Origin of the sequence: Micromonospora sp. AMSO12t (assembly GCF_008806585.1) — a bacterium.
GTDB classification, from domain to species: Bacteria; Actinomycetota; Actinomycetes; order Mycobacteriales; family Micromonosporaceae; genus Micromonospora; species Micromonospora reichwaldensis.
In genome coordinates, this window is record NZ_WAAS01000017.1 from 1 (window position 1) to 49,536 (window position 49,536).

General features: G+C 68.2%; 47 protein-coding genes and 3 pseudogenes. 24 read left to right on the top strand and 26 right to left on the bottom strand.

Features of this window, described 5'->3' with window-relative positions:
• Positions 1-213: 213 nt before the first annotated feature.
• The 6 genes and pseudogenes from F6X68_RS04375 (at position 214) to F6X68_RS33985 (ending at position 6,131) form a co-directional block, all read left to right on the top strand.
• Positions 214-1,737 carry an AAA family ATPase gene (locus F6X68_RS04375; RefSeq protein WP_192581275.1) on the top strand — a complete coding sequence of 508 codons (1,524 nt, stop codon included), beginning with the start codon at positions 214-216 and terminating at the stop codon, positions 1,735-1,737.
• A gap of 1,875 nt (positions 1,738-3,612) precedes the next feature.
• Positions 3,613-4,413 carry a DUF4231 domain-containing protein gene (locus tag F6X68_RS33975; protein ID WP_225851967.1) on the top strand — a complete coding sequence of 267 codons (801 nt, stop codon included), beginning with the start codon at positions 3,613-3,615 and terminating at the stop codon, positions 4,411-4,413.
• 717 nt (positions 4,414-5,130) lie between these two features.
• A complete protein-coding gene (locus tag F6X68_RS34615; protein ID WP_255474685.1) occupies positions 5,131-5,259 on the top strand; it encodes a hypothetical protein in 129 nt (42 codons plus the stop codon).
• A 30-nt stretch (positions 5,260-5,289) separates the two neighbouring features.
• Positions 5,290-5,472 (top strand): DUF5954 family protein, encoded by a 183-nt coding sequence (locus tag F6X68_RS34800; RefSeq protein ID WP_358122814.1) that lies wholly within the window; start codon positions 5,290-5,292, stop codon positions 5,470-5,472.
• Positions 5,394-5,857 (top strand): annotated as a pseudogene (locus F6X68_RS34805) (DUF5954 family protein); the annotation flags it as partial. The gene F6X68_RS34800 and the pseudogene F6X68_RS34805, both read left to right, overlap by 79 nt.
• Positions 5,858-5,978: 121 nt before the next feature.
• Complete coding sequence (locus tag F6X68_RS33985) at positions 5,979-6,131, top strand: hypothetical protein (RefSeq protein ID WP_225851968.1); 153 nt, start codon at positions 5,979-5,981, stop codon at positions 6,129-6,131.
• Positions 6,132-6,238: 107 nt separating this feature from the next.
• On the opposite strand, the gene F6X68_RS04390 is transcribed toward F6X68_RS33985, so the two are convergent.
• Together F6X68_RS04390 and F6X68_RS04395 are read right to left on the bottom strand one after the other, a co-directional pair.
• Positions 6,239-6,988: a hypothetical protein gene (locus F6X68_RS04390; protein WP_151453043.1), complete on the bottom strand. Its 750-nt coding sequence runs from the start codon at positions 6,986-6,988 to the stop codon at positions 6,239-6,241.
• 160 nt (positions 6,989-7,148) lie between these two features.
• Positions 7,149-7,394 (bottom strand): annotated as a pseudogene (locus F6X68_RS04395) (SMI1/KNR4 family protein); the annotation flags it as partial.
• Between the two features lie 264 nt (positions 7,395-7,658).
• Between F6X68_RS04395 and F6X68_RS04400 the strand changes: the two are divergent.
• From F6X68_RS04400 to F6X68_RS04410, 3 genes are all read left to right on the top strand, one after another.
• Positions 7,659-8,093 carry a hypothetical protein gene (locus tag F6X68_RS04400; RefSeq protein ID WP_151453044.1) on the top strand — a complete coding sequence of 145 codons (435 nt, stop codon included), beginning with the start codon at positions 7,659-7,661 and terminating at the stop codon, positions 8,091-8,093.
• Between the two features lie 184 nt (positions 8,094-8,277).
• Positions 8,278-8,745, top strand: coding sequence for an aspartyl/asparaginyl beta-hydroxylase domain-containing protein (locus F6X68_RS04405; protein ID WP_225851969.1), 468 nt, complete (start codon positions 8,278-8,280; stop codon positions 8,743-8,745).
• Between the two features lie 242 nt (positions 8,746-8,987).
• Positions 8,988-9,407, top strand: coding sequence for a hypothetical protein (locus F6X68_RS04410; protein ID WP_151453045.1), 420 nt, complete (start codon positions 8,988-8,990; stop codon positions 9,405-9,407).
• Between the two features lie 98 nt (positions 9,408-9,505).
• Here F6X68_RS04410 and F6X68_RS04415 read toward each other — a convergent pair whose 3' ends face one another.
• The 5 genes from F6X68_RS04415 to F6X68_RS04435 form a co-directional block, all read right to left on the bottom strand.
• Complete coding sequence (locus tag F6X68_RS04415; protein ID WP_151453046.1) at positions 9,506-9,706, bottom strand: hypothetical protein; 201 nt, start codon at positions 9,704-9,706, stop codon at positions 9,506-9,508.
• A gap of 1 nt (position 9,707) precedes the next feature.
• On the bottom strand, positions 9,708-10,604 hold the full coding sequence (locus tag F6X68_RS04420; RefSeq protein WP_151453047.1) for a hypothetical protein: 897 nt from the start codon (positions 10,602-10,604) through the stop codon (positions 9,708-9,710).
• 265 nt (positions 10,605-10,869) lie between these two features.
• The gene (locus tag F6X68_RS04425; RefSeq protein ID WP_132407173.1) at positions 10,870-11,265 is read right to left on the bottom strand and encodes a hypothetical protein; all 396 of its coding nucleotides are present in this window, start codon (positions 11,263-11,265) and stop codon (positions 10,870-10,872) included.
• 31 nt (positions 11,266-11,296) lie between these two features.
• Positions 11,297-13,306 carry a hypothetical protein gene (locus F6X68_RS04430; RefSeq protein WP_151453077.1) on the bottom strand — a complete coding sequence of 670 codons (2,010 nt, stop codon included), beginning with the start codon at positions 13,304-13,306 and terminating at the stop codon, positions 11,297-11,299.
• 425 nt (positions 13,307-13,731) lie between these two features.
• On the bottom strand, positions 13,732-14,121 hold the full coding sequence (locus F6X68_RS04435) for an OsmC family protein (protein WP_151453048.1): 390 nt from the start codon (positions 14,119-14,121) through the stop codon (positions 13,732-13,734).
• Between the two features lie 200 nt (positions 14,122-14,321).
• Between F6X68_RS04435 and F6X68_RS04440 the strand changes: the two genes are divergently transcribed.
• Entirely contained in the window at positions 14,322-14,855 is a 534-nt protein-coding gene (locus F6X68_RS04440; protein ID WP_151453049.1) for a DUF4240 domain-containing protein, read from the top strand.
• A 132-nt stretch (positions 14,856-14,987) separates the two neighbouring features.
• Positions 14,988-15,605 carry a maleylpyruvate isomerase N-terminal domain-containing protein gene (locus tag F6X68_RS04445; RefSeq protein ID WP_151453050.1) on the top strand — a complete coding sequence of 206 codons (618 nt, stop codon included), beginning with the start codon at positions 14,988-14,990 and terminating at the stop codon, positions 15,603-15,605.
• Between the two features lie 743 nt (positions 15,606-16,348).
• On the opposite strand, the gene F6X68_RS04450 is transcribed toward F6X68_RS04445, so the two are convergent.
• From F6X68_RS04450 to F6X68_RS04475, 6 genes are all read right to left on the bottom strand, one after another.
• On the bottom strand, positions 16,349-16,636 hold the full coding sequence (locus F6X68_RS04450) for a hypothetical protein (RefSeq protein ID WP_151453051.1): 288 nt from the start codon (positions 16,634-16,636) through the stop codon (positions 16,349-16,351).
• A 309-nt stretch (positions 16,637-16,945) separates the two neighbouring features.
• On the bottom strand, positions 16,946-18,220 hold the full coding sequence (locus F6X68_RS04455; protein ID WP_151453052.1) for a rod shape-determining protein MreC: 1,275 nt from the start codon (positions 18,218-18,220) through the stop codon (positions 16,946-16,948).
• Positions 18,213-18,734: a SigE family RNA polymerase sigma factor gene (locus F6X68_RS04460; protein ID WP_151453053.1), complete on the bottom strand. Its 522-nt coding sequence runs from the start codon at positions 18,732-18,734 to the stop codon at positions 18,213-18,215. The genes F6X68_RS04455 and F6X68_RS04460 overlap by 8 nt, the downstream gene beginning before the upstream one ends.
• Complete coding sequence (locus tag F6X68_RS04465) at positions 18,734-19,237, bottom strand: hypothetical protein (RefSeq protein ID WP_151453054.1); 504 nt, start codon at positions 19,235-19,237, stop codon at positions 18,734-18,736. Before F6X68_RS04465 ends, F6X68_RS04460 begins: the two co-directional genes overlap by 1 nt.
• A 149-nt stretch (positions 19,238-19,386) precedes the next feature.
• Positions 19,387-19,752: a DUF6204 family protein gene (locus F6X68_RS04470; protein ID WP_370518905.1), complete on the bottom strand. Its 366-nt coding sequence runs from the start codon at positions 19,750-19,752 to the stop codon at positions 19,387-19,389.
• A gap of 146 nt (positions 19,753-19,898) precedes the next feature.
• Positions 19,899-20,453: a GrpB family protein gene (locus tag F6X68_RS04475; RefSeq protein WP_151453056.1), complete on the bottom strand. Its 555-nt coding sequence runs from the start codon at positions 20,451-20,453 to the stop codon at positions 19,899-19,901.
• A gap of 17 nt (positions 20,454-20,470) precedes the next feature.
• Here F6X68_RS04475 and F6X68_RS33990 point away from each other — a divergent pair, with 17 nt between their 5' ends.
• Positions 20,471-20,806: a tyrosine-type recombinase/integrase gene (locus tag F6X68_RS33990; protein ID WP_225851971.1), complete on the top strand. Its 336-nt coding sequence runs from the start codon at positions 20,471-20,473 to the stop codon at positions 20,804-20,806.
• Positions 20,807-20,989: 183 nt separating this feature from the next.
• Here F6X68_RS33990 and F6X68_RS04485 read toward each other — a convergent pair whose 3' ends face one another.
• The 4 genes and pseudogenes from F6X68_RS04485 to F6X68_RS04505 form a co-directional block, all read right to left on the bottom strand.
• Positions 20,990-21,484, bottom strand: coding sequence for a DUF1062 domain-containing protein (locus tag F6X68_RS04485; protein WP_225851972.1), 495 nt, complete (start codon positions 21,482-21,484; stop codon positions 20,990-20,992).
• Positions 21,485-22,346: 862 nt separating this feature from the next.
• Positions 22,347-22,655 (bottom strand): hypothetical protein, encoded by a 309-nt coding sequence (locus F6X68_RS04495; RefSeq protein WP_151453059.1) that lies wholly within the window; start codon positions 22,653-22,655, stop codon positions 22,347-22,349.
• Between the two features lie 382 nt (positions 22,656-23,037).
• Positions 23,038-23,553 (bottom strand): HAD domain-containing protein, encoded by a 516-nt coding sequence (locus F6X68_RS04500; protein ID WP_151453060.1) that lies wholly within the window; start codon positions 23,551-23,553, stop codon positions 23,038-23,040.
• Positions 23,550-23,742 (bottom strand): annotated as a pseudogene (locus tag F6X68_RS04505) (IS256 family transposase); the annotation flags it as partial. The pseudogene F6X68_RS04505 and the gene F6X68_RS04500, both read right to left, overlap by 4 nt.
• Positions 23,743-24,261: 519 nt before the next feature.
• Here F6X68_RS04505 and F6X68_RS04510 point away from each other — a divergent pair.
• Positions 24,262-24,885 carry a GPP34 family phosphoprotein gene (locus tag F6X68_RS04510; RefSeq protein ID WP_151453061.1) on the top strand — a complete coding sequence of 208 codons (624 nt, stop codon included), beginning with the start codon at positions 24,262-24,264 and terminating at the stop codon, positions 24,883-24,885.
• A gap of 180 nt (positions 24,886-25,065) precedes the next feature.
• On the top strand, positions 25,066-25,809 hold the full coding sequence (locus F6X68_RS04515; RefSeq protein ID WP_151453062.1) for an SDR family NAD(P)-dependent oxidoreductase: 744 nt from the start codon (positions 25,066-25,068) through the stop codon (positions 25,807-25,809).
• 190 nt (positions 25,810-25,999) lie between these two features.
• On the opposite strand, the gene F6X68_RS04520 is transcribed toward F6X68_RS04515, so the two are convergent.
• On the bottom strand, positions 26,000-27,115 hold the full coding sequence (locus F6X68_RS04520; protein ID WP_151453063.1) for a MerR family transcriptional regulator: 1,116 nt from the start codon (positions 27,113-27,115) through the stop codon (positions 26,000-26,002).
• A 282-nt stretch (positions 27,116-27,397) separates the two neighbouring features.
• Here F6X68_RS04520 and F6X68_RS04525 point away from each other — a divergent pair, with 282 nt between their 5' ends.
• From F6X68_RS04525 to F6X68_RS04550, 6 genes are all read left to right on the top strand, one after another.
• Positions 27,398-28,708, top strand: coding sequence for an MFS transporter (locus F6X68_RS04525; protein WP_151453064.1), 1,311 nt, complete (start codon positions 27,398-27,400; stop codon positions 28,706-28,708).
• A 178-nt stretch (positions 28,709-28,886) separates the two neighbouring features.
• Positions 28,887-29,534 carry a DNA alkylation repair protein gene (locus F6X68_RS04530; RefSeq protein WP_151453078.1) on the top strand — a complete coding sequence of 216 codons (648 nt, stop codon included), beginning with the start codon at positions 28,887-28,889 and terminating at the stop codon, positions 29,532-29,534.
• Between the two features lie 213 nt (positions 29,535-29,747).
• On the top strand, positions 29,748-31,196 hold the full coding sequence (rox, locus tag F6X68_RS04535; RefSeq protein WP_151453065.1) for a rifampin monooxygenase: 1,449 nt from the start codon (positions 29,748-29,750) through the stop codon (positions 31,194-31,196).
• A 131-nt stretch (positions 31,197-31,327) separates the two neighbouring features.
• A complete protein-coding gene (locus F6X68_RS04540; RefSeq protein WP_151453066.1) occupies positions 31,328-32,254 on the top strand; it encodes a phosphotransferase in 927 nt (308 codons plus the stop codon).
• 195 nt (positions 32,255-32,449) lie between these two features.
• The gene (locus tag F6X68_RS04545; RefSeq protein WP_192581276.1) at positions 32,450-33,613 is read left to right on the top strand and encodes a VCBS repeat-containing protein; all 1,164 of its coding nucleotides are present in this window, start codon (positions 32,450-32,452) and stop codon (positions 33,611-33,613) included.
• 101 nt (positions 33,614-33,714) lie between these two features.
• The gene (locus tag F6X68_RS04550; protein WP_151453079.1) at positions 33,715-34,155 is read left to right on the top strand and encodes a hypothetical protein; all 441 of its coding nucleotides are present in this window, start codon (positions 33,715-33,717) and stop codon (positions 34,153-34,155) included.
• 108 nt (positions 34,156-34,263) lie between these two features.
• Here the strand turns inward: F6X68_RS04550 and F6X68_RS04555 are convergent, their stop codons facing one another.
• A complete protein-coding gene (locus F6X68_RS04555; protein WP_151453068.1) occupies positions 34,264-34,719 on the bottom strand; it encodes a hypothetical protein in 456 nt (151 codons plus the stop codon).
• A 101-nt stretch (positions 34,720-34,820) separates the two neighbouring features.
• On the opposite strand from F6X68_RS04555, the gene F6X68_RS04560 reads away from it, so the two are divergent.
• The 3 genes from F6X68_RS04560 (at position 34,821) to F6X68_RS04570 (ending at position 38,844) form a co-directional block, all read left to right on the top strand.
• Positions 34,821-35,420 carry a TetR/AcrR family transcriptional regulator gene (locus tag F6X68_RS04560; RefSeq protein ID WP_151453069.1) on the top strand — a complete coding sequence of 200 codons (600 nt, stop codon included), beginning with the start codon at positions 34,821-34,823 and terminating at the stop codon, positions 35,418-35,420.
• Positions 35,417-37,045: an isovaleryl-CoA dehydrogenase gene (locus F6X68_RS04565; RefSeq protein ID WP_151453070.1), complete on the top strand. Its 1,629-nt coding sequence runs from the start codon at positions 35,417-35,419 to the stop codon at positions 37,043-37,045. Before F6X68_RS04560 ends, F6X68_RS04565 begins: the two co-directional genes overlap by 4 nt.
• 215 nt (positions 37,046-37,260) lie before the next feature.
• A complete protein-coding gene (locus F6X68_RS04570; protein ID WP_151453071.1) occupies positions 37,261-38,844 on the top strand; it encodes a DHA2 family efflux MFS transporter permease subunit in 1,584 nt (527 codons plus the stop codon).
• Between the two features lie 50 nt (positions 38,845-38,894).
• On the opposite strand, the gene F6X68_RS04575 is transcribed toward F6X68_RS04570, so the two are convergent.
• From F6X68_RS04575 to F6X68_RS04595, 5 genes are all read right to left on the bottom strand, one after another.
• Positions 38,895-40,772, bottom strand: coding sequence for an ATP-binding cassette domain-containing protein (locus F6X68_RS04575; protein WP_151453080.1), 1,878 nt, complete (start codon positions 40,770-40,772; stop codon positions 38,895-38,897).
• A 260-nt stretch (positions 40,773-41,032) separates the two neighbouring features.
• Positions 41,033-41,515, bottom strand: coding sequence for an NUDIX domain-containing protein (locus F6X68_RS04580; RefSeq protein ID WP_370518906.1), 483 nt, complete (start codon positions 41,513-41,515; stop codon positions 41,033-41,035).
• 84 nt (positions 41,516-41,599) lie between these two features.
• Positions 41,600-42,499: a bile acid:sodium symporter family protein gene (locus tag F6X68_RS04585; RefSeq protein WP_151453072.1), complete on the bottom strand. Its 900-nt coding sequence runs from the start codon at positions 42,497-42,499 to the stop codon at positions 41,600-41,602.
• Between the two features lie 164 nt (positions 42,500-42,663).
• Positions 42,664-44,190, bottom strand: coding sequence for a TROVE domain-containing protein (locus F6X68_RS04590; RefSeq protein ID WP_151453073.1), 1,527 nt, complete (start codon positions 44,188-44,190; stop codon positions 42,664-42,666).
• Positions 44,191-44,896: 706 nt separating this feature from the next.
• Positions 44,897-45,439, bottom strand: coding sequence for a hypothetical protein (locus tag F6X68_RS04595; protein ID WP_151453074.1), 543 nt, complete (start codon positions 45,437-45,439; stop codon positions 44,897-44,899).
• A 172-nt stretch (positions 45,440-45,611) separates the two neighbouring features.
• Between F6X68_RS04595 and F6X68_RS04600 the strand changes: the two genes are divergently transcribed.
• A complete protein-coding gene (locus F6X68_RS04600; RefSeq protein ID WP_151453075.1) occupies positions 45,612-46,553 on the top strand; it encodes a phosphotransferase in 942 nt (313 codons plus the stop codon).
• A gap of 133 nt (positions 46,554-46,686) precedes the next feature.
• On the opposite strand, the gene F6X68_RS04605 is transcribed toward F6X68_RS04600, so the two are convergent.
• The gene (locus tag F6X68_RS04605) at positions 46,687-47,949 is read right to left on the bottom strand and encodes a glycoside hydrolase family 16 protein (RefSeq protein ID WP_151453076.1); all 1,263 of its coding nucleotides are present in this window, start codon (positions 47,947-47,949) and stop codon (positions 46,687-46,689) included.
• An 86-nt stretch (positions 47,950-48,035) separates the two neighbouring features.
• Positions 48,036-49,532 carry a ricin-type beta-trefoil lectin domain protein gene (locus F6X68_RS04610; RefSeq protein WP_225851974.1) on the bottom strand — a complete coding sequence of 499 codons (1,497 nt, stop codon included), beginning with the start codon at positions 49,530-49,532 and terminating at the stop codon, positions 48,036-48,038.
• Positions 49,533-49,536 lie beyond the last annotated feature (4 nt).

Below are 49,536 nucleotides of genomic sequence, written 5' to 3' on the forward strand. Positions count from 1 at the left end.
CGAAGGCCTCAGCAAGCAAGAGATCCTCCGCTGCCTCAAGCGCTACATCGTCCGCGACGTCTACACCGCCCTACGCGCAGACTTCGCCGCCCTCACCCCTTGACCTCCATAGGAGCATCGGGATGGCAGATGAAGGCTTAAGCTGCGTCGATGCGACGAGATCCTTGGTTGGCGGTCGCGGGCTGAGTTAGGGGAGAGATGCACTATACCTCGGTGTCGATAAGGAATTTCCGTTCAATCGTCGATTCCGGCGAGATCCCTCTTGGTCCCGTGACCTTGCTTGTTGGTCGAAATAACTCAGGGAAGTCGACCATCATTCGCGCCCTTTATCTTTCTCAAGAAGGGGCGCCCCAGGAGGATGGTGACGTCCGCGTTGGGGCTGCGGAGTTTGAGATTGATTTAAAGGTCGGCGAATGGAGCAGGCTTGCACGGTTAGTGGGGGGTGAAGCCCTGGTCGACCCTGGATCTACTGTCCGCCTGTTGGGAAACGGCCGTTCACAAGTCCGAGCTCGACTCATTGACGGAGACAAATTTCAGCCTGCGCGGCTAGCGGGGAATGTTGAACCCAAAAATGCCATCTATCCCGTGCTGGCGACGCGCCGTCAACCGCGCTATGAAGAGCAGGTTCGGCGCGACTCTGCAATAACTGTCAGTCCGACAGACTCGAACCTTGTTTCGAGGGTGATGGCCCTCGCTACCTCGGAGATACCTGAGGCGCGCGCATTCCGTAAGGCATGTCGAGACGTTCTCGGCGTCAATCTGAACATCTTGACAAACGAGCACGGGCAGCAGCGACTTGGTGTTCAGATTGATCGGTTTACCGAGATTCCACTGAGCGCGATGGGTGCGGGCATCACCTCGGCGCTTAACTTGCTTCTTAGCCTGAGCTCTAGCCAGAACAAGCTTTTCTTAATTGAAGAACCGGAGAATGACCTTCATCCGCAGGCCTTGAAGGCACTTCTAGACCTGGTTGTTAGTGCTGCACGCACCAATCAGTTCGTAATATCGACGCATAGCAGCATCGTTATGGCCAAGCTCGGCACTGTCCCTGGTGCTGTGGTTGTCCACAGTAAGAGCGACGGAAAGGTTCCACCAGTCAGTACCTACGATGTAGTCAGCTCGCCAGCGGACCGGCTATCGGTAATGCAGGACCTTGGTTACGAGTTGGCGGATCTCGACCTTGGGGAAGGGTGGCTGATCTTCGAGGAGTCCAGCGCCGAACGCTTGGCGAAAGAATTCCTCATCCCCTGGTTCGCTCCGCGATTGCTTCGTCTCAGGACGCTAGCGGCCAGTGGCACCTCACGCCTTGAGCCCATCATGCAGGATTACTTGGAACTTTTCTTGTTTGCTCACCTGGAGCCGATGTATAGAGGCCGAGCCTGGGTGATTGCAGATGGCGATGAGTCCGGCGTCTCCGTTATCGAAAAGCTGAAGCTCAAGTTCCCTGGGTGGCCAGCGGATCGCTTTATTAATTTTGATCGTGCCGACTTCGAGCTTTACTATCCACCCTTATTCAAAGAGGAGGCTGAACGTGCACTGTCAGGAACGGACAAGAAAAAGCGCCGGGAAGCGAAGCGCCTGCTCCTTAATAAGGTTCTAGGCTGGATCGCTGAAGATGAGATTGCGGCAAGAGAGGCGTTTTCTCAATCCGCAGCTGAAGTGATCGATAAGCTTCAAGCAATCGAAGAATCTTTGCTCGCCCTCGGTCGGGTGCCCGGTGGCGTGGCTAGCCCTTAGCTCGTTGGGAAGGGGGGCATCAGCCGGCGGTCCTAAACCTGCGGCATGCGCACCGAAGTGGTCATGGGACGACTTCCGCTGAACTAGAGGTGTGCGCGGGCAACTCCTGTTCACGGTCTTCTCCTCGAAGCTGTTCTTATCGTGTGCTCCTCCTCGGCGATGACGGCGAGGGGGAGCTATGACTGGCAATAGGAGAGGGATACCCGCGTCGGTGGAGGCCGCCCTCTGGGCGATTAGCAACGGCCGGTGCTACGGCCCGGGTTGCCCTATGCCAGTTATGTTCGAGGTGCGTCCAGGCGTGTACCGCCAGAACGTGCAGATTGCTCATATCTATGGCGTGCGACCGGGTGCGCCTAGGTACATGTCGGGGATGCCTGACTCGCAACGCGACGCGTTCAGGCACCTATTGCTGCTTTGCCTGCCCCATCACGCGGAAGTCGATGACAGGAGGACCGGGGGGAGGCTGTATCCGGCGGAGGTCTTGCTTGAGTGGAAGCGGAAGCACGAGGGTGACAATAACGCTGAACTGAGCCGCATAGGTCCAGTCGATGAAGATGCATTTATGGAGTACGTTGCCGAGATTTTCGAACCCCCGTTGAAGCGGTTGGAGTCGATAGCGGACCGGCTGGAACAGGCGGGAACCCTTAATGCGAGCACGGTAGTAGAGCTTCGCGGAATCGTGTCTGCCTTGGCTGACAATCCAGTTGGCTTAGATGCACGATCGGTTCGAATTCTTGCAGATGCGGTGGACCGGCTCGGCGGTAGGAGCTTCTCGCGAACGGTGGCTCACTTCTCCGAGGCGGCAGCCGTGTGGCGAGGGCGGTGCGACGGTTGCCCGAGCGATGACCGGAGCAGGTTGGGGCTGCCTCAGATACGAGGTGAGATGACCCGGCTAACGATGCGAGGTCCGGTTACGGCTAGGAAGGGAAGGCCGGAGGCGGGCCTGTGGCCGCGTCAGCAGGAAATCAGCAAGAGGCGCGACGTGACCCGCCATTGGACGATCGCCGACGGTAGCCGGGGCGATCGAGACGACATCGGACATTATCGGTCGACGTGCGACAGCAGGCGAGATCGTCGTTCACACCAAAGAGGTCACTGGTTCGATCCCTGTATCGCTCACGCAGGTCAAAGGCCACCTCTCATTGATGAAGGTGGCCTTTCTGCTGCCCTGTTGAGCGAATCACCAAGCTGGCGGCCTTCAAGCCTCTTCCAAGTCCTTAAAGTAGCCGTTTGCGATTAGCCTTTGAATGTGTTGAGACCACAGAGGCTCTTCGGGCCGGTTGCCACGTGCCTTCACGCGCTCACGACTATATTGAACGGCTAGGGGAGTATCGGCGTCTCGTCGGAGGTGCAAAAAATCGCAGAGAGGCACGAGATCGACTAGTTCGGAGCGGAATCCCTCCTTATGTAGGATGTACCCAGATCCGGCGGCCCCCTCGCCCGTAAAGCCAGACTTGCACCCGTCTAGCCATAGCTCGCTACCGACCTCATCGCGCAACACCAAACTTGCAGAATCCCAGTTCCGCGCAGCGTCTGAAGTGTCCTCACCGCGAGAGGCGGCAAGAAGTCGGTAACCGGTTCCGGTGAAGCCGATAAACGCCTCATTGAAAGCGCCAAAGAGGGAGCGGGATTTCTTCCAGACGTGGAGGCTGCATCGAGTGTTGCCACTTACGTCTATTAACGTGTGCGCATACATGGGCGTAACTTTACCCGATTTCTCTGGTCGGTGGACCTCGTTGTCCCATCATATGCAGCGAAGGAGCTAACCCGAACGAACTTCTGACGCATAGACGACAATATGCTGGACGGCAAAGGAGGGATGAGCGAAGCTATCCCGCTTCCCCTGCTCCTAGTAGACCGTGGAGAGATGCGACTGTGACCGCCCCCCATGATCCTCAAGAAGAGTATCGAAGCATCAGCAAGGAGTATGAGCTAGCCATAGACCGCCTCCGGTCAGCTCGCTCAACTCAATTTATCTACTGGGTGGTCCTGCTATCCGGCTTGGCGCTTATCTCTCTCCTTGCATATTCGGTAGTAGTTGGGCTTTGGCAAGAGAAGCCGGTGCTCACCCGCTACGTGGGGTTGCTGGCACTCTTGGTTCTTTGTGTCTCAATCGGCTATCTAGCGTTGACCAATCGGCGGAAGATTGTCGAATTTGATCTAGAGGTCCGGAACCTGGGCCACGATCGGCAAAGTGCTGCCACTCGTCTCCCCTCCGATTCGGTGGAATCCCTGAGGCTTTATCGTGAAGCCTCGAAAGATATTGTAGCCAGCTTCCGCGGTCGCGCGTCACGAAATCTGCGGACACATAACTCTATCCAGGCCGTGATCATCGTTGGTTCTATTGCTGCGTCCACGACGACTGCTGCAATGGCCGGGGCGCACCCGTTAAGTTGGTTCTCCACTGTTCTGACTGCCTTTGTGAGCATAACTGCAGGCTTGGCGGCATACTTCAAATTCCGTGAACGTGGGTATAATCTTCAATCAACCGCAGACGAGATTGAGAAGCACTACAATGCGACCCAATTTCGTCTTTATGATTACGCGGATTATGGCGATGAACAAGAGGCGGAAAGGCTGCGGCTCTTTGCGCATAATGTTGAGCGGCTTCGTGAGGAGCAGCGCAAGCGAGAACTTCAACTTGAGCAGTCACCGGGCCAGAAGGAGGAACGGTAGAGGGCGGCTGCTCACGGACCTGTCTTGCTGGCAGCAGTACAGCAGTGAAGTACAGCATCCGTGCCAGCCGAACCGGGCCGAGACGAGCGCCAGCAGGCCGGATGAACTCAGACAACACCCGATCCGGCCGACTCGCCGACAGTCCACACCGAAGAGGTCACTGGTTCGATCCCAGTATCGCTCACCGTAAGTATCTGCAGGTCACGAGGCCCGTTTCCGGAACTCCGGTAACGGGCCTCGTGGCGTTCGGCCCTTATTATGGGAGCAGGCGTTCGTCCGGTGGCTGACCGAGGCAGGCGTGCCGGCGGCCACTACTACCGGGGCAACGGCTTAATCGTCGCTCCTCACCTGATCAAGGAGCTGAACATGCCGCTGACAGCCCCAGGTTAGGACAAGGCTCCCCGGCTACGGGCCAGCAGCCTGGCCGACGGCTGCTGGTCCGGTGGGCCGCCCACACGCCGGTCCACCAGGCTGGGTCGTGTACCCACTTCTCGGTGCTCTGGCGGGCCTTGGCCGACCACTTTGACGCGTCAATTGCTGCGAAGTCGTTCAAGGCTTAGCGGTCGGTTGTGGCTGTTGCCGATCAACCATGGGACGAGCAACGCGAGCTCGACCCATGGGAGCGGCCCTGGTTGCCCACGCCCATTCGACGATTCGTAGGCCGTGTGGTCACGATCAGGTGCGGCGTTTCGGCAATGGATAGCAAACACTACGTACATGGTCCATCACGACAAGCGGGTGCCTGAGCACCTGCTGATCACCATCGAGCAGCGGGACGATCCGGTATCGGCGGTCTCCGAGGATGATGCCCAATGCCGTTCGGTCACCTATCCCACGCTGATGTGAGCCCTTCACCTCTTCGGCGCGGCCGAAGAGGTGAAGGGCCGGTGGCGGATCGTGCGGCTCGACGCCGACGAGCCGCAGCACGCCCGCGACTGTCTCGCATCGCACTTCGGCGCCTGTTCGGCGAGACGCCGCAGACCGTCGAGAACGCGGCCGTGCGGGTCGCGTACGAGAGGGCGTACGAGGTGCATGACTGGGAGCCGGTCAATGAGCTGACCTTCAGTGGCCGTCCTTACCGGATCATCCGGGCGCAGCCGTTCATCCGGATGGAGCGGAGCCGCCCCGGCCCACCGATGCCGACCCGTACCCGCCGGGCCAGGCGGAGCGGACCACGTCGCCGATGGACGGCCTCGTCATCGACCCGACCGCGGGCACCGGGGCTCACCGACGCCCTCGTCCGGATGGAGTTGGTCTCGGCGTCCTAACGGCGACCTCCTTCCCTGAGGACGTGTACGCCGACTCGTGCCGGGCGGTGTCCACGCACCCGAACGTGGTGCTGCTCCCGGTCGGGTTCATCGTCGGGAAGCACGTCGACGGCAGGTGGCGTCCCCGCTCGTTCACCACCTACCCGACGCCGCAGACCGCCCGGGACGCGGAGTCCTTCGCCATTGCCGACATTGCACGCGACGTCGACACCCCGATCGAAGAGTTCATGGCGGCTTACGTGCGCGCCCGCGCGGGCGCATCGTCCGCAACGGACCGACGACTTCGAGGTCAGCGGTGTGGCGTGCCGGGTGACCCAGGTTCGAAACCTTTATCCGGTAAGGCCCGGACGCCCGGAAGGACCCCGCCCCTCCGACCACGACCCGCTGCCACCACCAGCCAGTCAGGTGGAACAACTCCGCGCGCAAGGCCTGATGCCCGAACCAGACTGACCCGAACACGGCGGGCGCGGAGGCACGTACGCCGTACGCCCTGAAGCGGCCGAGGTGACCGTGTAGGTGGCCAACCAAGACAGGAAGACGGCGGTACCCCGTGGCAATTACGAACAAGATCGTGAGGACTTCGCCGCCCTCGTCAGCGTCAGGAGGGCCAGGTAACCTCGTGATAGGTCACCGACGAAGTGATCGAGATGAGGTACTTCTGCCCCCGGCAGCGGACCGTTCCATAGCGAGTCCAGGTCGACCGGGTGGTCGTCCTGAAAGACCAGGGGCCAGCGGGGTTCCACGGGATATTGACTGGCTCTGGAGTCAGTCGCCTGCGACCAACTGACGTGGAGCGGACCGTCGTACCCCGGCGCGACGTAGGTCCACGTCGGCGGCGACAGGAGCTGCCCATCATCAGTCGTGCCGCCGGCCGCGAGGTTGGCCTCCACGTCCTGCAACGACTCGCCGCTGACCGCCATCAACCCAATCTGCTTCGCCGCCGCATCCAACTGGCGCCGTACATCGGGCAGGTCTCCCCGGACGGCGAAGTACCTCGTCTCACCCCAGCTGCACTGCAGGCGGTAGGAGTCATGCGGGAAGACGCCGTTCGTGTCGCCGGCTAGGCAGCTGTCGGATGTCGATGCCGCCACCGGCCGCATCCCCGGTGTCCGCTCGGCGACACCTGTCAGGATCTTGTCGAGCTGGGATACAACGGACGCGCTTGCCTGCCGGACCACGCCGGAGTTGGCCGCTCGGGTGGCATCCTCCGGGGCGGGGGCATCGGACCCGCATCCCGCCAGGGCGAGCGCCACGAGTAGAACAGTCGTCAGCTTGACCGGGAGCGAGGAAGCCACAATCACCAGCATGTCGGGCCTGCCAAAGTCGGCGCTTGAGCTGCCGTACTCATCCTGTGACAAGCGGTCTTGGCCGCCTCGCTGACATCGCTACTACCCATCCGAGCCAGAAAGGTGCCTGTACGCGCCCGGCGGTACGGCCTCATTTCCGCATGGGGGGACAGATCCGTGATCAGTCGCGGTACTCGGATCCGTTGACGATGCCCTTGAGGAAGGTCTCGAAGTCGGGAGCGAGGACGGTGATCTGGTAGTTCCACTCCTGATCGACGTGCACGACTGTCGGCTCCCCGGGGCAGCGGTAGTCGAGGGCGATCATGTCGTGGCCCGCTGACGGGCAGTCGACGATGTAAACGCCGATGTCAGGGTAGCCCCATTCGGCTATCCAGAACCCGCTGCCGAGTTCGCCGCACAGGCTGAAGGCGGATCACCGTCAACGCCGCCGCATACAAGACGCTGACCGACTGGGCCGCCCGCTGGCCGCAACGCTGTCGGCGTACGGGGGTTCCGCAGAGCCAGGTACGCCAAATGTGCAGAGGCCTGGGCGAGTGGCCCTGGGGGACCTTGCGGCGCCGGTCGCCCGGCGACGCACGTCCGTTGCTCACGATGAGTAACCGGTGGACGTGGGCGCCGCCCGAATCGCGGCATGAGCGACTGCGTCGGGCCAGTGACTAACGTCCCTGTCATGACAGCAATAGCAGCGCGAACGTTTCGTCGGACGCCGATCGAGCGATCGGACCAGCGCGTCGCATGGGAGCGGACAGACCAGGCTTTCTTCGCTGCCGGGGCGTGTCATGTCCTCGCCTGGGTATGCCGAGAGTTCTACGCGGACCGGTCGATTGAGATAGCGGCGGTGCGCTTCGCTGCCGAGCGGCAGGTCTTCCACGTCTACGCGGTCTGGGACGGCTGGGCGTTCGACCACTCAGGCTGGCATCCCGAGCCGCAGTTGCTGGCGGTCAACACAGAGTTCGAAGGCCGCCCGCTGGAGCGTGTCAAGATCACAGTTGGTCTCGCTGAGTTCTGCGAGGAGCACCACTCCCGTATGCCGTATCAGTATTGGCGCGACCCGCTTCCCCGTGCTCGCGAGTACGTGAGCCGGTACATCCCACCGTGGGCGTAGCGCCTCCGGTGCTCGCCTGTTGGCGGAAGCGAGCGCGTCACCTGATCTCACTCAGGTGATGCACCCTGACGCCCGGTCGGCGGCATAGCGTGCGTCTACCGCTGGAGGTGCGTACGAGGGCCACGATCGTCACGAGGCGGCGCCGTAGCCCGCATCATCCGTCGTTGGTGCATCATGGTCTCTCATGTTCCTGGATCAGCGGCATTTTCCCTTCCTGGCCGATCTTCGGGCACGGTGGGAGGCCATCCGGGATGAGTGCCTTGCTCTGCCGCGGAAGACCTATCAGCCGTGGGTGCAACGCGAGATGTACGGCCAGGGCTGGAGCGTGTACGGGCTTGTCGCCTTCGGGGAACGGATTGAGGGCGCGCTCGAAGCGTGCCCGGATACTGCCTCCGCGTTGACGAAGGTTCCTCGCCTGACGACCGCTGGGTTTTCTCGGATGGCTCCTGGCACCCAGATCAAGCCACATCAGGGGTGGGTTACGACCGTTTACCGTGCGCATCTCGGGCTGGTCGTGCCTGAGGACTGCGCACTGCGAGTGGGCGACGAGACCCGGCAGTGGCGCGAAGGTAAGACTCTTGTCTTCGACGACACCGTCACGCATGAGGCGTGGAACTACGGCTCCAGCGACCGCGTCGTGCTCTTGTTTTGATTTCGCCCGTCCTGGCTACGAGGGCATGCCGCAGGACGAACTGCCGGCCTCGGTGGCAGGCTTCGTACGACGCGGTGGATGAGCGAGGCACCCCAGCGCACCTTCACCGCCCTGTCTTATCCCGCCGTTCGGAGAACCTGGCGAACGCCGGGTGAGCACTGCAGCATCCGAGGGCATCACGCTCCGCGCAGCGCCGTACGCGGCAGAAGAGCGCACCGCGACAGGAGGGCCATACTGGTGTGGTGACAGCGTGGTTCGACCAGGCATCGGCGGAAGCGGCCGAAGCGCGCGGTGACTGGACTACGGCGATCGCCCTGGTTGGCGAGTTCGCCGAGTGTTACAGCCACGACCCTTACCGGCACAACGCACACCTGTGGCACATGGATCTGCTCGTCAAGGCCGGATTGCTGCACGAGTTGGTTGATCGGGCCGAGATCGACGTGCACGCGCGGCGCCAGCTGAACCGGTTCCTGTACGAGGAAGGCCGCGACGGTGTACTACATGAGCGTGCCCAGCGCGGTGACAAGATCGCCCTGTATCTTCTGGCGCGCCTGCTTCGCGACCGAGGTGGGTCCGCGGCCGCTATGCAGGCGATCGCCGACATTGAGATGACCAACACCTACGCCATCGAGCTGGCACACCGGCCGCAGTCGGACAGGTAGGACTGCTGGAGGAGTTCGGTGCGGCCCTCTTTGGCAGGAGATCGCACGACGCACTGATCTCGGCACGACCGGAAGGGTTCAGTGCTGCGGTCGGTTACTCAGCGCGCTGCCGGCCGGTGGCAGAAGTGTGGGCCTCGTTTCTCGAAGAGCGTTTCTCGCTGCTTCGGGTCGAGGATATTCCGTAGCGCGATAATGTTCCGGCGCCATTGCTCTCCTTTCGAGGCATCGTTCCATTCGACGGCACGCCAGGGAGACGTTGCGAGGACGTTATCGAGGGCGACGATGGCCAGTTCCTTCACGTTACCGTTGCCGGTGTCTCGAAGGTGTGCTCAGCCATCGCTCCGCCCGGCGGCGTTTGTCGTCGTCGCCTGACTCCCTCGCTGCCATCAGCAGGCGTATCCGTAGCTCCGCCGGGACTTTGGCGATATCCCTCGCCTGCTGTTTGCGGGTCTTCCAGCCGCACAGGTGCCGCACGGCGCCAGCGTCGATGCGAGCGTCCGTGGGGTAGACCTGCATGGCTTGGATGAGGTAGGCGATCGGTGTTTCGGCGAGCGCCGGTTCCGGCAATGCTTCGTGTACTGGGAAGCCGGAACAGCGCCCTGTTCCCGAGCCAAACCAGGCAAGCATGAGGCCAGCCCGCTCGACCCGATCCGGAATCGCTTCTTCAAGGCGCTGGGCGACCAGCCGGTGTATCCCCTCGGGAAGAAGTCCGTCGGTGCTGCCGGCGGCCACTGCCACATCAAGTAGGTCACTTACTGCGGCGGGTGCAGCGGCCCTCCACCGCTGCTCCGCGAGCCGCTGCTCGTGGCGTTCCCATTGCCGCTGTTCCTCCTGCGCCAACGGACCTTCGACCCCCTGCTCAGCGAGCCAGCGCAGCACCGCGCCGCCATCGCACAGCGTGGCGTCGTCGTCCCAGCCCGACCAGCGCAGGTAGGTGGCGTGATGAAATCCCACGGCTGCAGTCAGCCGCCCGCTTCGGTCGAAGAACTCGAAGGCGAGGTCGCCGTGACACATGCAGTACCCGTCGGTCGTCTGCTTGACGGCCAAGGCCTGGATCAGCTGGCGAACTGCCGCCGGCTCAGCCACCTCCAGCAGCACATCCTCGCCCAGCACCCGGACACCAGACACCCCACCATTGGTTACCCGAACTCGGGCGGCGCTGCGCAACACCTCGCCGAGGGCGGCCTCCGAAGTCACCCCACTATTCTGCGGTTGCAACGCCCCGGTGGCGAGACCCGCCCCTCACGACGTCGTCTTCTAGTCTAGAGCCGCTGATCAGGCGTTGGTCGTGCCGGACGCGATGCACGGTCATGCCGGTGAGGGGGCGTCGCGGTCGCTGTTGTACCGATGTGAGTTCGCCGAGAAGTGGCCGTCAGCGCCGGCCTGGCCGCACAGGTCTTGCATGGCGACCGTACTTCTCGGCGATGTGCGGGTCCGCTGGCAGACGCTGATTGTCGGCGGGCTACAGGTTGTTGATTCGGGCCAGTAGGTCTGCCTCGGTCAGGTTTTCCAGGACCGCGTCCTGCTTGCGGGCCAGGACCGCCAGCAGCTTCTCCTTCTCCAGCTTCTTGGCCGCCGCCGCCTTCGCCGCCTGGTCCTCCGTGAGGCGGACGGCGATGACGTGCTTGACGACCTCCAGCTTGGTCTCCAAGGTTGCCTTGGCCGGATTGGCCTCGGTGGCCACGAACGACTCGGTGTCGACGGCCTTGAGTTCAGCATTGACCGCCTTGGCCACATCATCGAGGCTGAAGCCGGACTTGGCGGTCAGCGGAAGCTCCCACAGCTGTTCCGTGGTCAGCAGTCCCTTGGCCGACGGATAGCGGAACTTCTCCCGTGTGGCCTTCTCGAAAATGGTCACGGTAGCCTCTCTGAAATATCTGGGTAGGGAATCAGAACTGGATGCTGATGAGGCGGCGCCGGCCGCCGGTCATGGTCACCTTGGCGACCACAGAGCTGCGGACCGTGGAGCTGAAGCCGAGGCCGGAGAGCTGATCCGGAGACGGCTCGCACTTGGTGCGGTCGCCGAGAACCTCGAACACCTTGCGGTGCGGTTGCAGGTCGCTGCGGAGGAACTCGTTGTAGATCCCCCGCGTCGGCTGGTCGTTCACGCACCCCTTCAGAATGAAGAAGTAGTGCCGGTTGCCAACCTCGTTGTCGTCGAAGTAGTTCGGCGAGTACATGATGGTGGACACCGGTACGAACTGTTCGGTGGTGATGCCCCACAACTCCTTGCCCGCACTGCCCGGCAGCACGTCCTTACCCGGCCGGAAAGCGGTGATCACCCCGCCGGCAACCGTCATCCGGCCCACCTCGACGGTCTCCTTGTGGCCGACCGCGCGCTCGTGGCTGTAATGCTCGGTCTTTCCGTTGCTCTCGGTCTCGATCACGAAGCCGACCTGGGTGCTGTCCCGCTTGCGGTACTGGTTCACCTCGATCCGGTACTCACCGTCGGGGACACGGTCGGTCCAGGTGACGTTCTCCACCGGCTCGCGGGAGAGCGTCCCGCCGGCGTTCATGTCGACGTCCAGCTTGTTGCGCTTCTCCTGGTACCAGATGTGGTCGCCGTTGGGTTCGTACACGTGCAGGTCCAGGTCGTCGTGGTTGAACCAGGACAGGCTCACCCGCAGCTTGCCGGTGACGTTGCCGCCGGCCCGCTTGACCTTCTCCCTGATCGAGTCGGTGACGTTGCCGCCGTACGACCAGCCGAAATCGTTGTCCCACTTGAACAACCGCGGAGCAGCCGGGCACCTGCCGGTGGTGAGGCTGACGAGGTGCGGCTCGTAGGTGTTGGCAACCCACAGGTCGATGGTGGCGGCGCCGGGCAGGATGTCCTTCATGAAGGAGACCACCGGAATCTCCTCCGGCTTGGCGTCGCGAAGGAGCACACCTGACGACCGGGTGGTGGCCGCCTGCATGAGCAGCCCTTCGATGCCGTCCTTCATCCGTGCCTGGGCGTCGTTGTCGACCCACAGCACATTGGTGACCGACACGTCGGACAGCCTGGCGAACCGTCGCTGCAACGACTCCTCGATACCCAGCTCGGCAATGGTCCTCATGGCGGCCTTGACCATGCCCGGGGTGATCAACGCCGTGGGGCGCTGGTAATTCTGCGGCGCCACCTTAGCCTCGAACGACCGGACCGCCTGCTCCAGGTCGACGCCCGCGGAGAGATCCTGGACGAGGGTGCCGATCACCGTGTTGCGGAACCGGGCCGCCGGGTTCATGGCGTTGGCGAAGACGAAGGCACGTCGATCGGTCGCCTGGGTCCACCGGTTCTGCAGCGAGCGGAACTCGGTCACCGCCCGGCGATGCTCCGCGCCGCGGTAGAGGGCGTTGTCGTCGACGAGGTCGACGACGGTGTCCAGAGCGTGCCGGGTCAGCTCGGCCAGGCCACGCTGGAAGACCTGCACCGCGGCGTCAAAGTTGCCCTGTGCCGCGCCGACGTCCTCGATGCGATGCCGCTTCTCCACCCGGCCGTGCAGGTGGTGCCACACCTCGACCTGGCCGTCGCGCAGCGTTCGGGTGGTCTTCGTCCCGTACTGCGCCTGAGTGGACCGGAAGATCGTGGACAACGGCAGCGAAAGAACGAACTCGTCCAGAGCGGCGGCGACGGGGGAGAAGACCGGGTCGGATGCCGACACGCCGGACCAGACGGTACGGACCCGCCCGTCGTGGATCTCGACGACGTTGCCGAAGTGCTTGATGAAACCGCGGCAGGTCGAGCAGTCGTACTCGGATCGCTCACGGAACCGCAGATTGGTGCCGGCGGGGAAGGAATCGAGAAAGGTGAGCCAGAGTGAGTCCCGGTCGAGACCGTCGCCGACGACGTACAACTCACCCCTGGACATCGTGGACAGACGCGAAGTCACATCCGTCACGAACTGCTGGAAATCGCCCACCGTTCCATCCCCCTTGATCGCCGGAGATCCTACGCAGCGAACGCCAATCGGAGAAACGGCGTTTCCGGCTGTCCGCACGGTCACGGACGGGCGCCGGTGGCCGTCGGTCAGTCGACCGGAACGCGTACGGCGGTGGGGTGCCGGGCCGGCGGTCAGCATTTCCGCCAGTTGGCCGGCGGCGCCGTTGAGTACATCCCGGCTCACGCTGTGGTTGCCTTCCCGTGCACCGACAGGCCTGGGTGGTCGAACAACTTCTCAGGCACGCCAGGCTCGCACCGAGGGACCGTGTGAACGCGTGCTCGATCAGGTGCTCGCTCATGCCGCTGATCGGGTGTGTCGACGCTTCGCGGATGGTGAAGCCAACGCAATCGGTTTGCTAACCGTGGTGGGTCGATCGGTGTGAGCATCGCGGACAAAGGGGCAAGTCAGCTTCTCCGTACCGTGGCCCCGGCTCGAATCGCCCGCGGGATCTCGGCGACATCGTCGACGCGATCCAGCAGCACGGCAAGTTCCTCGACGGACGCGGGTGAGCTCAGCTCGACCTGATAGGTGATGCCGCTCGATATCCACGTCTGCGTGTCGAACCCACCCTCAGCCGATACACGTACCCCGTCGATGCGGATGCCAAGTTCGCCTGCCTCCCGGTATATGTCGTTCAGGACGCATCCAGCCGCAGCGAGGTGCAACAGGTGGGCCCCGGTGAAGTCCGCCTCGACCGTGACGCCCTCAGGGGTCCACCGGTGTGGGAACCGGATCGCACCACCGTCACCTGAACTGAACGAGCCGGCGCTGACCATGACTGCAAATTGCTCCACCGCTTGCTCCCTGCCCGATTTTCCTCGCCGACCGGCTCATTGTGATCCGTCACCGGCATCACCACCAGATGTCGAGGCATCCGCTTCTGCCGCGATCAGCTCATCTTCCAGGGCTCGGTGCGCTAGACGGGCGGTCAGGAAAGGGCACGACGGCGAATGGTGGGCGGCGAAGTCGGAGACCGCTGCCATACTCCCGCGCCATGAGTGTTGACGAGTTCTGGAACGTGGTGGCGAAGGCACGGGAGTCTGCGGCCGACCCCTCGGACGCCGAGGACGTCGCCGAGCAGACACTGCGGCTGCTGGCTGCCCTGCCAGCCGACAGGATCGCGGAACTGGCGCAGCCGCTGTGGGATCTGCGTGCGCAGTCGTACGGGTGGGATCTGTGGCAGGCGGCCTATCTGATCAACGGCGGTTGCTCCGACGACGGCTTCGAGTACTTCCGCGGCTGGCTGCTCACGCAGGGGCGTGAGACGTTCGAACGCGCTGTGGCAGACCCGGATACGCTCGCCGACCTGCCGGTGGTCCAACGCGTTGCCGTCGACGGCGGGTTCGATCTTGAATGCGAATCCATGTATGGCGTCGTATGGGACGCGTACGCGGTCGTATCAGGGAGCATGGAGCTGCCCAGCGCGGTCACTGGCAGATACCCGGAGCTCGGCCAGGGCTGGGACTTCGAGGACGACGGCGAGGTCCGTCGGCGTCTGCCGAGGCTCGCCGCGCTCTTCACGGATTAGTCGCGTCAAGCGGATCTGCCACGGAGCGCCGTCATGCCGAGATCAGTGCTGTGGCTGTTTCGCTATCGTGTTTCGTCGACGAGCGTGGAAATGGGGTTGCTTCAGGCCCGGCCTCGCCTCCGTAATTGTTGGATGATCGCAGACGACGTGACGCGCGCTGTCGAGCTTGCCCGCGAGACTCTGGCGGCGGCCACCCATCTCGACTGGCAGAAGCCAGCTGGCGGACTGGAGTGGAGCTGCTGGGAGACGGTCGAGCACATGAGCGACGATCTCTTCGGGTACGCCGCGCAACTCGGTCCCGCGCATCCGTCCACGCGTACCCACGTACCGTTCGGCTGGCAGCGACGCCGCGAGGGTGGCCCGCCCTTGACGATCTTCGTGGACCCGGCTGAGGGGCCATCCGGGCTGGTGCAGGTCTTCGAGGCGTGCGGGGCGATGCTGGCGGCCATGATCGATGCCGTGCCGCCGGACCGGCGGTCGTTTCACGCGTACGGTCTATCCGACCCTTCCGGGTTCGCCGCGATGGGCGTGGTCGAGGTCCTGGTCCACATGTACGACGTGGCCGCCGGGTTGGACCTGACGTGGTCGCCCCCTGCCAATCTGTGTACGGGAGCGCTGCGCCGGCTGTTCCCCTCCGTGCCGTCAACCGGCGAGCCGTGGTTGACGCTCCTCTGGGCTACCGGCCGGGCGGACCTACCCGGCCTGCCGGCGCGGACATCTTGGAGGTGGGACGGCACTCCACGCCCCTGAACGCCGGCACAGACCAAGGTCAGGTGCACTGATCTGCCGCTGACCGTGCGCGCGCCGCGGTGCTCTCTCCTGGACCTGCCGAAGTGCCGAGGCGCCGGGCGACGCCGCGGTCGCCCGCCGGGGATCGGGGAGCACGTGGGGAAGGCGGGCGCGCTGAACGGCGTTCAGCTGCATCCAACAGCACGCAACGGCACTCAACTGCACCCGCGCCCACCTGCGAGTTCTCGTTTCTGCAGGTCAGAGTCGGCGCGGCGTCCTGCTTCACACCGAAGAGGTCACTGGTTCGATCCCAGTATCGCCCACCATCGAAATAACGCAGAAGAGCCACCCTCGGACGGGGGTGGCTCTTGCTGATTCTGTCGTCAGCCGTCGTTAGGCGTCAGCGGATCATAAGCAAACGCGTCGCGGATGCGTTGATCCCGCCCGTCGGCCGCGGCCGGTGTTCGTCGAGTACGCGTCGGAGGGCGAGCACGTGACGCCGCGCTTGGGCGGTGAGGTGGTCCAGGCAGCACGAAGTGGCCCCGCCCACCCGGAGGTGAGCAGGGCCGCTGGGTTGGTGGGCCAACAGGATGAGAGCCACCCAACCGTTCGCATGAGGGACGCCCGCGAGCCCCGCCGCTGGAGGTGACGGTTGGTCCAGCCCGCAGGCTGCGTCGGCGTTGGTCGTTACCCGACGCAGCTGCTACACGAAGCGTTCCCCGGAGCCGGGCGAGACTGCCCCCGAAGGCTCCTGATTTGGATACTCAGCGGGTGCAGTTGATCTGCGCCAGCACCGAGTAGAGGCCCGGCCACGGCTGCGTCGTGAAGCTTCCACCGTGGCTGCACTGCGTGTCCGGGTCGAAGCCGTCGGCGCTGGCAAGGGAACGCGCAGCGTTGTTGGCGTTGGTCAGCGCCGTGAAGTAGTTGTTGTTCATTCCCCTGCCGTAAAAGGACTTGGTTTCGGCGGCGACCGCAGGCCCGGAGAGCAGGACGGACGCGGACACCGCCCCGACCAGCGCTGTGGCTGCGACGACCCGACGAAGTGCAGACATGCGAGCTCCACTCTGTTCGATCCGAATGCCGAGCCTGCCAGAGAAATTGACGTACATCAACTACAGCGCGAAACGGGCCCCCGGCCCTCCCGAAGGAGAGCGGGGAGGCTCGCACGTTGATCGGTGCTGACCGGGCGTTACCGGGTTACCGCGCGAGCGAGCCTATTGGCGGCCGAGCCAGCAGCCGGGGAGCGGCGGTGACATCGCAAAGGCTTCCGGCAGCGGCTCGGTCCACTACTGATCTACGGACCTGTTGAGGATGCGCGAAGGCGATTCGCCTCCGCGCATCCTTGCGTCGGCGGGGCGCCGTCAGGGGGCGGATGGCGTCATGATCGACAATCTGGTCAGGTTGGCAAGGTCGGCTGTTGGCGTAAGCTCCACCGTGGTCGCGCCTGCCGCCTTGTCCGCAGACGCTCGCCCGATCGTGACAGCGCCAACCTGATTGCTCTGCTGGGACGGATCCGGCATCAAGACACGGTTGGTCTGGTAAACCTCACCGTCTGCGGGAACGCCCTGCATGACGAGCTTTCCGCCGGTGCCCCGTACGGAACCCGGAACATTACTGATATTCGTGTACACCTGGCCGGCGAACCCGGTGCTGGTAACGAGGTCGACAGTGGCTTCGCCGCGGACGGTATCGACTGCCGTTACGCGTCCGACCAAACCTTCGGCGACGACTGCCAGTTGCCCTCGCCGGACTCCCTGATCCTTTGGGAACGCCACGATTATCTGTTGGCCGTTCCTGCCGACCACCTCAGCGGGTACGGCTCGCGCGTCGCCGTCCACACCGTCCTCACCGGGCACCTCGAATACTCTCGTGAGGCTGGCGAACGGTCGCTTCGGCTTGATGAACCCCGCGATCGTCGTCGTCTGCGCGGTCGCAGCGAGCGGGAACCGTTTTACCACAAGACGACTCGTGGGTCCGTCCGGTTCTTGGATCATTTCATCATCGACTGCGGTACTCGACACCCGCACCGCTGTCACGCCCGGCATGGCGAGGGCAATGGCATAGGTACCCGCGGAGTCATCACTGACTTCGCCGACGGCTCCGGACAACCGTGGACTGACCAGACTTATCACCTGAGTCTTCACCGGGTCGGGCACCGGCCGATCAACCCGCATCCGCAAGGCGTCCGCCGCACCAAGATCACCGGTGAAAAACGCCAACCGCGCGTCGCCCTGCTTGTCGTATCCCTGCAGGACGACCACCGTCGAGCGCAGGCGTGGATGGCGCGTCGCGACAAGGGCCCGAACATCAGTGTGCGGGCCTGCCGAGTTGGTACGGTCCCAGACGCCGGTGGCCTCACGTACCAGGCCAGCGTCCACGTCTCCCACCGGGGACCACCCCAGAAACGGGCCATCCGGCAGCGGTGCAGCGAGTTGCGGTGTGGACCCGAATCCGACAACCCGAAACATCGTGACCAGCACCGCCACGCACACGGCAGTCGCGGCTCCGGCGGCGATACGCCGCCGCCCTCGACGCCGGTCCGCCCGCCGCATGATCTTGCCTTCATAGCCCTCGGTCGGTACCACCGACTCGGCCAGGTCTGCCAGGCCGTCACGCAACTTGATCGTGTTATGCATAGCGCACCTCTTGATCAGCAGCAGCGTCGGCCTCAACCCACTGCCTACGCAGAGCCTGCAGACCCCTTGATGAAAGACTCTTGACCGTGCCAACCGAACAACCCAGTACGTGCGCCGTGTCCTGCTCGGACAGGTCCTCGTAGAAGCGCAGTACGACGGCAGCACGCTGTCGTGCTGGCAGCCCGTCCAACGCCCGGCGGAGCAGGTCCCGCTGTTCCACCCCCACGTACTCGTCGCGTGCCTGACTCTCCACCAGCCGACCCAAGGGCTGTTCCCACCAGGATCGGCGCCGCCTCCAGGTCACGAAGGTGTTGACTAGAATGCGCCGAACGTAGTGATCGACGCCTTCTGAGCGTTGCAGTCGAGGCCACGCCACAACCGTCTTGGCCAACGTCGTCTGGACCAGATCCTCGGCTTTCCCTCGGTCTCCGCACAGCAGGAAGGCGGTCCGGAGCAGCGAACCGTAGCGCGCCCGTACAAAGGCTGTCACCTCCCTATCCTCGCGATCATGCATCAGCCACCCGCGCCCTCAGTTCCAATCTCACGGCCACTACCTACGCTCTCGACCCCAGCAAACGTTGCCGTGACTCCGGAACTTCTTGATGATCGATTAACTCGACCCGCGGGTCGGTGAGAGTGGCGACCAGCCCGGCTTCTTCGGTCAGATCCCGGGCCCGCCGGGTCGGCCGCGGTCTTCGCGCCCGGCTCGATGTGGCCGTCGGGCAGCGCCCACCCGCCGCCGTCGCGGCGCTCGATCATGAGGTTCAAGCGGCGAGCTGGTCGCGCCGTGCCTGCAGTTGCTTGAGGGGCAGGGTGAGGTTCACCATGCGGATGCCCGTCGCCGGCTTCCAGGCTGAAGCCGTGCTCGTGCTCGAAGTCGGACCAGTCGACGTACCGCTCGACGTTCTCCTTGGGCCAGTAGGCGCCGGGCGCGTCGGCGAAGTCGTCAGCGGTGATGGTGGCGGTGAGCGCGTCGTGCAGCTCCCGCATCTGGTTGGGGTTGAGGCCGAAGTCCACCGTGTCGGCACCGTCTCCGATCTCCAGGTTCCGCCCGCGCCGGAGGTCCGCACCGAGTCCAGGTACCGGACGTCATCGCCGTCACGGAGATGCAGCGACCCTCGGGCCGCCTCTCGGGCGCCGGTGGCGAAGCCCGACGGCTACGAGTGTCAGTGTTGCCGTCGGCGGCGGATCTTGATGTCGTCGAGGTCGGTCGAGACAGACTTGAGGTCGCGGTAGTCGGCACCGATTCCCGAGACGGCGGCTGCCGCGAGCGCTTCCGCCTTGCCAATCACGATTGCTTCTTCGTCCTCCCCGTTGGCCGAGACCAGGCAGCGGAAGGTGAAGGCGAGTAGGGACCGCTCGTAGGTCACGGTGCCTTCCTCGGTGAACTTCGCCCGAAACACGTCGTGTTCGTCAGCCTTGGCGAGCAGCGCGGCCCGCTGCTCGTCATCGAGTGGCGCGAACTTGCCACGCACGATGACCTGATATGTCTTTCGGGCCATCGCTGGGGGCCTCCGGTTTCGGCTGAGCATCACGACATCGGTCGGCGGGCTGTGTGCGGCCGGAAGGGCTGCGGGCAGATCGCCGTCGCCATGCCCTGGCCGACCAGTGCGGCGGTGGCGACCCTACCCGGAGGAACACAGAAACGCATGGGCATTTCACAGCGGGTCAGAGACCGTCAGGGTTTCCGGGTGTAGCTGACGGTCGGCGCTTGCGTCCTGTCGCGCGCGCCGAGGACCTCGTTGACGAAGTCGTCCTTGTTGCGTGCGTAGGCCATGAGGTCAGCGCCGTGCGCGTGCGCGAGATCGCGCTTGAGGCGCTCGTACCGGGACCGGTAATCCGCCCGGCACCGCAGCGCATCGCGGAACGCGACTCGTCGCCGCCACAGCAGGGAGGTCGGCTCGGTGAGATGGAGTTGGTAGGTGCGCTCCCACCAGTTGTCGGTCTCCGGCTTGAAGAAGTAGTGCGCTTCCTCCGGACGGTGCATGCCGTTGCAGTAGCCGAGAGCGATGACCACCTCGATGGCGGCTACCGCCTCTGACAGACTGCGCACCGGCGCCATCATGTCGATGATCGGCTTTGCTGCCAGGCCGGGAACCGATGTGGAGCCGATGTGCTCGACTGGCCCGACCAGCCATTGCGCCAGAGCGGCTTCGAGGATGACCCGCTCCTGCTCGAACAGCACAGCCCATTGCGGGTCGTACGGGCTGAGGGTAACCGGTGCGCCGTCCACGAGAACTGCCTTCCAGTATGAAGTACGGGTCGGGCGTTGCCTCTCATCGTCCCCTTCTCTTCATCGATCCCTTCTCGAGGGATCTACTCACCGCGGATCTGCACATCATGGTGCAGTACGGCATCGAGGAAGCGTCGGGCGGCGGCGGGGATCTGGATGCCGAGGATGCACCCCACATGCTGCGGCACACGTTCGTGACGACGATGCTCGACGCCGGCGTCAGCCTCCGCGACGTGCAGATCGCCGCCCGCCACACCGACCCGAGAACCACCATGCGCTACGACCGAGCACGCAAGGACCTGGACCGCCACCCCAACTACATCCTCGCCGCGTACATGGCCTCCGGGGCATAGCCAGCGCTCACGGCTCTGCCGAGTTGTGTGCATTTGATCAAGCCAGAATGCGGTAGACGGCAACGATCGGATGTTGTCAGAAGTGGGGACATGGGCGAGCCGGCCTATGTCCCCACTCCTGATTCCCGCTGTATGCGTATGTGGCGTGGTAGCGGCTGTGACCCGAGCCGCTGGGAGTGCAGATCAGTTCATCGAGTCGCTCATCATCACGACAAAAGTGAATCCGGCGCTCGTCGGACGGCGCAGGGAAATGCCACACTTGACCCGGCGCAGTACCTCGTTTCTGCTGAGGCGGAGCCCTTGCGCGATGAGCCGCTCCGGGCGGACCGGCACCGGATCCTCGAAGTCGACCTCCACTTGCAGTGGCCACGCCTCGTCGAGCGGTGCCGGCGGAGTGTCCAGGTGCCAGGCCCCCTGCCAGTCCAGGGCGTACCGGTTGCGCCGGGCGAGCAGCGGATCCAGCAGCGTGGCCGCCACGAGCTCCGGATCGTTGGCGTGGTAGCCGTCGAGCAACGCCGGATCGAAGGATCTGACCGACGCTCGCTCGTGCACGGTGAGCTTGCTCGTCCGATTGCAGGACACGCAACGGACCAGCAGCCACACGTCCAGCAGCTTGCCGTTGGCGTTGACGCGGAACCTGCCCTCGCCGGTGGTGGCCGACTCCGACCGGCAGTCCACGCACCGCAACGACAGCAGAGGCAGCCTGGTCCGGCGAACGATCCAGGGCAGCACAGTATGAGGTTGTGAAGACATGATGATCTCTCTGAAGACCTGACACGAGGCCGATTGCGCGCGGCCTCAAACGCTGCATGAACGGGCGCACGCGGGCAGCCCGGCAGAACCGACGGGAGGGTCGGCCTGTAGATGCGCGGAAGAAGGCGTCAGGTCTAAAGAGCGGGCGGGGTCACGCGGTTTGTCCTCTGTCCTCGCTGCGACGGGGCATCGGCAACCTACGGGAACGCGGAAGAAGGGCTCAAACGGTTTTCCGGCTCGAAAGTGATCCGCCTGCTGGGGGCACGTCGGGATCTCGTTGGACCAGGAGTGTGCCTTGCTCACGGTAGCGGAAAGCGGCGACAGCGAAGCCGTGACCGAGGTCGTCGAGGAGCGTTTCCGCGGACAGCTCGAAGGCCAGGTCGGCTGCCCGCCCATGCTGCGATCAGCGCGCTGAGGCGTCGCAGATCAGTCGACGGACGACTGTCACACGATCAGTCGACGGAGGACACGGCCGGCTGCCGGCGGTCTTGAAGAACTTTCTGTATGTCTAAAGGCAGCCCGCAACGGGCCGCGCGCGCCGCCGCCTGGGCGCGCGCCGGCCGCGCCGCGCCTGACCAGCGCGGCGCCGGGGAAGGTGCGCGCCGGGCCACGCGGCAAGGCCCGAGCATGGGGGCGGTGTCCGCCGAGGGGCGCGGTCCGTGACACGGGAGCCGACTCAGTCTGTTCCGGCAGCGGCCGTACGAGCAGTCGAGGCCCGCTTGACGTGGCGGGACGAGCAGCCGGCCTGCTTCCTTGAAGGGCGGGTCGGTGGTCGAGACGAAGCTGCCTACTTCACCGTCTTTATCGGCTCACCGGTCAAGGCGCTGTAGCTGACAGCAACCAAAATCATCACGCCGGCCACTGCGAAAGCTACGCCTATCACCCGTTCCAGCAGGATGAAGCGCGCTAGACGCTCCTCGTGCGGGACGTCGGGTAGCGAGCGCCACGGTGGGACTCGCCGTAGCACGCTCGCCGTGGACATCGATCGCCGAATATGCCACTCCGTCACCCCGCGAAAGTTGGTGGCCAGGGCGACGCCTAGGAGGCTCACAGCCGGGCCGATGATGACAGCCGCCAGGACACGCCAGGTCTCCATCTGACCCCTCTCGGTGTGTGACGGCGGGCGCGGGCGGCGCCGGACGCCTATGGACTCCGGTGGGCCGTTCGAACAGCTCAGCCCCTGCTGATGACACAGCTCAACGACGGACGGGGCTTCCTAGGGACGAAGCAGTCACGAGAGTTTATGCGAAGCAGGGCCGACGGCCCGGATCGCAATGCGGTCCCGCCCATCACCGTGTGGACGCCCCTGCGGCCTGCCGGTCAGTTGTCTCCTGTTGCTGTCGGCCACATCGGTGACAGCAGCCAGCCGGGACGAGGGCGGCCGCTGGCGGCCGAGTGCGAACCATCGCCCTGAGGGTGCGTACGCGGATGGATGTTGCCGCACGGAGCGCACAGGACCTACATGCGAGGAGCAATCGTCAAATCCTGTGGTTGACCCAGGCTGCGTGTAGCCATTGATCGAGGGCTGCGAAGTCGTCGTCGGTGAGGCCCCGCGATGCCACGACGTGATGGAGGAGGGCTCGGCCGGGATGGTGCGCGGACACCCAGTCCCGATCGGCGTCGCTGATCTCGTCGTCGACCCAGGCGAACGGGCGTCCCTCCGCCCACGCCACCACGGTCCGGGTCTTCCAGTGAAGTCCGAACCACTGGTCCTCACGTTCGTGCTTGTCCGAGGCCTCCGGCCAGCGCACGACTGGTAGGCGTGGCAACCCGATCCGGGGCGCGATCTCGGTGTTCGCCTCCTCTTCCCAGGTCGTGGCCCAGACCAACGCACATGGCAGCGCCGCCAGACGATGCCCGACCTGTGGGTCGAGCCGCGACAGATGCGAGGTCGACACGTCGCCTGACAGTTCGCGCTGCGGGCCGTCCCCGAACGGCAGGAGCGGCCCATCGACATCGAGGAACAGCAGTGGACTCTCCGCAGGGTCGGTCATGCCGCAGCGAACTGTTCGCGCTCGACGAGCACGCCCTTGTCGGATCGGGCCCCGGCCCGCACGAGAGCGACCTGGTGAGGGGCGTTGACCGCGCGCCAGCGTTTCTGGGCGGATTCGATGAGCTCGAACGTCATCGCAAAGGCGGCTGCGCGGGATCCGGCACCGCGTGACCTTGGTGCGCAGCCGCACGCCGATGGGGTGTCGGCAGAGGGGGAGGGAGCCCCGGCCGTCACCACGCCGATCATGTCACCGCAGTTCACGCGACTGTCCGTCCATTTCCGCATCGACGTTTGATCCCTTCCGATAACCAGTGCAGGAACGAGCAGCCCAAGGTCCGCATTCAGCGCCTCGTGTGAGGCCAGCAGTACAGCAGGGAAGTGCCGCAGCCGTGCCAGCCGACCCGGCCCGAGACGAGCTTCAGCAGGCTGGATGACCTCGGACGGGGGCGCCGCGCGAGACCAGCCCTGTGGCGTACGAGTGCCGCAGGTGCGCTACGGGCTGGTGGACCGTGAAGACGGCGCCATGAGATCTACGCCCTTGATTGACTTGTCGCAAGGCTTGACGCGGCAAGCCGCGCCGCCGGCGAGTACGCCGCCGTCATCGCCAGCGTCGGCATCGACACCAACGAGGCCATCCGCATCGTCCAGGCGGCGATGACCAAGGGAATCGCAGCAGCTCCCGCCACCGGGAAGCCGAAGGAGGCATGACGTGGCCGTACCCGACAGCCGTCCCCAGCGCATCTTCGTGCTGGCCTACGACCCGGACAAAGGCGGCGTCGGCCTGGGCACCAACCTGGGCGCCATGCTCCGTGCCGCGGCCCTCGCCGACCTGTACCGGGGCGGCCACCTCACCGACGCATGTGGCCGCGTCGCCATCGACGTTCGGCACCCCTGCCACGATCCCGTCCTCGACGCGCTCCTCGAAGAGATCGCCGGCTCCAAGCCGCACACATGGCAGTCCTGGATCGGCCACAGGCAGGGCACCACCGTCCGAGCGGTACGCCAGCAGCTCAGCGCCGGCGGTTGGGTCCACCTCCAACCCCGCAAGATCCTCGGGCTGTTCCCCACCACCAGGGTGCCCCTCCGCGACCCCCGCGTCCGCACGGAACTCCTCGACCTGGTCAACGCCGCCCTGCACCAACCCGTCGGCAGCATCGACTCCGCCGACGCCGCACTCGTGGCCATCGTTGCCGCCGGCGACCTGACGCTCGTCCTCGACCGTGGGACCAGACGCGCCAACAAGCAGCGCATCCAGGAACTCACCAAGCTCAGCGGACCGATCGGCCCCGCCCTGCGCAAATCGATCCAGGCCGCCGCGGTCGGTGAGGTCTAGTCGTCACCGGGATGAGGGGATCGACAGGACCGACAGGCTCGACATCGACGGGCTGGCGAAACGCCACGGCGAGGTGGAACTGTCTCCAGCGGCCACCTGACGCGCGAGGTGGTGCGGCGAGGAGAACGCGCCGTCCGATCGCCGCCAGACGGCGGGTCTCCTGTCGGCCAGGCTGCTGTCATGAACAACGCACTTGACGGCAAGGTGGCTCTGGTCACTGGTGGTGGTCGCGGCATCGGCGCTGCGGTGGCGCTGCGCCTGGCGGAGGACGGCGCCGATGTGGCGTTGACGTTCCAGCAGAATCAGCAGCGCGCCGATGACGTGGTGGACCAGATCAAGGCTGCGGGACGGCGGGCCATCGCCGTACAGGCGGACAGCGCCGACCCGGCGGCCGTGGTCGGCGCGGTCGACCGGGTCGCCGGCGAGCTGGGCCGGTTGGACATCCTGGTCAACAACGCCGGCGCGTTCCTGCTCGGACCGCTGGAGCAACTGAAGCTGGAGGAGTTCGAACAGACCGTCGCGGTCAACGTCCGGGCACCGTTCGTCGCCTCCCAGGCTGCGGTGCGACACATGTCGGCCGGTGGGCGGATCATCAACATCGGCAGCAACGTGGCAGAGCGGGCTGTCTTTCCGGGCTTCGCGCTGTATGCGATGAGCAAGACCGCCCTGATCGGCCTGACCAAAGCACTCGGACGCGAACTCGGCGGCAGAGCGATCACCGTGAATCTGGTGAATCCAGGGGCCACGGACACGGAGCTGAACCCGGCCGACGGCCCCAATGCCGACACGATCAACGGGTACACCGCCCTCGGCCACTACGCGGACCCGGCCGATGTGGCAGCAGCGGTGGCGTTCCTCGCCGGCGCCGGCGGGCGCTACGTCACCGGGGCGACGATCAACGTGGACGGCGGCTTCACCATCTGATCGCCGCCGTCCCGGCCACCCTTGCACGCGGCTACGGCCCGTTCCTCCGCCGGGAACGGGCCGTAGCCATTGCCAGGCACTCAGCATCCGGGCCGGACCACCTCGATCCGGCACGTCCGGATGCCGTACACCGGTGGGCCGATCAGCGTGCGCCGGATCTGCGTCTCGCGCCGGCATGCCGCAGGGCGGCTCAGGCCACGAGCAGGCGGAGGCCGAGCTCTGCCGTGTCGAGGGCGAGGAGGTCGCGGTTGCGCTCGGCCCACCGGCCTGAGGCGAGGTCTTCGCGGAGATTGCGGACTGCCCGTTGCTCAGCCTGCGGTCCGACCCTGGTCCACACCGAGACCGCGCGGCGGACATGTTCGTCGAGGTACGCCTCGGGCCGGCGCCAGTGTGCCTCGAAGAAGCCGTCGGCGCAGTCCCACGGGACGAGCAACGGCTCCGCGCGTCCTCCGATCGCGCTGGTCAGGTCGGCCAGTGAGGGCCAGCCGACGAGAAGGTTCGCGAACTCGGGCAGGTAGTCACGGGTGAGCCAGAACCGTTCACGCCAGCCGGTGTCATCGGCGTCGTACGTGAACACCACCACGCGGCGGGCCACCCGCCGCATCTCACGCAGCCCGGCGACGGGGTCCGGCCAGTGGTGGACGGTGCTGACGGCCATCGCGGCGTCGAAGGACTGGTCCTCGAACGGCAGATTCTCCGCATGGGCGGCCACGCACGGCGCGGCGCCCACGGGACGCTGCGCCCGCATGACCGCCGACGGTTCCACCGCCGTGACGTCCCGGTCGGGTGGTTCGTAGGAGCCGGTGCCAGCCCCGACGTTCAGCACCGTTCGTGCGTCCCCCAGCGCATCCCAGATGCGTGCGGCGATCCGTGGCTCGGTGCGTCGCGTCGCCGGGTAGGCAGATCCGATGGCGTCGTACAACTGTGCCCCGAACACCTTCAGTTGCTCCTCCGGCGTCGTCCTGATCCCCATCGCCCGTGCCTCCAGTTCCCTGTCTATGGCCGTCACCATGGCGGCAGCACGGTCGCGCTGGTCCATCAGCAGGCCACGCAGCCGGCACAGGTGCGCGACCGCGTCGGTGGCCGGGTCGTCGACCAGAGCCGCGATCTCCCGCAGCCCGAAGCCGAGCCGCCGGTAGGCGAGCACCTCCCGCAGCCGCTCCACATCGCCCGCCGAGTAGGCCCGGTGCCCGGCCGCGGTCCGCGTGGACGGCTCCAGGAGGCCGATCTCGTCGTAGTGATGCAGGGTGCGGACGCTGACCCCGGCCAACTCCGCCACGCGCCCCACCGTCAGGTGCTCCGCCACGCCCCCGACTATGTGGCATGACGTCGCGTGAGGAGCAAGCGCTTCGCCGCCGGCGCGTGGCGGGCGGCGACTCGGACGTCGCGGCCACCGCCATATCCGGAACGACCGCCACCATCTCGACGACCTCGCCCCGCAACGTGCTGTTCTGCCTCGGTGGTGAGTCCCGAAGGGATCGCGGAAATTCGCGGCGTCCTGGCCCAGCTGTTGGGCCAAGATGGAGGGCTTGTGCCCGCCGCCATGGCGCGGCACGGCGCAGTCCGTTCGGTCTGAGGAGGCCCTCTCTTGTTCAAACTTCCATCGATGCGCGTGCTGCGGGAGCGCGACTTCCGGCTGCTGCTCGGCGGGCGCATCACCTCGCAGCTCGGCAACCAGATCACCGTCGTGGCCCTGGCCTTCGGGGTGCTCGACCTGACTGGTTCCGCCTCCGACCTGGGACTCGTGCTCGCCGTGGAGGCGTTCTCCCTGGCGCTGTTTCTCGTGATCGGCGGCGCGGTCGCGGACCGGATGTCCCGGCGCCGGCTCATGATCACCGCCGACCTGGTGCGGTTCGCGTCGCAGGGCGTGATGGCGGCGCTGCTGATCTCCGGCCACGCCAGGATCTGGCACCTCCTGCTGTTGCAGGTGGTGTCCGGAATCGCCTCGGCGTTCTTCATCCCGGCCGTCAGCGCCCTGCAACCGGAGACGGTGCCGGCGGAGCACCACCGGGAGGCCAACGCGCTGCGGGGGCTGATGATTGCGGCTGCGGGGGTGGTGGGGCCGGCTCTGGGCGGGCTGCTGGTGGCGGCGGTCGGCGCCGGTTACGCGCTGGCGCTGGACTCGCTCTCCTTCCTGCTCAGCGCCGTGCTCATCAGCGCGATCCGGGTCGGCTCCGCGCCCGTCGCCAACTCGGGCAAGAGTGTGCTGCGTGACGTTCGGGACGGCTGGCAGGACTTCCGGTCGCGCAGGTGGCTCTGGCCGGTGACCCTCCAGAGCGCGCTCGTGCGGATGCTCGGCCTGGCGCCGTTCATGGTGCTCGGCCCGCTGATCGCGAAGGACGAGCTCGGCGGGCCGGCCAGCTGGGGCCTCATCCTGGGCGCGATCAGCCTCGGGGCGTTCGTCGGTGGATTCGTCGCCATGTCGGCCCACCCCCGGCGGCCGTTGATCCCGGCGGTGGCCGGCGCGTTCCTCTTCGTACCCATGCTCCTGCTGCTCTCCGTCGCGGCTTCCCCGGTCGCCATCGCCGCGGTCGCGTTCCTCGGCGGGATCGCCCAGTCCGTCTTCTGGACGTACTGGCAGACGGCCATGCACGAGAACGTCCCGCCGGAGACCCTGTCGCGGATCAGCTCGTACGACTGGCTGGGCGCCTACACCTTCGAACCGATCGGGTACGCCCTGGCCGGTCCGGCGAGCGCCCTGATCGGGGCCAGCGCGACGCTGGTCGCCGGGGCCGGCGCCGTCGCGGTCGGCACGGCAGCGACGCTCGCGGTGCCGGAGGTACGCCGGCTGCGGGCGCGGTCGGCGAGCACGGAGGACCCGCAGCCAGCCAGCGCGACGGGCGGATCCGCCGAACCAGCGCCGGACCCGGCGCGGGCACAGGGTCCTCCTGCACCGTAGGCCCACCGGTGACCAGCGGAGCCCGGCACACGGACGCAGCGTCCACGATGCCACAGCGGATGGGTGGTCTCGACCATGCTCTTTGCTGATCAGGTGGCTCACCCGCGCTTCCCTCGTAGGCTGAGCCGCACAGTTCGGGGAGGAGGCTGAGGTGACGGAGACGACCGTGGCCGAGGTGATGGCCGAGTTGGCCGCACTCGAGGACCCGAAGGCGCGCGAGGTGAACAGGAGACACGGTGACGACCATGGTGTGCACCTCGGCAAGCTGCGCGCGCTCGCGAAGCGGCTCAGGACGCAACAGGAACTCGCGTGCCGGCTCTGGGCGACGGACGACACCGCGGCGCGGCTGCTGGCGATCCTGATCTGCCGCCCGAAGGCGTTCGGGCGTGACGAGCTGGACGTCATGTTGCGCGGGGCGCGCACACCCAAGGTGCACGACTGGCTCGTGAACTACGTGGTGAAGAAGAACCCGCACTCCGAAGAGCTGCGCCTGGCGTGGTCCGCCGATCCCGATCCAGTGGTGGCGAGTGCCGGCTGGGCCCTGACCGCCGAACGCGTGACGAAGAAGCCCGAGGGCCTCGACCTCGAAGGACTGCTCGACGTCATCGAGGCGGAGATGAGAGACGCGCCGGATCGCCTGCAGTGGGCGATGAACGAGTGCCTGGCTCGGATCGGGATCGAGCACGCCGGGCACCGCGCCCGTGCGATCGAGATCGGTGAGCGCCTGGGGGTGCTCAAGGACTACCCGACCTCCCCGGGCTGCACGTCTCCGTTCGCGCCCGTCTGGATCACCGAGATGGTGCGCCGGCAGCAGGGCAGCTCGTGAGGAACCGGTGACGAGCGCAGCGTACTGACGGGCAGATCCCGTCGGCCTGGGAACGACAAAGGCCGCGCGTGCGGGGCCGGAGAACAACAAAGGCAAGGAGGAGAACTCCTTGCCACCATTAACATATACCGCACCCCAGGGCTTGCGGCAAGACCCCGGTCGTGGCGCAGAATCGTCGGCCGAGCGCGGGAATCGGCACACCATGGGGGATTCATGTTCGATGTGATCATTGTTGGCGGCGGCCCGACCGGCATGATGCTGGCGAGTGAACTGCGTCTTCGGGGCGTCCACGTGCTCGTGGTCGAGAAGGACGCCGAGCCGCCGCCGTTCGTGCGGTCGCTCGGGCTGCACGTGCGCAGTGTCGAGGTGATGGATCAGCGGGGGCTGTTGGAGCGGTTCCTCGAAAACGGCAGGCAGTATCCGCTCAGGGGATTCTTCGCGGGCATCGAAAAGCCCGCCCCGACCGGGCTGGACACCGCCCACGGATACGTGCTCGGCATTCCGCAGACGCTCACCGATCGACTGCTCGCCGAGCACGCGGTCGAAGTCGGGGCCGAGATCCGGCGCGGTTGTGCGGTGGTCGGGTTGGCGCAGGACGACGACGGCGTGACCGTACACCTTGGAAGTGGAACCGCGACCGCGTTGCGGGCGCGGTTCGTCGTCGGCTGCGACGGTGGGCGCAGCACCGTTCGGAAACTGCTCGGGGTCGGATTCCCCGGCGAGCCGTCGAAGATCGACACCCTGCTGGGCGAGATGGAGGTGACGGCGTCCCCGGATCACCTCACCGAGGTGATGACCGAGGTGCGCAGGACCGAGAAGCGGTTCGGGATCGGGCCGTCGGGCAAACCGGGCGTGTTCCGGGCGGTCGTACCGGCGGAGGGCGTGGTCGAGGACCGTTCGGTGCCGCCGACGTTCGAGGAGTTCAAGCGACAGCTACGCAGGTACGCCGGCACCGACTTCGGCGCGCACTCCCCGCGCTGGCTGTCGCGCTTCGGCGACGCGATCCGCCAGGCCGAGCGCTACCGGGTCGGCCGGGTGTTCCTGGCCGGGGACGCCGCGCACGTCCACCCGCCCATGGGCGGGCAGGGACTCAACCTCGGCATCCAGGACTCGTTCAACCTGGGGTGGAAGCTGGCGGCGGCCGTCAACGGCTGGGCGCCGGACGACCTGCTGGACAGTTACGGGTCCGAGCGGCATCCGGTGGCCGCCGACGTGCTGGACAACACCCGCGCACAGATGCAGCTGACGACCAACGAACCCGGACCGCAGGCGGTTCGGCGGTTGCTGGCGCAGCTCATGAACTTCAACGACGTCAACCGGTTCCTGATCGAGAAGATCACGGCGATCGACATCCGGTACGACTTCGGTGCGGGCCACGACCTGCTCGGGCGGCGGCTGCGCGACGTCGGGCTGAAGCACGGGCGCCTGTTCGAGTTGTTGCGCACCGGCAACGGGCTGCTGCTCGACCAGACGGGGCGGCTTTCGGTGGACGGCTGGGCCGACCGGGTCGACCACGTCGCCGACGGCAGCGACGAGTGGGACGTGCCGGCGGTACTGCTCCGGCCGGACGGGCACGTCGCGTGGGTCGGCGAGGACCAGCAGACGCTCGACGTCGCGCTCGCCAGGTGGTTCGGCGCCGCGGGAACTCCCACGGCCGGGTGAGGGCGGCAGGCACGTCGAAGGTGGACAACGGCGATCACCGTACGGGGATAGGGTTCTCGCGACCGGCCCTCACGATCGGACACTCGGATGACGTTCTCCAGGACGACGGCCACGCCGCGGTGCGACCGCCGATGATCGACCCGCGACAGGCCCACGACGTGGCCCACGCGATCGCCACGGCGGCCCTGGGCCGGGACCCCGGCCCCATGATCGTCGGCGACAGCCTCTCGCACCACGTCTACCTGGGGGCGGACGTCGTCGTGAAGGTCATCGAGGCCGACCGCCACTCGCGGCTGGACCGGGAGATCGCCCTCGCGCCCCACCTGCCCGCCGGCATCACGGCGCCGCTGCTCGACAGCGGGCGCTACGAGCTGGAGACCCACGAGGTCCGCTACGCCTGCTACGCCCGTGCGCCCGGGGCGACGCCCGGCATGGACATGCCCGGCGTGGACGAGGTGACCGCGCGCCTGCTGGCGGCGGAGGCGGTGCAGCGGCTGCATGCCCTGCACCGCTGGACGCCTGCGGCCCCCGCCCGGCAGACGCTGGCAGAGACGCTCGACCACGGCGGGTTCGTCAGCAAGGCCGCGCTCTTCGCCGAGGTGGAGAGCCTCGGCGCCCTGAACCGGGACGGGATCATCCCTCGCCGGGTGCTCGACGGTCTGGCGGCGATAGCGGAGGGCGCGCCGGCGCAGGCGAGCGTGGCCGTCCCGGTCCACGCGGACTGCCACTGGGGAAACTGGCTCGCTCGCGACCGCAGTGTGACGGCGCTGCTGGACTTCGAGTGGGCGCGCTTCGGCGAACCGATGGATGACTGGTTCTTCCTGGTCCGGTTCAGCGGCCCGCACATGGAGGCCGTCCTCGACGTCGTCGCCGACGAGACGGGGACGTCCCCGGCCACCCTGCGCCGGGAGTGCGAGGTGCGCGAGGCGAGCTACCTCGCCGCGGACCTCCGCGTCTCGCTCCAACGCCCGGACATCCCCGCGCAGACGGTTGCCGAGAACGTCCGTGACCTCGAGGAACTCGTTCTCGAGAACCCCTGGTGGCGCCACGCCCCGTGACGCCGGCTGCGGCGTGAGCGGGTGTCGGCGCGGCCTGCGGCATACGGCGCGTGCGCGTTCCGCGCCGCCGGGCGGGCCGCGTCCCCGTGCCAATCGCCGGGGTCGGCCTCGCGCGAGGTTTGCGGCGTCGACGGCCGGGGCACGTGGCGCATGCGCGGCTGTCGATCGATGGCCGGGATGCGAACGGGGGACGGAATGGACAGACTGGTCAGGGTCGGTATGGCGGCGACGCTCGCCGTGGCGGCCGGGGTGGCGGCGCCGGCGCGCGCTGGGGCGGCGGGCGCAAGGGCCTTCGCGCCCGCGCGGTACCTCGCGACGGGGTCGACCGGGACCAACGCGGTCGCGGTCGCCGACGTCACCGGCGACGGGCGGCGTGACATCGTCGTCGGGGTGGACGCCGCCACCGGCACGCAGACGAGTTCGGTGCTGGTCTTCGCCCAGCAGGCCGACCACGGGTACGGCGCTCCCACGAGGATCCCCGCGCACGGCGGCTACAACAGCGACGTACGGCTGGCGGTCGCCGACATCGACGGCGACGGGCGTACGGACGTGGCGATGTCCTCGTCCGCCGGCGTCGACGTGTTGTTCCAGCGGGGCGGGCGGCTCGCCGCGCCGGTGCTGGTGGCCGGTGGCGCCGAGGACGTCGCGATCGCGGACGTGACCGGTGACGGGCGCCCGGACCTGGTCGTCGGTGCGAAGCAGGGCGAGGTGAGGATCCACGCGCAGAGCGCGACGCACACGTTCCCGACGCACACGACGGTCACCGGGCCGTTCACGGCCGGTGCGCCGGCGAACCAGGTCTTCGTGGCCGACCTCGACGGGGATGCCCGGGTCGACCTCGCGCAGTTCTACGGCCACGGCACGTGGGTGCGGCTGCGCCGCGCGGACGGTTCCTACGGGCCGGCGACGACCTACCGGACGCCGGCGGACGGTAACGGCCACCGCCGGGTCAGCCTCGGCGCGGCGGTCGGTGACGTGACCGGCGACGGCCGGGCCGACCTGGTGACCAGCGTCCAGGGCAACACCCCGGACGCCGCCGTCCAGGTGTTCGCGCAGGGCGTCGGTGGGCTCGCCGCGACGCCGACCAGGTATCCCGCCTACGACTGCGCCGCCGGTCTCGTGATCGGCGACCTGACCGGCGACAACCGGAACGACCTGGTCGTCGCGCACGCCAACTGGTTGGCGGTGAGCGTCCATCTGCAGGGACCGACCGGAACCCTCGGCGGGTACGCGACGAACAGCGTCGACGGGGTCGGGTCCCAGGAGGACGCCCTGGCCGTCGGCGACGTCACCGGGGACGGGAAGCCGGACGTGGTCGCCGTCGCGTACGACAAGGTGGCCATCCTGCGGCAGCTCTGACGCCCCGGCGGCGTGTCGCCCACGGGGCGGTGTTCGGGCGCCCGTGTGCGATCATGATCCACAACGGAAGACAGTCGACTGTGGATTGGGCCTTGGTGACCATGAAGAGAGTGTTCTCGACCCTGATGGCACTGGTGACCGTCGCGTCGGTCATGACGGTCGGCGCACCCGCCGCCCAGGCGGCCGGCTCCTGCTCGGGCACGATCATCTACAGCCAGGTGCAGTCCTCGGGCTACGGCGAACTGGTGATCTACTACAACAGCAGCAACGGGGGCACCAACAGCGCGTGCTTCTACCACCGGGGCGCGGCCTACGGGAAGTCGGCACCCACCTTCGTGCAGATCTACCGCTGCGCCGAGCGTTCCGGTGAGGGCGCGCACTGCACCCGCTCGGGTAGCGCGGACACCGACTCCGGTGACTTCAGCTACCACGCCGGCCCGGTCGGCGTCACCGGCACGGCGTCCTACTGCGTAGAGGCGGTCGGCTACATCGGCTGGGCGGGCGCGCGCCACCAGATCTACAGCCGCCGGCAGGGCTGCTGACGCATCGCCCCGGCCCGGCTGGCCCGCGGACCGCGTGCCGGCTACGGCCCAGGGGGCACTCCCGACACGGGGGTGCCCCCTTTCGCCGTTCCCGGCAGCCTCGCGTGGCTAGCCGCGCCTGTCCCACCGGTCGGCGTCGGGGAGGGCCAGCAGTTGTACGAGGTCGCGCAGCTCGGCGGACGCGTCGTGTTCCCGCAGCGCGGCCGGCGCGTGCCGCAGCACCCACATCGACAGCGCGAGGCACGCCGTGTCCTCCTCGTCCCGCCAGCTCGACCAGGGCAGGCGGTCGACGACCAGGTCGTACGACCACTCGTCCGCCGCCGCGACCAGTCGTCGCCGAGTCGTCGGGTCGGCCAGCAGCCGCGCCCAGGTGTCCAGCCACGGGGCGAGCTGTCCGCTGACCTCGGCGACGAAGGCCAGGGCCTCGTGGGCGGGGACGCTCGCCCCGGGATCCACCAGCGTGTGCTGCCACCAGGCCGCCAGGAACTCCCGTACCGCGTCGCGTTGCGCGGCGGGCCAGTCCTGCCAGCGGCCCTTGACGAACAGGCGGGCCAGGGGGTCCATTCCGGCCGAAGAGGCGGAGCCTGGACCGCGTCGCGGGAGGGTCGTACGCCAGCCTGGCAGGCCCCTTGCCGGCAAGGATTGAATGGTGGTTCAATCCTTGCGTGGTCTACCGGAGCACCGAACGCGTGAAGGCCCGGCTCAGCGCGTCCCGGGAGCGGATCATCGCCGCCGCGCTGGAGATCATGGCCGAGCACGGGTACGCCGGCTGCTCGGTCGCCGCCGTCGCCGAGCGGGCCGGGATGGCGACCGGCAGCGTCTACCGGCACTTCCCCACCAAGGCCGCCCTGGTCGCCGAGGTGTTCCGCGTGGCCTCGCAGCGCGAGGTGGACGCGGTGGCGCGCGCGGCGGCGCTGGAGGGCACCGTCGCCGAGCGGGTCACCGCCGTCATCGAGACGTTCTCCGGCCGGGCGCTGCGGTCGCCACGGTTGGCGTACGCGCTGCTCGCCGAGCCGGCCGACCCGGCGGTCGACGCCGAGCGGCTCGTCTTCCGCCGCGCGTACGCCGAGCTGATCGCCGGTCACGTCGCCCAGGGGGTGGCGAGCGGCGAACTTCCCCCGCAGGATCCCGAGCTGACCGCCACCGCGCTGGTCGGCGCCCTGGCCGAGGCGATGGTCGGCCCCCTGGCCGCCGGGGTCGCCGGGCCGCGCACCATCGAGCACCTGACCGCCTTCCTCCACCGCGCGCTGGGAGTGTCGCCGTGACGACGCACGAGGTCCTCAACCAGGTTCCGCCGCTGGTCGGTCACGACACGGCCGACGACGCGGCGCTGCTCGACGGGCTCGAACGCGAGGGCGCCGGCTGGGCCGCCGCCGAGCTGCACGAGTTGGGCCGCCTCGGCGGTGGCGAGCAGGCGATCGAGCACGGGCGGCTGGCGAACGAGCACCCGCCGGTCCTGCGCACCCACGACCGGCACGGCCACCGCGTCGACGAGGTGGAGTTCCACCCGGCCTGGCACGAGTTGATGCGTACCGCGGTCACGCACGGCCTGCACGCCGCGCCGTGGGCGGACGACCGGCCGGGCGCGCACGTGGCCCGCGCGGCCAAGTTCTACACCTGGCGTCCCGACGCCGGCCACGGCTGCCCGATCTCGATGACCTATGCCGCCGTGCCGGCGCTGCGGCACGCCCCGGAGCTGGCCGCGCGCTACGAGCCGCTGCTCACCGCCACGTCGTACGACTTCGGGCTGCGCCCGCCGCTGGCCAAGCGGGGACTGCTGGCCGGCATGTCGATGACGGAGAAGCAGGGCGGCTCGGACGTACGCGCCAACACCACCACCGCCCGCCCCGAGCCGGACGGCACCTACCGCCTGCTCGGGCACAAGTGGTTCACGTCGGCGCCGATGTGCGACCTCTTCCTCACCCTCGCCCAGGCGCCGGGCGGGCTCACCTGCTTCCTCGTGCCGCGCGTCCTGCCCGACGGCACGCGCAACCCGATGCGGCTGATGCGCCTCAAGGACAAGCTCGGCAACCGCTCCAACGCCTCCGCCGAGGTCGAGTACGAGCACGCGGTCGCCTGGCGGGTCGGCGACGAGGGCCGTGGCGTGCGCACCATCATCGACATGGTCAACCTGACCCGCCTCGACTGCGTCATCGGCGCGGCGGCCGGCATGCGCCAGGGCGTGACCACCGCCGCCCACCACGCCACCCACCGGCAGGCCTTCGGCCGGTACCTCGTCGAGGCGCCCCTGATGCGCAACGTGCTCGCCGACCTCGCGGTCGAGTCCGAGGCCGCCACCGTCCTGATGATGCGCCTCGCCGGGGCCACCGACCGGTCCGCGCGCGGCGACGCTGGCGAGACCGCGTTCAAGCGGCTCGCCCTCGCCGTCGGCAAGTACTGGGTCTGCAAGCGCTGGCCGGCGCACGCGGCCGAGGCCCTCGAATGCCTGGGCGGCAACGGCTACGTCGAGGAGTCGGGCATGCCGAGGCTCTTCCGCGAGTCCCCGCTGAACTCGATCTGGGAGGGCTCCGGCAACGTCGCCGCGCTGGACGTGCTGCGCGCCCTCACCAGGGAACCGGAGGTCATGGCGGCGTTCCAGGCCGAGGTCACCGCCGCGGCCGGCGCCGACGCCCGGCTCGACGCCGCCGTACGCCGGGTGCAGGCCGAGCTGTCCGACCACGACGACGTCGAGCTGCGGGCCCGCCGGGTCGTCGAGCGGCTCGCCCTGGTCCTGCAGGGCTCGCTGCTGGTGCGGCACGGCCACCCCGCCGTCGCCGACGCCTTCTGCGCCTCCCGGCTCGGCGGCGACCACGGCCAGGCGTACGGCACGCTGCCCCGCGGCGTCGACTTCGCCGCGATCATCTCCCGCGCCGTACCCAAGGTGGGCTGACCGCCGGCGTCGGGGCCGACCGGGCCCCGACTTCGCGCGCGAGCGCCCCTTGCGGCGGTCGACCCGCCCGCCGACGTGGCGTCGCCCACTCTCCGGCGGTCGGAAATCGTACGCCGATCGTCGGTGCCGCTCGTTAGTCTGCCTGCGGACAGTGTCAGTACGTGACAGGTCGAGGCACGGCTCGCGCCGGCCACCACGGGGACCCAGGAGATTTAGTGACACAGCAATCCATCGCGACCTCGGACAAACTCGACGCCTCGGTGCTCAAGGTCGCCGGGGTCGTCGTCCTCGGCGCGATCATGTCGATCCTCGACGTGACGGTCGTCACCGTCGCCCTGCCGACCTTCCAGCGCGAGTTCAACGCGTCGTACGCCGAGGTCGCCTGGACCATGACGGCCTACACGCTCGCGCTGGCCACGGTGATCCCGCTCAGCGGCTGGGCCGCCGACCGGTTCGGCACCAAGCGGCTCTACATGATCGCCATCGCGCTGTTCACGATCGGGTCCGGGCTGTGCGCCAACGCCGACACGATCGGGCAGCTCATCGGCTACCGCGTGCTCCAGGGCCTCGGCGGCGGCATGCTCCTGCCGCTGGGCATGACGATCATGACCAGGGCGGCCGGGCCGCACCGGATCGGCCGGCTGATGGCCGTCCTGGGCATCCCGATGCTGCTCGGTCCCATCGGAGGCCCGATCCTCGGCGGCTGGCTGATCGACGTCGCGAGCTGGCACTGGATCTTCCTGATCAACCTGCCGATCGGCGCCCTGGCACTCGTCTACGCCGCACTGGCGCTGCCGAAGGACAACCCCGAGCCGTCCGAGTCGTTCGACTTCCTCGGCATGCTGATGCTCTCGCCGGGGCTCGCCCTCTTCCTCTACGGCGTCTCCTCGCTGCCCGAGACCGGCACGTTCGCCGACACCGGGGTGTGGGCGCCCATGGTGGTCGGCGGCGCGCTCCTCGTCGCCTTCGTCCTCTACTCCTTCAGGACCCGGCACCCCCTGCTCGACCTGCGGCTGTTCGCCAACCGCAACCTCACCGTCGCGGCGGTGACCATGTTCGTGTTCATCATCGCGTTCATGGGCGCCGGCCTGCTGTTCCCGAGCTACTTCCTGCAGATCCGCGGCGAGACGACGCTGGCCGCCGGCCTGCTGATGGCGCCGCAGGGCATCGGCGCGATGGTGACCATGCCGGTGGCCGGGATGCTGGCCGACCGGGTCCCCGTCGGCCGCACCGTGCCGTTCGCGCTGGCACTCATCGCCCTCGGGTTCTTCACCTTCACCCAGGTCGACCCGCAGACCTCGTACGTCCTGCTCTGCGGGTCGCTGTTCGTCATGGGCCTGGGCATGGGCGGCACCATGATGCCGATCATGACCTCGGCGCTGAAGACCCTCAAGGCGCACGACGTGGCCCGTGGCTCCACCCTGGTCAACATCCTCCAGCAGATTGGCGGGTCCGTGGGCGCCGCCATGATGTCGGTGATCCTCACCAGCGAGCTGAACGGCTCCCGGCCGATCCCCGGGGCGACCGACCCGAGCGGGGAGCCGTTGACGGAGGCCGGCCTCGCCATCGCCGTCCAGCAGCAGCCGGAGCTGGCCGAGCAGTTCCCGGTGGACCCCTCGCTCATCCAGCGTGGCCTCGACTTCGCCGCCAGTTCCTTCGCCACCACGTTCTGGGTCGCGTTCGCGCTGGTGCTGCTCACGTTCGTCCCGGTGGCGTTCCTGCCGCGCCGGCGCGAGCCGTCGCACCTGCTCGACGGCCAGCAGGAGGGGCAGCCGAAGGCTCCCGTCATCATCCACTGACGCGACGCTCCGGCCCCCGGGACGCCCCCGGGGGCCGGAGCGCCCGTCGGTCAGCGCTGCCGTGGGGCGGGGGTGTGCTCGTCGTGGGCGCCGTGGTAGCCGGCGGCCTGGAGGGCGAACAGTTCGGCGTACCGGCCGCCGGCGGCGACGAGTTCGGCGTGACTGCCGGCCTCGACCAGCGCGCCGTCGTGCAGGACGAAGATCCGGTCGGCGTGCCGGACGTTGGCCAGCCGGTGGGTGATGAGGATGGTGGTCGCCCGACCCTGCCGGTCCCGGATGGCCTGGAACAGGGCGTCCTCGGCGCGCGGGTCGAGGGCGGAGGACGGCTCGTCCATGACGAGCAGCTCGGCGTCGCGGAGGAAGCCGCGGGCCGCCGTGATGCGCTGCCACTGGCCGCCGGAGAGGTCCTGGCCCCTGGCGAACGTCCGGTCGAGCAGCGTCTCGTACCCGTCGGGGAGTTCCTGGATCATGTCGTGTGCGACGGCGCGGGCGGCGGCGGCCTCGATCCGGTCCTGCCGGGCCTCGCTGTCGACGTCGCCGACGGCGATGTTCGTCGCGGCCGTGAACGGCCACTTGTGGTATTCCTGCGTGACCACCGCGATGCGGGCCCGCAACCGGTCGAGGTCCCACTCGGGCAAGGGTCGCCCGTTCCAGCAGATGACGCCCTCGGTGGGCGCGCGCAGGGTGGCGATCATCGCGGCGAGGGTGGTCTTGCCCGAGCCGTTCTCGCCCACGAACGCCACCGTCTGCCCCGCCGTGATCGTCAGCGTCACGCGGTCCACGGCGGGGACGTCCCGGTCGGGGTAGCGCAGGCTGACCTCCCGCACGGCCAGCTCGCGCAGCGGGCCGGGATCCGTGCCCGCGGCGCCCGGCGCCGGGTCGTGCAGGTAGTCGGCGGCGCGGGTCATGAACCCGGTGTAGTCGCCGAAGTGCTGGCCCTCGGTGTAGACGCGGTCGACCTGGAAGGTGGTGACGGCCAGCGAACGCTGCGCGGCCTGCACCGCGACCACGCAGGTCGCCGCCGCCGCGAGCGGGATCTGACCGTCGACGAGCAGCAGCCCGAGCAGGAGATAGACCACGGCGGTGGCGATTCCGCCGATCACCGCCCCGACCGTGGTGGTCGTGGTGACCCGGCGGGCGAGGGCCAGTTCGATGTCGGTCTCGACCTCCATCACCCGGTCGTACTGGTCCAGCAGGAAGCGGCGCAGCCCGTAGGAGCGCAGCTCCGGCGCCGAGTCCCGCTCGGCCATCAGCCGGTGCAGCAGCCACAGCCGCCGTCGCCGCACCGAGCCGGCCGTGTAGGTCCGGTAGCGCAGGTGCCCGGCCCGCAGCGACGCCCAGGCCTTGGGCAGCGTCGCGACCAGCAGCGCCAGCAGCAGCAGCGGGTGGATGACGACGACGGCGACTGCCACGGCGAGCAGGCCGGCCAGCCCGGCGAGCAGGTTCATCGACGACTCCACCAGGTCGACCGTCGACTCGGTGCCCCGGGAGGCGCGCTCCATGTCGTCGGCGAACGCGTCGGCGTCGAACGCCTCCAGGCGTACCGCCGTGGACATCTCGAACAGGCCGCGTTCCACCTCCCGGCTCACCCGCGGGGTGAGCCCGTTCTGCGCGTACCCGGTGGCGATGCCCATGCCGGCGCGCAGCGCGGTCGCCCCCGCCAGCACGGCGAGCGCGGGCGTCGCGGCGACCACCTTCTCCGTGGTCGGGCCCCCGGCGAACAGCTCGACGAGCACCCGCTGGGTGGCCAGCAGCCCGAAGGCGGCCATCGCCCCGCCGCCGACCGTGGCAGCGGCCACCACCGAGGTCCGGAGCCGGTCGGCCCGCCAGCTGGTCCGGACCGCCGTCCAGACCAGCCGGGGCAGTTCGGCGAAGACGGTGAACAGGCCGGCTTCGGACCGCGCCTGCATCCCGGTCTCCCAGTACATCGTCCGCAGCTCCGGCAGGACCGACTGCGCCCCTGCCGGAGCCGACTGTTCCGACGTGGTGCCCCGTTCGGTGCGGGTAGCGGCTCCGGTCACGGGCGTGTCTCCTCGCTGCGCGGTGACGTGGTCGTCGGTCGCGGGTCGGGTGGCGGTGGGGGAGCGAGCTATCCAACCCACAGTATTTGCACAGCTACCAATGGTCACTGTCGACGACGCGCTGGTCCAGACCCCACGGCAGGGAAGATGGAGCGGATCCGGACGGGTCAGCTCACCCGGAAGCCGTCCTCCAGGTAGCGGGTGACGCCGTCGTCGCGCGCGGCGAGTGCCTCCGCGACCCGTCGGGCGAGCAGCGGGACCAGCCGCCCGTCGGCCTCCCGCCGGTCACACCACGACCAACTCCGCAGTTCGGCGGGCGGCAACACGATCAGGGCGGCCTGCGACGGGGTCAGCCGGCCCCCGTCGTAGACGAACATGACCCCCTCGGTCCTGGGGTGCCGCGGGGGGACCCAGTCCACGACGAGCAGCCGCCCCGGCTCGATGGCGAGCCCGAGCTCCTCACGGCACTCGCGGGCCGCCGTCCGGTGCGGAGACTCGTCCGCCTCGACGCACCCGCCGGGAATCTCCCACGACGTCTTGTACGCCGGCTCGACGAGGAGGACCCGGCCGGCGGGATCGGTCACGAGCAGGCCGGCGCCCATGCGCTTGCGGGGCAGCCCGGCCGTGAAGTCGGAACCCTCAGGCGGCATGACCGGACCCTAGGCGAAATCCGGTGCCGCGCGCGAGCGGCGGTACGGCACGCCGCCGCTCGCGCGGTGTGGCTCAGTGCCCGCTCACGCCGTCGGGGTGGGCAGGCGGGTCGGATCGTCCGCGGCCCGGGAGCGGCGGGCGGCGACGAAGCCGAAGGCGGTGGCGGTGAAGAACATCAGGATGCCGTAGATCGCCGGTGGCATACCGATGTCGGTGTTGTTGAGCAGGGCCGGGCTGAGTGCGATCGTGATGGCCAGGGTGGCGTTGTGGACGCCGATCTCGAACGACGACGCGACGGAATCCCGGTGCCCGACGCGCAGCAGGCGCGGCGCCGCGTACCCGATGGCCAGGCTGAGCAGGTTGAACAGCAGCGCGATGAGGCCGACCGCGCCGATGGTGGCGGCGAGTTCGTCCTTGACGCCGAGGACCGCGCCGACGATCACGACCATGAGGACCACGATGGAGAGGATCTTCACCGGTCGCTGCATGCGCTCGGCGAACGCGGGACGCCGCTGCCGGACGACCATGCCGATCGCGATCGGGATGAGCACCAGGGCGAACACCTGGAGCACCTTGTCGAACTGGAGGCCGAGCGAGCTGTCCGAGCCCATGAACGCGGCGACGGAGAGGTTGACGATCACCGGCAGCGTGAACAGGGCGAGTACCGAGTTGATGGCGGTCAGGGTGACGTTCAGCGCGACGTTGCCCTGGAACAGGTGGCTGAAGAGGCTGGCGGTGCTGCCGCCGGGGGAGGCGGCGAGCAGCATCATTCCGACGGCCAGCTCCGGGCGCAGGTCGGCGGCGAGCACCAGGCCCAGGCAGACGGCCGGCAGGACCAGCATCTGGCAGACCAGGGAGATGACCACGGCCCGGGGATAGGCGACGACGCGACGGAAGTCGGCGATGGTCAGGGTGAGGCCGAGGCCGAGCATGACGATGCCCAGCGCGATGGGGAAGAGCACGAGCGACAGACCGGTATTCACAGTGCTGGGCCTCCTGATCGCGGTACGCCAGGGATCACCGGAGCTTCACACCACGACGGGTGCGCCCGCATCTTGCAACGTGCGGAGACGACCGTCAATGGGCGTCGTCCACCGGCCGTGCCCCGGCGCCGGCCCCGGGCGACGGGGCCGACGCCACGACGCGGTCAGAAGGGCCACCGGTCGCGGGACCCCGCCTCGATGAGCGGAATCATCGCGAACGCGGCGTCGGAGAGGCCGCCGAACGTGTGCCGGTTGCCGGTCGCCGGCGCGTGCCCGACCCGGTATCCGGCCAGGTTCCAGGTGTACACCGGTATCCGCGCCGGCACGACGGCCGTGACGTCTGCCGCGCCGTGCCAGTGCGCCTGCTCGTCGGTGAGGATGACCACCCGGTCGTGCCGGTCGTAGTGGTCGCGCACCGCCTTCTCGGTCTGGGTCCCGGCGCCGTAGAAGTAGCCACCCTCCTTGAACCGGCGCACCGCCGCCAGCACCGACTCACCGGCGACGGCCGGGAACACCGTGCTGGCGTTGGAGAACGACACCACCGTGGCGTCCCGCGCGCGGGCGGCCAGCGCGAGGCCGAACACGGTGGCCGCGTCCCAGCAGCGCAGCGTGCCGTCCTTGCTGAACGCGCTGTTCATCGACCCCGACGTGTCGATCAGAACCAGGGTCCGCCCGTCCAGGGCGGGCACGTGCGCCAGCGCCTGCTGCAACGCCCGCTCCAACGGGTACGCCCACCGCAGGCTCGGTGCCGCGTTGTACGCCGACAGGTACCGCATCGGCAGCACGCGCGACCGGGCGACCTCGCCCGGGTCGGCCAGCCTCGCCGCCACGGCCTCGGCGACGGTGTCGCTGACGCCGGCCCGGTCGAAGTTGCGCAGGTTGCGCAGCAGCGCCAGGTAGCCCATGGTCGGGATGATCGCCTCCCACGCTGCGGCGTCCATCGCGGTCTGCCGCCAGCCCGCGAGGGCCTCCCAGGTCATGCCGGCCGCGCCCAGCACCGCCGGGTCGGTGATCTCCACGCGCCGCTCGACCGGCAACGCCATGAGCTCGGCCCGCGCCGCCAGCATCGTGAGGGACCCGGGCAGCGGGTTGTCGCGCTTGTGCCGGCGGTCCAAGGCGTGCCGGAAGAGGTCGCCCTGCCGCGCGTCCCTCGCTGTCGGGTGGGTCAGGTCGATGACGTCGCCGAACCGCACCGGGCTGCCGTCGGCGTCGTACTTGAGCAGGCTCCGCTCGTGGTACAGCCGCGTCACCGCGTCGGCGATGCCCCGCTTGACCGGCTTGGGCATCGCCCGGCCGTGGCGACCCAGCCAGTACGCGAGGGCCTCGCCCGGCTCGTCGGCCCGCTGCAACGCGGAGTCCACCACCGCCCGGGAACCGGGGATGCCGGCGGCGACCTGCGCGCGGGCGCCCTCCAGGGCGGCCACGACGGATGCGGACCGCAGCATCGCGCCGGTACGCAGCCACCGCACGAAGCGCGCGAACCAGTCGGGGTCGGCGACGGCCACGGCGGCGACCAGCTCGCGGAACCGGGAGTCCCGGTCGGCGGCGCCCTCGTAGAAGGTGTCCTCGCCGACCATGTTCGACACGCCCAGCAGGAACAGCTCGGCCCGTGGCTCGCGGACGAAGCCGGTCGCGCCCTCGGCGGTGACGGGCAGCTTGGCGCGCCGCAGCTTGAGGTTGAACTTGGCCATCGCGTACCCCGTGTGGGTGGAGCGGAAGGCGCGACCGCACCGCACACCCGAGACCAGAAGTCGGCGACGGACCTGTCCGCCGCTCTGCCGCTTGAGCCAGCCGTCCGAAGGCGGCGGAGGACTCGAACCTCCAACCTGCGGATCCCTGAAGTAACCGTCACCTGCGCACCGGGCGTGCGGCGTGGTCGCGCCTCCCGAGATCGGAGCCGGCGACGGACGGCCTCTTCAACGGGGTGCGGGCACCCCTCCAAGATGTAACCGTCGCCTTCGCACCGGGAGGTGCGGGCAAGACCGTAGCGGTGGCGCCGCCTCGGGGGCAACGAGGTTTGCCGCCCGGTGACCGGGGCCGGAAATGACGGCCACGCCGCGCACCCGAGACCAGAAGGTCGACGGCGGAAGGGCTATCGCTCTGCCAGCTGAGCTACCAGCCCCGGAAGGCTGGAGGGGACTCGAACCCCCGACCCATAGATGAAGTATCCGCTGTCTGCGCACCGGGTACGCGGTGCGCGCACCTCCCGAGATCGAAGCGGCAACGGAGACTGGCCCTCGCGGGCCAAGGTGACCTGGGCTGCTGGTCGACACCGCATTTCGGCGGCGGCGGGATTCGCACCCGCGTCTCCCCGTTGGAAGCGGAAGTAGCCGTTGCCTGCGCACCGGGAGGTGCCGGCCGAAGGTAGGCGACCGGTGCGGAAGTGGGCAAGCCAGTTCACTGCCGCAGCCCCAGCGCGTCCTCCTGGGTGGCCCCCGGCAACCACCGGGCCAGCTCGCGGCGTAGCACACCCGGGCCTGGCGTCATGCCGGTGAGCGGCACCACGATCTCGTACGGGCGGCTCTGCCCGTACCCGGCCCACTGCCATCGCCTCATCGGTGGTCGGGTCCGTTCCGGATCGGCCGGCTCGACGTGCAGCGACGGCGTCAGGCGCCCGCGGATCTCGGCGCGCTCGACGTTCGACCAGTCGATCGCCAGGGTCGTGTCGCCGGGGCCCGACACCTCCAGTCGCTGGTCGTCGAGCCGCACCGGCAGGCGTGTCCGCTGGCTGCCTCTCGGTGGGGTTGGTAGCGGCGAGAAGTGGAAGACCGCGAGGTACGGCAGCAGCACCCACAGCCCGTCCCACCACAGCCGACCCCGCGCCAGGCTGACGAGGACCCCGATCACTGCGGCGGCGAGCAGCCCCAGGGTCGTCCTCCGGACCAGCCGGAGGGCCGACCGTCTGAACTCGACGGTGTGGGGTTCATCGGTGCGAGTCACTGTGGCCCCTTTGCCCGGCCCGACGGGGTGAAAAACCGCAGAAGGCCGCGACCGGTCGGTCCTATCCAGCGGGCGGGGCGGGTGCCGCCACGCTGCGGAGCAGCGGTCGCTGCGTACGTCGGCACGTAGCTTCGGTCGGTTGGATGTCCTACCGTCCTGATGGACTGTTCGGATGCGCGTCGAAGAACTCGAGGGCATCGCGGCGGCACTGGGCAGCAGGGTGGTGACGACATCCGTGTTGGCGGGCGGCTTCTCTCACGAGACGTGTCTGCTCACGCTTGCTGACGGCCAAGTCGTTGCCCGGTTCGGAGGAACGGACCCGGCGATCGAGGCCGGGGTCATGGCCGCCGCCCGTCGGCATGTGCCAGTTCCGGACGTCCTGTTGGTCACACCCGGTGAGGACGAGAGCGTGCGGCCGGCGATGGTCATCGAGTATGTGGACGGCGATGCTCTGAGCGGGGTGCTCGCCAAGGGTGATCTTGGTCAGGTGGAAGCGGGTGAGCTGGGGGCTGAGGTCGGAAGGGTCGTTGCGGAGGTCGCTGTGGTGGCGTTCGACCGACGAGGCTTCTTCGTCGACGCGGACCTCACCGTCAAGGAGGAAGACCCGTGGTCGCAGCAACTGGTTGAGGTCGTCGAGGCTTGTATGGCCGCGGTTCCCGAGGGCCGGCTCGACGGCGAGACGCGTCGTGCCTGGGCGGAGTTGTGCGCGGCTCACTCGTCGGCGCTGGAAGGAGTTGACGGTCACACCCGGCTGGTGCATGCCGACATCAACCCGAAGAACGTCCTGGTCTCTCGCGTGGGCGGCGGTTGGCGGGTGGATGCGCTGCTCGACTGGGAGTTCAGCTACTCCGGTTGCCCGTATGGCGACGCCGCGAACATGGCCCGGTTCGGCGCCGACTATCCCGCCGGCTTCCTGGACGGCTTCCGCGCGGGATTCGCTGAGCAGCAGCCTGCGGACCTGCCCCTGGTCGAGGATTGGGCCTACGTGGGGCGGGTCCTGGACATGTTCGCGTTGAGTGACCTGGTGACTCGCCCGGTGGGGCACGCCGTTGCTGACCAGGCGGCCGAGCAGGTCCGGCGTTGGGTTGGGTGTGGCGTGCCGGACAGGGTGTGACGTGTGCCTGGTCGTACACCAGGCGGTCGAACGGGGACAGCAGCGCGGTACGGCCGCTGAGGGGGCGCGAGCCGGCGGGGCCGGTCGGGGCGGTGTGCCCCGGCCGACCCTGCCGGCGTCCGCGTCGAGGGGATCAGACGCGGGACCACTTCTGGTTGGCGTCGCCCGTGCAGTCCCACAGTTGGAGCTTGCCCCCGTTGCTGGGGTTGCGGTCCCGTACGTCGACGCAGCGGTTGGCGCTGAGGTTGACCAGGTCACCGGCGGCGTTGAGCGTGAAGCGTTGCGCCGGGTTGCCGTTGCAGGTGACGAGGTTGACCTCGGTGCCGTTCGCCGTGCCGGCCCAGGCCGGGTCCATGCACTTGCCCATCGCCCGGATCGTGCCGTCGGAGGCGAACGTCCAGGCCTGCGCGGCGGTGCCGTTGCAGTCCCAGATCTGGAGCTTGGCCCCGTCGACCGGGTTGGCGCTCGGGATGTCGATGCACCGACCGCTCAGCGCGCCCCGGATGGCGTTGGTGCCGGTCGGCGGGTTGCCGCCCGAGGTGTAGCCCGAGACGCGTACGTAGTCCACGAGCATCTGCTGCGGGAACTGCGTGGAGGCGTCGGGGTAGCCCGGCCAGTTCCCGCCCACCGCCACGTTGAGGATCATGAAGAACGGGTGGTCGAACACCCAGCGGTTGCCGCCCAGCCGACCCGGATCGACCCGGTGGAACTCGACGCCGTCGAGGTACCAGATGATGGAGTTCGGTTCCCAGTCCACCCGGTAGGTGTGGAAGGTGTCGGCGAGTGGCTGGCCGATGGTGCGGCTGCCGGTGATGCCGCCGCCACCCGAGTAGCCCGGGCCGTGGATGGTGCCGTAGACGGTGTTCGGCTCCCGGCCGATGTTCTCCATGATGTCGATCTCGCCCGCGTTCGGCCAGCCCACGCCGCCCATGTCGTTGCCGAGCATCCAGAACGCCGGCCAGATGCCCTGACCGCGCGGGATCTTGATGCGGGCCTCGAAGCGGCCGTACGCCTGGGTGAACGTGGCCGCCGTCAGCAGCCGGGCAGAGGTGTACTCGCACCGGCCGTAGTGGCACTGGTAGTTGGCGGGGTTCTCGCGGCGGGCGGTGATGACCAGGTTGCCCTGGCCGTCGTGCACGGCGTTGCTCGTGCTGTTGGTGTAGTACTGCCGTTCGTTGTTGCCCCAGCCGCTGCCGCCGATGTCGAAGCGCCACTTGCTCTGGTCGACGGGGGTGCCGGCGGAGGCGTTGAACTCGTCCTGCCAGGTGATCCCCCCGATGGCGGCCTGCGCCGGTTCGGGGTGGACCGGCACGGAGAGGGCTGTCGTGGCGGCGATGATCGCGGTCGCGGCGAGGGCGAGCGCCCACGGCCGGCGGCGGGTACGGACTCTGAACATGTGGGACCTCCTTGGAGGATGCCGGCGCGATGTCTCGCGCGGACGATCGGCCGTTCGGCGTGGGCGCGACGGCGGACGGGTGCCGGTCAGCCGCGACGCCACTTCTGGTTGGCGGCGCCGAGGCAGTCCCACAGGTGCAGGCGGGCGCCGTCGGAGTTGTTCCACTCCTTGATGTCGACGCACTTGTTGGCCTGCGGGTTGACCAGGTCACCGGCGGCCGAGAGGACGAACTGCTGGGCCGGGTTGCCGCTGCAGTTGGCGATCTGGATGACCGCGCCGTTGGCGGTGGACCCCCACGCCACGTCCATGCACTTGTTGTTCTGGGTGCGCAGCGTGCCGCCGGTGAAGGTCCACGACTGCGCGCCGGTGCCGTTGCAGGTCCAGGTCTGCAGGGGCACGCCGTCGGAGAAGTTGGAGTTCGGCACGTCGATGCAGCGGTTGTTCCAGTTGCTGATCAGCCGGCTTCCGCCGCCGCCACCGGTGGTCACCAGGGACAGCCCGTAGACGCCGAGGATCTCGTTGACCGGCTGGAACCAGGTCGTGCCGCCCGTGGAGCAGTTGCCGGAACCGCCGGAGGTGACGCCCTGGGCCTGGTTGCCGGAGATCCAGGCCCCGCCGGAGTCGCCGCCCTCGGCGCAGGCGTTGCTGCGGGTCAGGCCCGACACCGCACCCTGCGGGTAGTTGACCGTCTCGTTGCGACCCAGGATGGTCCCGCAGCGCCAGCCGGTCGTACGCCCGGAGCGGCAGACCGAACTGCCGATCGCCGCGTCCTGCGAGCCGGCGACCGTCACGTTGCCTCCGGCGTAGTTGTTCACCCAGGGCTGCGGCGTCCAGGAGCCGTTGGTGCGTACCCACCCGTAGTCGTTGCCGGGGAACGACGACCCCGCGAACGTGCCCTGGGAGACGTTGTTGAAGCCGAGGGTCGGGCTGCCGACGCCCCCGCAGTGGCCTGCGGTGACGAAGCCGCCGACGACCGCGAAGCCGACCGAGCAGAGGGTGTTGCCGTTGATCACGTACTGGTCGCCGCCGCGGATGTCGTAGAGCGGGCGGGGCGCGTCGGTCGCGGTGACGACCCGGATCGCGTCCGCGGGCACGCCGCTGGCCTTGGCGTACGCGATGGCCTTGTCGGCGGCGCCCGGCCGGACCGTCACGACCACGCTGTTGCGGGCGACGTCGACGTGCCAGCCGTGGACGTCGCGCGGGTCGGCGGCGGCGGTGCGCCGGTCGAGGGCGCGCTTGACCGCGTCGAGGGTGCGCTCGCTGCGGGCGACGACCGTGACGTCGGCGCCCTCGGCGCGGACGTCCGTGGCGAGGGCCGCATCCGTGACGGCGACGGTGAGGCGCTGCCCGCCGGGCGGGATCCACGCGCCGGCGAACGCCGGGCCGAGCTTTGCCCGCAGGCGCCGTTCGACCACCGGCGCCGCGGCCTCGGTGCGCAGTCGTTCGTCGACCTGGGTGGGGGTGAGGCCGAGGTCGCGGCGCATCGCCTCGACCAGGGCGGGGCTGGGCCCGGCAGTGGCCGCCTCGGCGCGGTCCGGGGCGGCGGGGGACGTGTCGCTGGCGTGGCCCGCCGCCGGGGTCAGGCCG

Bases quoted from the DNA above. Each gene is read 5' to 3' on its own strand.
- F6X68_RS04605 (WP_151453076.1), bottom strand. From the start codon at position 47,949: ATGTTCAGAGTCCGTACCCGCCGCCGGCCGTGGGCGCTCGCCCTCGCC.
- F6X68_RS04590 (WP_151453073.1), bottom strand. From the start codon at position 44,190: ATGGCCAAGTTCAACCTCAAGCTGCGGCGCGCCAAGCTGCCCGTCACC.
- F6X68_RS04390 (WP_151453043.1), bottom strand. From the start codon at position 6,988: ATGCTGGTGATTGTGGCTTCCTCGCTCCCGGTCAAGCTGACGACTGTT.
- F6X68_RS04445 (WP_151453050.1), top strand. From the start codon at position 14,988: ATGATCGCAGACGACGTGACGCGCGCTGTCGAGCTTGCCCGCGAGACT.
- F6X68_RS04600 (WP_151453075.1), top strand. From the start codon at position 45,612: ATGCGCGTCGAAGAACTCGAGGGCATCGCGGCGGCACTGGGCAGCAGG.
- F6X68_RS04500 (WP_151453060.1), bottom strand. From the start codon at position 23,553: ATGACCGACCCTGCGGAGAGTCCACTGCTGTTCCTCGATGTCGATGGG.
- F6X68_RS04470 (WP_370518905.1), bottom strand. From the start codon at position 19,752: ATGCTCAGCCGAAACCGGAGGCCCCCAGCGATGGCCCGAAAGACATAT.
- F6X68_RS04555 (WP_151453068.1), bottom strand. From the start codon at position 34,719: ATGGACCCCCTGGCCCGCCTGTTCGTCAAGGGCCGCTGGCAGGACTGG.
- F6X68_RS04540 (WP_151453066.1), top strand. From the start codon at position 31,328: ATGATCGACCCGCGACAGGCCCACGACGTGGCCCACGCGATCGCCACG.
- F6X68_RS33990 (WP_225851971.1), top strand. From the start codon at position 20,471: ATGAAGTACGGGTCGGGCGTTGCCTCTCATCGTCCCCTTCTCTTCATC.
- F6X68_RS04495 (WP_151453059.1), bottom strand. From the start codon at position 22,655: ATGGAGACCTGGCGTGTCCTGGCGGCTGTCATCATCGGCCCGGCTGTG.
- F6X68_RS04405 (WP_225851969.1), top strand. From the start codon at position 8,278: ATGTTCCTGGATCAGCGGCATTTTCCCTTCCTGGCCGATCTTCGGGCA.
- F6X68_RS04515 (WP_151453062.1), top strand. From the start codon at position 25,066: ATGAACAACGCACTTGACGGCAAGGTGGCTCTGGTCACTGGTGGTGGT.
- F6X68_RS04575 (WP_151453080.1), bottom strand. From the start codon at position 40,772: ATGTACTGGGAGACCGGGATGCAGGCGCGGTCCGAAGCCGGCCTGTTC.
- F6X68_RS04580 (WP_370518906.1), bottom strand. From the start codon at position 41,515: ATGCCGCCTGAGGGTTCCGACTTCACGGCCGGGCTGCCCCGCAAGCGC.
- F6X68_RS04550 (WP_151453079.1), top strand. From the start codon at position 33,715: ATGAAGAGAGTGTTCTCGACCCTGATGGCACTGGTGACCGTCGCGTCG.
- F6X68_RS04460 (WP_151453053.1), bottom strand. From the start codon at position 18,734: ATGCATGATCGCGAGGATAGGGAGGTGACAGCCTTTGTACGGGCGCGC.
- F6X68_RS04530 (WP_151453078.1), top strand. From the start codon at position 28,887: ATGGCCGAGTTGGCCGCACTCGAGGACCCGAAGGCGCGCGAGGTGAAC.
- rox (WP_151453065.1), top strand. From the start codon at position 29,748: ATGTTCGATGTGATCATTGTTGGCGGCGGCCCGACCGGCATGATGCTG.
- F6X68_RS04400 (WP_151453044.1), top strand. From the start codon at position 7,659: ATGACAGCAATAGCAGCGCGAACGTTTCGTCGGACGCCGATCGAGCGA.
- F6X68_RS34615 (WP_255474685.1), top strand. From the start codon at position 5,131: ATGGTCCATCACGACAAGCGGGTGCCTGAGCACCTGCTGATCACCATC.
- F6X68_RS04455 (WP_151453052.1), bottom strand. From the start codon at position 18,220: ATGCATAACACGATCAAGTTGCGTGACGGCCTGGCAGACCTGGCCGAG.
- F6X68_RS04440 (WP_151453049.1), top strand. From the start codon at position 14,322: ATGAGTGTTGACGAGTTCTGGAACGTGGTGGCGAAGGCACGGGAGTCT.
- F6X68_RS04545 (WP_192581276.1), top strand. From the start codon at position 32,450: ATGGACAGACTGGTCAGGGTCGGTATGGCGGCGACGCTCGCCGTGGCG.
- F6X68_RS04450 (WP_151453051.1), bottom strand. From the start codon at position 16,636: ATGTCTGCACTTCGTCGGGTCGTCGCAGCCACAGCGCTGGTCGGGGCG.